This is a genomic window from Marinobacter sp. DY40_1A1, from assembly GCF_016597815.1.
Taxonomy (GTDB): domain Bacteria; phylum Pseudomonadota; class Gammaproteobacteria; order Pseudomonadales; family Oleiphilaceae; genus Marinobacter; species Marinobacter xiaoshiensis.
Genome location: NZ_VCHA01000009.1, coordinates 1 through 46,661, shown reverse-complemented (window position 1 = coordinate 46,661; position 46,661 = coordinate 1). Strand labels below are relative to the sequence as shown.

At 53.2% G+C, this 46,661-nt stretch carries 38 protein-coding genes, 1 tRNA gene and 1 pseudogene; 23 read left to right on the top strand and 17 right to left on the bottom strand.

Annotated elements, in window-relative coordinates:
* Positions 1-436: 436 nt before the first annotated feature.
* Genes purT through FFI61_RS17330 form a run of 4 tightly spaced genes read right to left on the bottom strand, consistent with a single transcriptional unit; the run spans position 437 to position 3,005 of the window.
* On the bottom strand, positions 437-1,633 hold the full coding sequence (gene purT, locus FFI61_RS17345; protein WP_227715036.1) for a formate-dependent phosphoribosylglycinamide formyltransferase: 1,197 nt from the start codon (positions 1,631-1,633) through the stop codon (positions 437-439).
* 54 nt (positions 1,634-1,687) lie between these two features.
* Positions 1,688-1,870 (bottom strand): DUF1289 domain-containing protein, encoded by a 183-nt coding sequence (locus tag FFI61_RS17340; RefSeq protein WP_200204070.1) that lies wholly within the window; start codon positions 1,868-1,870, stop codon positions 1,688-1,690.
* Positions 1,871-1,882: 12 nt separating this feature from the next.
* Positions 1,883-2,410, bottom strand: a complete 528-nt coding sequence (locus FFI61_RS17335; protein ID WP_200204068.1) for a gamma carbonic anhydrase family protein — start codon at positions 2,408-2,410, stop codon at positions 1,883-1,885.
* Between the two features lie 13 nt (positions 2,411-2,423).
* Positions 2,424-3,005: an NUDIX hydrolase gene (locus FFI61_RS17330; protein WP_200371877.1), complete on the bottom strand. Its 582-nt coding sequence runs from the start codon at positions 3,003-3,005 to the stop codon at positions 2,424-2,426.
* A 96-nt stretch (positions 3,006-3,101) separates the two neighbouring features.
* On the opposite strand from FFI61_RS17330, the gene FFI61_RS17325 reads away from it, so the two are divergent.
* Positions 3,102-3,665, top strand: coding sequence for an NUDIX hydrolase (locus FFI61_RS17325; RefSeq protein WP_200204064.1), 564 nt, complete (start codon positions 3,102-3,104; stop codon positions 3,663-3,665).
* Here FFI61_RS17325 and FFI61_RS17320 read toward each other — a convergent pair.
* Positions 3,660-3,971: a YqfO family protein gene (locus FFI61_RS17320; protein WP_200371876.1), complete on the bottom strand. Its 312-nt coding sequence runs from the start codon at positions 3,969-3,971 to the stop codon at positions 3,660-3,662. The two genes, FFI61_RS17325 and FFI61_RS17320, sit on opposite strands and share 6 nt — an antisense overlap.
* A 422-nt stretch (positions 3,972-4,393) precedes the next feature.
* A complete protein-coding gene (gene purL, locus FFI61_RS17315) occupies positions 4,394-8,299 on the bottom strand; it encodes a phosphoribosylformylglycinamidine synthase (RefSeq protein WP_200371875.1) in 3,906 nt (1,301 codons plus the stop codon).
* A gap of 289 nt (positions 8,300-8,588) precedes the next feature.
* On the opposite strand from purL, the gene mltF reads away from it, so the two are divergent.
* Complete coding sequence (gene mltF / locus FFI61_RS17310; RefSeq protein WP_413785042.1) at positions 8,589-10,100, top strand: membrane-bound lytic murein transglycosylase MltF; 1,512 nt, start codon at positions 8,589-8,591, stop codon at positions 10,098-10,100.
* A 3-nt stretch (positions 10,101-10,103) separates the two neighbouring features.
* On the opposite strand, the gene FFI61_RS17305 is transcribed toward mltF, so the two are convergent.
* Positions 10,104-10,589, bottom strand: a complete 486-nt coding sequence (locus FFI61_RS17305) for a regulatory protein RecX (protein WP_200371873.1) — start codon at positions 10,587-10,589, stop codon at positions 10,104-10,106.
* A gap of 199 nt (positions 10,590-10,788) precedes the next feature.
* Here FFI61_RS17305 and FFI61_RS17300 point away from each other — a divergent pair, with 199 nt between their 5' ends.
* A complete protein-coding gene (locus FFI61_RS17300) occupies positions 10,789-13,248 on the top strand; it encodes a DUF349 domain-containing protein (RefSeq protein WP_200371872.1) in 2,460 nt (819 codons plus the stop codon).
* 12 nt (positions 13,249-13,260) lie between these two features.
* On the opposite strand, the gene FFI61_RS17295 is transcribed toward FFI61_RS17300, so the two are convergent.
* On the bottom strand, positions 13,261-13,524 hold the full coding sequence (locus FFI61_RS17295; RefSeq protein WP_200204052.1) for a late competence development ComFB family protein: 264 nt from the start codon (positions 13,522-13,524) through the stop codon (positions 13,261-13,263).
* A 209-nt stretch (positions 13,525-13,733) separates the two neighbouring features.
* On the opposite strand from FFI61_RS17295, the gene FFI61_RS17290 reads away from it, so the two are divergent.
* The 4 genes from FFI61_RS17290 to FFI61_RS17275 all read left to right on the top strand — a co-directional run bounded on the left by FFI61_RS17290 (position 13,734) and on the right by FFI61_RS17275 (position 20,416).
* Positions 13,734-14,942, top strand: coding sequence for an acetyl-CoA C-acetyltransferase (locus FFI61_RS17290; RefSeq protein WP_200204050.1), 1,209 nt, complete (start codon positions 13,734-13,736; stop codon positions 14,940-14,942).
* Between the two features lie 32 nt (positions 14,943-14,974).
* The gene (locus FFI61_RS17285) at positions 14,975-17,125 is read left to right on the top strand and encodes a 3-hydroxyacyl-CoA dehydrogenase NAD-binding domain-containing protein (RefSeq protein ID WP_200371871.1); all 2,151 of its coding nucleotides are present in this window, start codon (positions 14,975-14,977) and stop codon (positions 17,123-17,125) included.
* A 322-nt stretch (positions 17,126-17,447) separates the two neighbouring features.
* Entirely contained in the window at positions 17,448-19,619 is a 2,172-nt protein-coding gene (locus FFI61_RS17280; protein WP_200204045.1) for a carboxy terminal-processing peptidase, read from the top strand.
* Entirely contained in the window at positions 19,619-20,416 is a 798-nt protein-coding gene (locus tag FFI61_RS17275) for a helix-turn-helix domain-containing protein (protein ID WP_227715035.1), read from the top strand. Before FFI61_RS17280 ends, FFI61_RS17275 begins: the two co-directional genes overlap by 1 nt.
* Here the strand turns inward: FFI61_RS17275 and mtnA are convergent.
* Positions 20,405-21,502 carry an S-methyl-5-thioribose-1-phosphate isomerase gene (mtnA, locus tag FFI61_RS17270; protein ID WP_200371870.1) on the bottom strand — a complete coding sequence of 366 codons (1,098 nt, stop codon included), beginning with the start codon at positions 21,500-21,502 and terminating at the stop codon, positions 20,405-20,407. The two genes, FFI61_RS17275 and mtnA, sit on opposite strands and share 12 nt — an antisense overlap.
* 137 nt (positions 21,503-21,639) lie before the next feature.
* Here mtnA and FFI61_RS17265 point away from each other — a divergent pair, with 137 nt between their 5' ends.
* The 8 genes from FFI61_RS17265 to rdgC all read left to right on the top strand — a co-directional run bounded on the left by FFI61_RS17265 (position 21,640) and on the right by rdgC (position 27,385).
* Positions 21,640-22,980: a TRZ/ATZ family hydrolase gene (locus FFI61_RS17265; RefSeq protein ID WP_200371869.1), complete on the top strand. Its 1,341-nt coding sequence runs from the start codon at positions 21,640-21,642 to the stop codon at positions 22,978-22,980.
* A 35-nt stretch (positions 22,981-23,015) separates the two neighbouring features.
* Complete coding sequence (ubiG, locus tag FFI61_RS17260; RefSeq protein WP_200204038.1) at positions 23,016-23,732, top strand: bifunctional 2-polyprenyl-6-hydroxyphenol methylase/3-demethylubiquinol 3-O-methyltransferase UbiG; 717 nt, start codon at positions 23,016-23,018, stop codon at positions 23,730-23,732.
* Positions 23,722-24,384 carry an HAD family hydrolase gene (locus FFI61_RS17255; RefSeq protein ID WP_200204036.1) on the top strand — a complete coding sequence of 221 codons (663 nt, stop codon included), beginning with the start codon at positions 23,722-23,724 and terminating at the stop codon, positions 24,382-24,384. The genes ubiG and FFI61_RS17255 overlap by 11 nt, the downstream gene beginning before the upstream one ends.
* A 63-nt stretch (positions 24,385-24,447) precedes the next feature.
* Positions 24,448-25,197: a YciK family oxidoreductase gene (locus tag FFI61_RS17250; RefSeq protein ID WP_200371868.1), complete on the top strand. Its 750-nt coding sequence runs from the start codon at positions 24,448-24,450 to the stop codon at positions 25,195-25,197.
* Complete coding sequence (locus FFI61_RS17245; protein WP_200371867.1) at positions 25,197-25,430, top strand: glutaredoxin family protein; 234 nt, start codon at positions 25,197-25,199, stop codon at positions 25,428-25,430. Before FFI61_RS17250 ends, FFI61_RS17245 begins: the two co-directional genes overlap by 1 nt.
* Before the next feature lie 13 nt (positions 25,431-25,443).
* On the top strand, positions 25,444-26,214 hold the full coding sequence (gene yaaA / locus FFI61_RS17240; RefSeq protein ID WP_200371866.1) for a peroxide stress protein YaaA: 771 nt from the start codon (positions 25,444-25,446) through the stop codon (positions 26,212-26,214).
* Between the two features lie 24 nt (positions 26,215-26,238).
* Entirely contained in the window at positions 26,239-26,439 is a 201-nt protein-coding gene (locus FFI61_RS17235) for a DUF2788 domain-containing protein (RefSeq protein WP_200204027.1), read from the top strand.
* A 19-nt stretch (positions 26,440-26,458) separates the two neighbouring features.
* On the top strand, positions 26,459-27,385 hold the full coding sequence (gene rdgC / locus FFI61_RS17230) for a recombination-associated protein RdgC (protein WP_200204025.1): 927 nt from the start codon (positions 26,459-26,461) through the stop codon (positions 27,383-27,385).
* 42 nt (positions 27,386-27,427) lie between these two features.
* On the opposite strand, the gene FFI61_RS17225 is transcribed toward rdgC, so the two are convergent.
* Positions 27,428-30,172 carry a GNAT family N-acetyltransferase gene (locus FFI61_RS17225; RefSeq protein WP_200371865.1) on the bottom strand — a complete coding sequence of 915 codons (2,745 nt, stop codon included), beginning with the start codon at positions 30,170-30,172 and terminating at the stop codon, positions 27,428-27,430.
* 158 nt (positions 30,173-30,330) lie between these two features.
* Here FFI61_RS17225 and FFI61_RS17220 point away from each other — a divergent pair, with 158 nt between their 5' ends.
* On the top strand, positions 30,331-31,254 hold the full coding sequence (locus FFI61_RS17220; protein ID WP_200204020.1) for a histone deacetylase family protein: 924 nt from the start codon (positions 30,331-30,333) through the stop codon (positions 31,252-31,254).
* Between the two features lie 6 nt (positions 31,255-31,260).
* Here FFI61_RS17220 and FFI61_RS17215 read toward each other — a convergent pair whose 3' ends face one another.
* On the bottom strand, positions 31,261-32,178 hold the full coding sequence (locus FFI61_RS17215) for a flagellar protein MotY (protein WP_200204017.1): 918 nt from the start codon (positions 32,176-32,178) through the stop codon (positions 31,261-31,263).
* A 148-nt stretch (positions 32,179-32,326) separates the two neighbouring features.
* On the opposite strand from FFI61_RS17215, the gene pyrC reads away from it, so the two are divergent.
* Positions 32,327-33,358, top strand: a complete 1,032-nt coding sequence (pyrC, locus tag FFI61_RS17210) for a dihydroorotase (RefSeq protein ID WP_200204015.1) — start codon at positions 32,327-32,329, stop codon at positions 33,356-33,358.
* 45 nt (positions 33,359-33,403) lie between these two features.
* Positions 33,404-34,060, top strand: coding sequence for a ribonuclease T (rnt, locus tag FFI61_RS17205; RefSeq protein WP_200204013.1), 657 nt, complete (start codon positions 33,404-33,406; stop codon positions 34,058-34,060).
* Positions 34,061-34,128: 68 nt separating this feature from the next.
* Here rnt and FFI61_RS17200 read toward each other — a convergent pair whose 3' ends face one another.
* Complete coding sequence (locus FFI61_RS17200; protein ID WP_200204098.1) at positions 34,129-36,114, bottom strand: SDR family oxidoreductase; 1,986 nt, start codon at positions 36,112-36,114, stop codon at positions 34,129-34,131.
* Positions 36,115-36,487: 373 nt separating this feature from the next.
* Between FFI61_RS17200 and FFI61_RS17195 the strand changes: the two genes are divergently transcribed.
* Entirely contained in the window at positions 36,488-36,787 is a 300-nt protein-coding gene (locus tag FFI61_RS17195; RefSeq protein ID WP_200371864.1) for a hypothetical protein, read from the top strand.
* A 61-nt stretch (positions 36,788-36,848) separates the two neighbouring features.
* Positions 36,849-39,701: an insulinase family protein gene (locus tag FFI61_RS17190; RefSeq protein ID WP_227715033.1), complete on the top strand. Its 2,853-nt coding sequence runs from the start codon at positions 36,849-36,851 to the stop codon at positions 39,699-39,701.
* On the opposite strand, the gene FFI61_RS17185 is transcribed toward FFI61_RS17190, so the two are convergent.
* The gene (locus FFI61_RS17185) at positions 39,688-40,323 is read right to left on the bottom strand and encodes a TIGR04282 family arsenosugar biosynthesis glycosyltransferase (protein WP_200371863.1); all 636 of its coding nucleotides are present in this window, start codon (positions 40,321-40,323) and stop codon (positions 39,688-39,690) included. The two genes, FFI61_RS17190 and FFI61_RS17185, sit on opposite strands and share 14 nt — an antisense overlap.
* On the bottom strand, positions 40,310-41,017 hold the full coding sequence (locus FFI61_RS17180) for a TIGR04283 family arsenosugar biosynthesis glycosyltransferase (protein ID WP_200371862.1): 708 nt from the start codon (positions 41,015-41,017) through the stop codon (positions 40,310-40,312). Before FFI61_RS17180 ends, FFI61_RS17185 begins: the two co-directional genes overlap by 14 nt.
* 86 nt (positions 41,018-41,103) lie before the next feature.
* Here FFI61_RS17180 and FFI61_RS17175 point away from each other — a divergent pair.
* The 3 genes from FFI61_RS17175 to FFI61_RS17170 all read left to right on the top strand — a co-directional run bounded on the left by FFI61_RS17175 (position 41,104) and on the right by FFI61_RS17170 (position 43,724).
* Positions 41,104-41,180 (top strand) — tRNA-Arg (locus tag FFI61_RS17175).
* A gap of 193 nt (positions 41,181-41,373) precedes the next feature.
* Positions 41,374-41,583, top strand: a complete 210-nt coding sequence (locus FFI61_RS18090; RefSeq protein ID WP_413785041.1) for an Arm DNA-binding domain-containing protein — start codon at positions 41,374-41,376, stop codon at positions 41,581-41,583.
* Between the two features lie 125 nt (positions 41,584-41,708).
* Entirely contained in the window at positions 41,709-43,724 is a 2,016-nt protein-coding gene (locus FFI61_RS17170) for an LTA synthase family protein (RefSeq protein ID WP_227715032.1), read from the top strand.
* Here the strand turns inward: FFI61_RS17170 and FFI61_RS17165 are convergent.
* The 3 genes and pseudogenes from FFI61_RS17165 to FFI61_RS17155 form a co-directional block, all read right to left on the bottom strand.
* The gene (locus FFI61_RS17165) at positions 43,709-44,998 is read right to left on the bottom strand and encodes a sensor histidine kinase (RefSeq protein ID WP_200371861.1); all 1,290 of its coding nucleotides are present in this window, start codon (positions 44,996-44,998) and stop codon (positions 43,709-43,711) included. The two genes, FFI61_RS17170 and FFI61_RS17165, sit on opposite strands and share 16 nt — an antisense overlap.
* A complete protein-coding gene (locus FFI61_RS17160) occupies positions 44,995-45,714 on the bottom strand; it encodes a response regulator transcription factor (protein ID WP_320159573.1) in 720 nt (239 codons plus the stop codon). Before FFI61_RS17160 ends, FFI61_RS17165 begins: the two co-directional genes overlap by 4 nt.
* Positions 45,704-46,661, bottom strand: a pseudogene (locus FFI61_RS17155) (glycosyltransferase family 39 protein); the annotation flags it as partial. The gene FFI61_RS17160 and the pseudogene FFI61_RS17155, both read right to left, overlap by 11 nt.

The following is a 46,661-nucleotide window of genomic DNA, read 5'->3' as shown; positions in this document are numbered from 1 at the left end:
GAAATACTCCAGCCAGCGCCCACACGAATTACTTGGTCAATTTGTTAAAGAGCGTTTGAGCCGTTGCTCAATCAAGGTGGCGTATTCTACATCGTCTCGCCGCCTTGTCAACCGTTTAATTCGAGAGAAGTTAAAAATGAACCTTTTCGAATCAAACTGTCACTTCTTAAACTAGATGAGCCATTCTACAGCGTTTACTCATCTTGTCAACCACTTGCTCGAAGAAAGCATTTAAAAATCTTCAATTTATTCAAGTGGTTACTCTTTGCTCGGGAAGCCTCTCAACTGTGCTCTCCTCGAAAGAGATGCGCATTCTACAGAGCTTGGCGCGGGTGTCAACGGTGCAATGCAACTTTTTATGACTTTATCCCTGTCACGCCGATCTCAAGGTCCACTTTAGCACTTTCATAGATGAACCGGGGCCTTATCATCCCGCTTACAGACGAACCTCGACCGCCCTAACTGCAGCGATTGCTTTGGCCTTTGCCTCTTCTATAGTGGCCCCTTGTGCCAGAGCAACACCCATCCGCCGACGCCCCACGAGTTCAGGCTTACCAAAAAGCCTTAACTGCACATCCGGCTCTGCAAGCGCTACGCTCAACCCGCTGAAGGCTACAGATGAGGAATTCCCTTCTGGCAAAATTACTGCTGACGCAGAAGGACCCTGCTGCCGAATAACCGGAACCGGCAATCCGAGTATGGCTCTTGCATGCAAAGCAAACTCCGACAAATCCTGAGATACCAGCGTAACAAGACCAGTATCATGGGGCCGGGGAGACACCTCTGAGAAATACACGTCGTCCCCGCGTATGAACAACTCCACTCCGTATACCCCATAGCCACCCAGATTCTCGGTGATTTTTAAAGCAACGTCACGCGAACGCTCCAGTGCTTTAGCCGACATGGGCTGCGGCTGCCAGGATTCACGGTAATCGCCCTCTTCCTGGCGGTGCCCTATAGGCTCGCAGAAGCTAACGCCGCCGGAGTGCCTGACGGTCAGCAGGGTTATTTCATAATCAAAGGTCACAAAGCCTTCAACAATAACCCTACCCTTTCCCGCACGACCGCCTGTTTGCGCGTACTCCCAAGCGGCGTCAATCTCACTTTCATCGCTAACCGTACTCTGCCCTTTACCAGAGGAACTCATTACCGGCTTAACAACGAGGGGCATTCCTATCGCCTCAACCGCTTCCAGGAATGCCTCTTTTGTGTCAACAAACCGGTAAGGCGACGTTTTCACTCCCAGCTCTTCTGCAGCCAGGCGCCGAATCCCTTCCCTGTTCATAGTCAGGTGGGCTGCCCTTGCGGAAGGTATTACCCTATAACCTTCCTGCTCAAGCTTGATCAATTCAGCTGTCGCAATGGCTTCGATTTCGGGCACAATGAGGTCGGGTTCTTCAATCTCGACTATGTTCCTTAAAGCCTGCGCATCCAACATATCTATTACGTGGCTACGATGAGCCACCTGCATGGCGGGGGCGTTCGGGTAACGGTCTGCTGCAATTACCTCAACCCCATACCTCTGCAACTCTATCGCCACTTCTTTGCCAAGCTCACCTGAGCCACACAGCAATACCTTAAAAGCGTTTGCTTTAAGTGGCGTGCCCAGCGTTACATTCCCTACTTCATTCAAACCAGATCCTCCTGCAAGTACCTGAAATCTCTCAGGCATCCTTTTTGCGTTCAGTTAAAGCGCCACTTCCCGCTCCCGCTCAGCGACTTTCACAAGCACAGCTTTACGCTCGCAGTTGGTCATTGATGTCCAGCTCAGGATCTCATCACTGGTGCGCTGACACCCTATACATACATCCCGCTCATCAAGAGCGCATATACTCACGCAGGGCGATCGAACTTTATCCTCAACAGCCATAACAAATTCATCTCAGTTTTTTACAGGCTTCAAGCTTTTCATATAACGGCTTGCATTGTGTACATAGTGCGCGGCACTGAGTTCGAGCATCTTCTTTTGTTGCTCGGTGAGTTCCCTTTTGATTTTTCCCGGCGACCCAACCACCAATGAGCCGTCCGGAACAACCATTCCTTCAGGGATAAGGGTGTTCGCACCAATAAGGCAGTACTTTCCGATCTTGGCACCATTCAAAACAACCGCATTGATACCGATCAGTGAATAGTCCCCAACCTCACAACCGTGAAGCATGGTTTTATGACCAACTGTAACACCCCGCCCTAGCGTCAGCGGGATACCCGGATCCGTGTGGAGAACAGAGCCATCCTGAACGTTTGTCTCTGGTCCAATCGTAATAAGCTCGTTATCTCCACGGATCACCACGTTGAACCAGACACTACTTTTTTCGTGAAGCTCCACATTGCCAATCACCGTCGCATTGTCTGCTACAAACTGACTACTGCCTTTCAACACCGGGGCACGGCCATCCAACTCATAGAGCATTCTATTTTCCTTATTATGTTCGGGGTTTGAGCAAATCGATATCAGCATCGTACACAGCATTTAAAAAATCGACCAGAACCACAGCAGACAAGCCCCAGATTTGATATCGCTCCCACCGATAACAAGGCACATGAATTGTTTGGTCCTGAAACGGTATCGCATCTGTACGTTCGCGCCTGTCTTCCAGAAAGAAAGAAAGAGGCACTCGAAAGACGCTATCAATCTCGCCGGGATTTGGTTCCAACGGATACTCCACAGGCACAACACCAACGTAAGGAGAGACAAGTATCCCGTGACGTGACATCACTTGGCTCAGCGGTGAAATGATTTCCACCTGATCTGGTGGCAGACCAATCTCTTCATGGGTTTCCCGCAGCGCCGTCGCGGCCAACGATAAATCTCCGGGATCCCGCTTCCCCCCGGGGTAGGCAACCTGACCGCGGTGAGTGCTCAAATTTGTAGAACGCAGCGTAAATATCATTTCAGGATTACCAAGATCGTCAGTAACCGGCACAAGGATGCCTGCTTCGGTATAGTTCAGATCGAGCTTCTGAGGCGCATAGCCCGTTAAACGCTGTACAAGTAAATCACGCAAACCGGAACTCCTGAACAAATCTGGTGTTGAATGAGACAGCAGTAGCAACGATCATTAAACTTAACATTCGCTGAATTCAAGTATACGGGGAAAAATATGAAGTACTGCAGCACATGCGGCCATCCGGTTAAACAGCGCATCCCCGAAGGCGACAACCGCCACCGCTATGTGTGCATCAACTGCAGCACAATACACTATCAAAACCCACGCATCATCGCGGGTACAGTGCCAGTATGGGAGGGAAAGATCCTTCTTTGCCGTCGAGCAATTGAACCTCGCTACGGGTACTGGACCCTTCCGGCGGGATACATGGAAAATGCCGAAACAACCGTTGAAGCGGCCGAGCGCGAGACGCTGGAAGAGGCACTGGCCGAAGTTAATATAGACGGCCTTTATTCCATTATCGATGTTCCGCACATAAACCAGGTTCACATGTTCTATCGCGCGACACTAAAAAACGGGAACTTTGGTGCTGGTGAGGAGTCCCTTGAAACCCGCCTGTTTGCTGTGGACGAAATTCCCTGGGGCGATATTTCCTTCCCGACTGTGCGAAAAACCCTGGAACTGTTTCTGGATGACCTGAAGAACGACTCTTTCGGTGTGCACATACGTGATATCCGGCGCCCTATCGCCGCGACCCGAAGCAAAGACGATCTATAATATTTCCATGCGATAAATCTCGTAAGCAGGCTCTTCATAGGGATGGGCCTGCTTGAGCGCCGCAACCGCTTTACGGATTAGTTCATCGGTGCAAACCAGCTCTACCTTGAACTCATCCACAACCTTCAGCGCCCCACTTTCCCCCAAAAAAGGATTGCTACCCTCAAGAGGGCGGAACTGTCCCTGCCCCCTGCACTGCCAGGCGCACGAATCGTAATCCCCTATGCGCCCTGCCCCGATATCGAAGAGTGCCTGTTTGGTTTTTTCCAAATGTGTCTCCGGCACGAAATAGCATATTTTATACATGAAACCTCCTTTGAGCAGGATATTTTTTGTACAGATTAATGGTTTAGACACTTACCCACAGATTCTGTGGATAACTCTGGGGAAAGTTTTGGGGAACACCTCTATAAACCCCGTAATTACTGCACTCCCGTTAAATTGGCGACAAATTCACCTGATTCATTAAACCGCTACATTTCAATGGGTTACAGCTTTTGTACAAACACTGAACGCCTACGCTCTGCATTGTTCACAGAATGCACAAGACTTAGCTCGCAATGTGCATAAACATAATGAGTCAAGGAGTTTTTTTCCAATATATCCGCATTATTCGCTTGATAAACCCAAAACACTCAAAATTCAGGCACAAAAAAACCGGCTCCGGAAAGCCCTCCCTTTTGAGGCTCACCAAAGCCGGTTTTCCAGTCTTTCAACCGATCAGTCCATCAGCTAAACCAGCGTCTGGCATTTCGGAACATGCGAATCCAGGAACCGTCTTCCTGCCAATCCGCGGGTCGCCATGAGTGTTGGGCAGCGCGGAACACTCGTTCAGGGTGAGGCATCATAATGGTAATACGACCATCCCGAGTAGTTGCCCCCGCTATGCCATCTTGCGAGCCATTTGGATTATAAGGATAACGCATCGTCGCCTGACCCCGGTTATCCACGAAGCGTAGCACTACCCGCTCACTTTCTGCGAGCTCTGAAGCAGAAGCACTACCGGAAAACTCTACCCGCCCTTCACCATGAGCGACCGCTATTGGCATACGCGAACCTGCCATTTCTTCCAGGAATGCTGAAGGTGACGACATTACTTCAACCATCGCCAACCGTGCCTCGAACTGCTCCGACTGGTTACGAACGAAACGTGGCCAGCCTTCGCTGCCCGGAATCAATTCGTGCAGATTGGACAACATCTGGCAACCATTACAAACACCCAGCGCGAGAGTGTCCTGGCGGTTGAAGAAAGCGGCAAACTGATCACGAACACGGTCGTTGAACAGAATGGACTTTGCCCAACCTTCACCGGCACCCAGCACATCCCCGTATGAGAACCCGCCACAAGCCACGAGACTATTAAACGTCTCGAGATTCACTCGTCCGGATAGCAGATCGCTCATGTGCACATCGACAGACTCAAAACCAGCCCTATCAAATGCAGCGGCCATCTCAACCTGCCCGTTAACACCCTGCTCACGCAAGACAGCAACTCTCGGGCGAATTCCCTTGTTGATATAAGGCGCAGCAACATCCTCGTTCACATCATAGGTGAGCTCGGCATGAAGCCCAGGGTTATCCGCATCAAGCAGATTATCAAACTCTTCCTGCGCACAATCTGCGTTATCCCTCAGGGACTGAATGCGATAACTGGTCTCAGACCACAGGCGCTGTAGATCCACTCGCGCATCATCTGCAACCATTTCACCTTCAAAGGACAATCGCAGGCGATCCTGATCACTCAATGTGCCCACAACACTGACGTGGTCCCCCAAGCCAGCCGCTGAAAACTGCTGTAGAACGAAATCCGTATCATCCCTGCGCACCTGAATAACTGCGCCCAATTCTTCATTGAACAACTCGCGGACAATCTGACTGGCGTCGTCTGTCAATCCATCCAGTTTGATATCTATACCGGTGCGGCCGGCAAAACTCATTTCAGCAAGAGTCACAAACAATCCGCCATCAGAGCGGTCGTGATAGGCCAGTAGCTTGTCGTCGGCGTTCAATCCCTGAATAACAGCAAAAAAAGCTTTGATATCTTCCGGATCGTCGAGATCAGGTGCCACAGCTCCGACCTGACGGTAAACTTGAGCCAAAGCCGACCCACCTAACCGATTCTGCCCAGCGCCCAGATCCACAAGAATCAGATCTGTGTCTCCAGCATCCGTTATCAACTGGGGCGTAAGGGTGCGAGAAACATCGGTAACCGGTGCAAAACCACTGACAATCAACGAGAGAGGCGCGGTTACACTCTTCTGTTCGCCGTTATCCTCTTCCCAAACCGTCTTCATGGACATGGAGTCCTTGCCTACAGGAATGGTTATCCCCAGCTCGGGGCACAACTCCATGCCAACTGCTCGAACTGTTTCGTAGAGGTTCTCGTCCTCTCCCGGGTGGCCTGCGGCTGACATCCAGTTAGCCGACAAGCGAATGTCTGATAATTTGCCAATTGCGGCTGCTGCCAGGTTTGTAATGGCTTCGCCTACAGCCATCCGACCTGATGCGGGCGCATCAATGGTTGCGATCGGTGTACGTTCGCCCATGGCCATGGCTTCACCCGTCAGAACATCAAAAGAGCTTGCCGTAACCGCAACATCACTGACAGGCACCTGCCATGGACCAACCATCTGGTCCCGAGCAACAAGCCCGGTAATCGTGCGGTCACCTATGGTGATCAGGAAGCTCTTGGAGCCCACTGAAGGCAGCCTCAGAACTCTGCGAATGGCCTCATTCAGATCAATCTGGGTGGAGTCAAACAACGGCTTGCTGAACGATGTTCTGTTAATACTCCGGTGCATACGGGGCGGCTTACCGAAAAGCACATCCATCGGAAGATCAACAGGCTTGTCGTTAAAATAGGAATCGCTCAACTCGAGATGATGGGCTTCCGTCGCCTCTCCAATCACGGCATACGGGCAGCGCTCACGACGACACAGCGCGTCGAAAAGCTCCAGATTTTCGGGAGCCACCGCCATGACATACCGTTCCTGAGACTCGTTACACCAGATTTCCAATGGCGACATACCAGGCTCATCGCTGGGAATATCCCGCAACTCAAACTTTCCGCCACGGCCGCCGTCCTTCACCAATTCAGGCATGGCGTTAGAAAGACCACCGGCGCCAACGTCATGGATGAAGCAGAGCGGGTTTTGCTCGCCCATCTGCCAGCAGCGGTCGATCACTTCCTGACAACGCCGTTCCATTTCCGGGTTGTCACGCTGCACGGATGCAAAGTCGAGGTTCTCGTTACTGGAGCCGGAGTCCATAGAGGAGGCAGCACTGCCTCCAAGACCGATAAGCATGGAAGGGCCACCCAACACAATGAGTTTGGCGCCTACAGGTATCTCACCTTTTTCAACATGTTCTGCGCGGATATTTCCAAGGCCACCGGCGATCATGATGGGCTTGTGGTAGCCCCGTACTTCATCACCCGCAGGGCCGGCAACTTTCTCTTCAAATGTACGGAAATAGCCTGCGATATTGGGGCGGCCAAACTCGTTATTGAATGCGGCGCCGCCAATGGGGCCTTCAATCATGATATCCAGAGCGGAGGCTATCCGCTCAGGCTTGCCGTAATTGATTTCCCAGGGCTGGGGATCATCTGGCATGTTGAGGTTGGAGACGGTGAACCCCGTCAACCCCGCCTTCGGTTTGGAACCGCGACCGGTTGCGCCCTCATCGCGGATTTCACCGCCGGAGCCGGTTGCCGCGCCAGCCGCAGGGGCAATGGCCGTTGGGTGGTTATGGGTCTCCACCTTCATAAGAATGTGGATGTCTTCCTGATTATATTCGTAAATACCTGTTACCGGATCCGGGAAGAAACGACCACCTCGACTTCCCTGAATAACCGAAGCGTTATCCTTATAGGCAGAGAGCACACCTTCGCTGTTCATCTCATAGGTGTTACGAATCATGGCAAACAGCGACTTTTCCTGGCCCTCACCGTCAATATCCCAGGAGGCATTGAATATTTTGTGGCGGCAATGCTCAGAGTTTGCCTGAGCAAACATCATGAGTTCTACATCGGTAGGATCCCGCTCGAGGCAGACAAAGGACTTCACAAGATAATCGATTTCGTCATCGGCCAGCGCAAGCCCGAGGCGTCTGTTTGCTTCTACCAGCGCAGCTCGACCGCCAGCCAATACTGAAACTCGCTCCAGAGGGCGCGGCTCTTCTCGATTGAACAGCAACTGTGCACCACCCATTTCATGGAAGACTGTCTGGGTCATGCGATCATGCAGCAGCGCTGCAACCTTCTCGCGCTGGTCGAGACCAAGCTTTTTACTCGATTTGATATAGAAGGCCGTGCCGCGCTCTATGCGCTGAATCTGTCGCAAACCGCAGTTGCGCGCAATATCCGTTGCCTTACTGGACCAGGGAGACAAGGTTCCCGGGCGCGGCACAACGAGAAAAAGCACACCATCTGGCTCTTCAGCGGGTACGCTGGGGCCATAAGTCAGCAGCCGATCAAGGATGGCCTGCTCGGAATCAGAAAGCACGCCCTCCAGATCCACAAAGTGCATAAACTCGGCATAAACATGCTCAATCTCAGGCACAATGGCCTGAATTCTGGCGTACAGTTTATGGGAACGAAATGGTGAAAGCGCGGGAGCGCCGCGAAGTTCAAGCATGATATCAACCTGTATCGCGCGAAACGGGGAAGTCCGGGTGCATTCTGAGAAGGCGCATATGATACTTGAAAGCTCTGCCGGGATACAGCGCTGGGAAGCTTATTCGATTCGCATAGATTTGACATTATTTTGCGCAGTAATTGATCAGCCTGATTGACCCCTTTGGCTGCAACAGGGATCATTAGCTAGTGGACATGGAGACCACACGCACCAAGACACCGGATGCCGCCAGCCTGTTTGGGCGCATCCCGTTGATCCAGCGGTAACGGAGAACAGGGACTTGCCAAGAATTCTGACTGTATACAATGCAGCAACGGCTTACAGATCGTTCCTCGCCTGCACACTGGCCCTGCTCGCTCTCGCCGGGTGCAGCCAGCCGAGCACCCTGCAGGAAATCCGTAACGAGGGAGTTCTGCACGTTATTACCCGGGTTGCGCCTTCTATCTATTACGAGGGGCGTGAAGGCCCCACAGGCTATGATTACGAACTGGCCAAACTCTTTGCCGACGAATTGGGAGTCGAGCTCCGCCTCCGGGTTGCAGAAGATAACACCGAAATTCTTTCCGTACTTTCCCGTGATTTTGCACACATCGGGCTGGCAGGCCTTTCAGCGCAACCGCTTTTTGAAGGCCAGTACAAGACACTCCCTACCGGCATCATGGCGCAATCAGTCGTTGTTTATAATCGCGATGTGGAGCGGCCCGAATCACTCGCTGACCTGGCGGGGCAGCTGCTTCACCTGGTGCCTGACAGCAATCATGAGTATCAGCTTCAAGCCCATACGAACAGTGCACCAGGCGTATCCTGGCAGGTTCACCCGGGGCTGGACGCTGCCGGTATTCTTGCGCGCGTTGAAACTGGCGAGCTCTCCTACGCCGTAGTCTCATCCAATGAACTGGAGCTGAACCACGTCTTTTTTCCCCAGGTCAAACAAGCGTTTGCACTTGGCGATGCCAGCGAACTGGCATGGTTACTTCCGGCGAGCCAGGACGACTCGTTGGTGAATGCAGCGAAAGCATTTATCGAAAAAATGCAGGCTAACGGCATCACCGCTCAGCTTTCAGAGCGTTTTTATGGCCACCTGGATCACCTGAACTATGTCGGTGCCCGCACCTTCATGCATCATGTGGAAAACCGACTGCCTACATATGAGTCTCTTTTCAGAGATAACGCCGCCATATTTAATATGGACTGGCGACTGCTCGCAGCTATTGGCTACCAGGAATCACACTGGCGCCCTAATGCAGTTTCCCCGACCGGGGTCCGCGGGCTGATGATGCTCACGCGCAACACCGCAAACTACATTGGCATCAACAATCGACTGGACGCGGAAGAGAGCATCCAGGGTGGTGCCAAATACTTCCGAATGGTGCACCGGAGAATTCCCGAGCGTATAGCAGAGCCCGATCGCACCTGGTTCGCTCTGGCATCCTACAATGTTGGCTACGGACACCTTGAGGATGCCCGCAGGCTTACCGAAAATGCCGGTAAAAACCCCGACCGCTGGATGGATGTAAAAGAATTCTTGCCACTACTTGCCCAAAAAGAGTGGTACAAACAGACACGCTACGGGTATGCCCGCGGCCATGAGCCCGTTCTCTATGTGCAGAATATCCGCAGGTACTACGACGTGCTCGCCCGGATGATGGAGCCTACGGAAAGCATAGCTGCCTCGGCCTCCCCATTTGTTGGTCTGGAACAGAGCGCAAATGAAAACTCTTCAAGAGAGCTGGCAGGAGACGGAGCAGGCATGAGAGCTAGCCTACCCCCTGAGCTTGGAATGATACCGCCAACGCTTTAGCACCTAAAAGCCAAGATCAGCCGCATCACTGACTTCCAACACGCGCTCTACCTGGCTGGCCGTGAACCCCCGACGAGTGAGAAACCGGGCTTGCCGCAGCCTTTCACCCCAGTCATCGCCAAGATCCGACAGCCCGAAACGCTTCTCCCTCAGCAAAAGCGCATTTCGGATCCAATCCGCATCAGCAAGCTCGTCGACGCAGGCCGGCGCCTGATGGATACCACGTTGCTGCAACTCAGCAAGCACTTTCAAGGGACCATACCCCAGATCAATTCGTTGGCGGGAATAGACATCCGCAAACCGGTTGTCATCCAACCAACCTTCGCTTTCATAGTCGTCCAAAACCAATGAGATGATAGAAGCTTCAAGCTTCCGCTGACGTAATTTCAGCGCCAACTCCTGCCGGCTGTGCTCTCGCCGAGCAAGCAACCTCAGCGCCACCGACCGCGCTTTGTATTCCTGTTCGTCGCTATTTTCCTGTTTTGCCATTCAACCCTTCCCGCAAACGCTCACAAAACGCTAGACTAGCTCCGATTTTATAATGTCGACGCAGATTTTTGGCTTTCAATACCCGAAGCTGCGACAAACGTGTCCGGCACTCTAAACCTGAATTTACGAGAGCCGATGGCCGGTGCCGGCTTACTTTGCCCGACACCGCAGACTGGTTTCAATCCCTAAGGATAACGTCATGGCTGCATTCCTCCAGAAACTGTTCAAATCCCGCAAACCTGTCGTATCGGGCCGCAAAGCGCCAGATCGCCCGCACCCTCCGGCAGAGCCAGTAGAGGACAAACGCGCAGAGTTAAGGGAAGAGCAGCTACAAATGCTGCAGGGCACACCGAGCCAGGAAATTGCGGCAAACCTCGCCATTGAGGGTTCAACAGCAGACATTCGACTTAGGGCCGCCGACCTCGTGCAGGATGGCGATCTCCTGCAGCGCGTACAAAAGCAGGCCAAAAGCCGCGATAAGGGCGTGTATCAGCTAGTACGGCAAAAGCTGCAGTCTATCAGGCAAGAACAGGCCATAAAGGATGCCATTTCGGACACTATCTCGACACTGATCCGTAATGCCCACGATCAGGCTAAAAGCGACGACACCAGCCTGTTCGAAGCCCGCCTGGAAACACTTCTCAACCAGTGGGCGAAGGTAGAGGGCAGCGCGACACTCGATCAGACAAACGATTTCCTTAAGTCCGTACACCGCTGCAGAGAGCGGCTAGCCGAGGTAAAAGCAGCGCAGGATGCAGAAAAACTCGAAATTGAGCAGCGACTTCAGCGCGACGAAACCCTGGAACTGATTGCGCAAACTCTGAATGATCTCCGGCAACAACCTACAGACAATCTCGCGTCACTTGCATCACTGGACGCACTCCAGAAAACACAGGAAAACCGCTGGCTGGAGGCTACCCGTGAGACTCACGTAGACAAGCAGCAACAGAAATCCTATGAAATGTCGATGATGGCGCTCCGCAATTACACCAGCGCAGTCCGCCATATCACCCAGACAAAAGAATCACTGATTGCCATCTCGGAGACCAATATTCAGGAGGCAACCCCTGAAGACCAGAAGCGCGCGTCAGATATCCTTGCTGAGATTAATTGGCCTCAAGGCTTCCCTGCCCCAGACATGCTGGAACCCGCACGCAAGCTGGCCGGCAAGCCCAAGGCTCCGGCAAAGACCAGCGAGGATAACAAGCAGCAACAGGTGTCGTCGGAAAACCTGAAAGCCACGCTGGATCAACTGGAAGAAGCCCTCGAAGCCAAGCGCCTCAAGAGTTCCCGTGAACTCCTGAAAACCGCCCAACAGCAATTGAAATCCCTTGACCACCGCCATAGCAAGGGGTTTCAGCCTCGAGTACAACTGCTCACTGGCCAGCTCCGGGAGCTAACGGATTGGCAAGGATTTGCCACTGAACCCAAACAGATAGCTCTGTGTGAACAGATGGAGTATCTGGCCGAACAGTCCATGGAACCAGAAGCTAAATCCGAGCGCATAAAAGACCTTCAAAAAGAATGGCGGGAACTGGGCGGGTCATCAGATCGCATCTTGTGGGCACGTTTCAAACAGGCCTCCGACAAAGCATATGAGCCCTGCAAAGCCTACTTCAAAGCCAAGTCAGGCCTGAAACAGGCGAACCTGGATAAGCGCAAAACGATCTGCGCCGAGTTGGAGCTTTTTGTAAACGGCGCAGACTGGAACAGCATAGACTGGAAGGCCGTCGAGCATATTCTTCAAACCGCCCGCCAGGAATGGAAATCTGCCTGGCCGGTGGAATTCCGGGATAACCGGCAGGTGCAGAAGCAGTTCGATGACCTCCTGAAAAAGCTTGAAGCACCTATCGAACAAGAGCGTCAAAAGAATGAAGCCCTGAAGCTGGCGATTGTTGAACAGGCACAGGCTTTGACAGCCCACGAACCGTTGCAAGAGGCCATGAACAAGGCAAAAGCACTGCAGTCAGACTGGAAAGCGGTTGGTATTACCCGTCACCGCGAAGACCGCAAGTTGTGGCAGGCGTTCCGTAAGGCCTGCGATGAAATCTTTGCGCGCCGGGAAGCCCAGCGTACGGAACAGGAACTCGCGGCAAAAGAGGCCGATTCAGCAGCGGAAGCCTTGCTGCATCAGGTTGCGAGTGTCGGTTCTGGTCAGGATGAGCAGTCGCTGGAAAAAGCCATTGCGGATCTTCGCAGCATTGATGCCGCTCAGACGTCAGCAGCAGTAAGGGAACAGATTCAGCAAGAAAAGCAACGATTGACCCAAGCGGTTGCAGCACAGAAGCTCAAAGCAGGCATCGCAGAATGGCAGGCTCTCGTGTTAGCACGCGCAGACGGCGATCTGGACACGGGTGCTTTGCCAGATAGGTGGGCAGCACTTGCGGGGACTGCGGGCGAATTGGAAGACCAGGAAATCGTTATTCGCGCAGAGATTCTTGCCGGCATACCCTCTCCGGATGCAGAACAGACAAAACGTATGGAAATTCAGGTCCAGCGGCTGGCCGAAGGCATGGGCTCCATGGAAAAAGCGGACAATGCCTTGCAAAGCATAGAGGGCCTTGTCGCAGGCTGGTGCCTCAAGGCCCCTGACGAAGGAGCCGATCCGGCGCTGGCAAACCGCTTGAATAGGGCACTGGATAGCCTGATTGCAAGTTAAGCCTCGAGAGCTTCACTCTCGCTGATGCTCCCTTACAAACTCCCTGGCATTCTTGACGGCTGCCAGGGAGTTGTCTTTCATACCTCTGAGTTCTTCGTCCGCCAAATAGAACATCATATCGATGGTGTGCCGGTAGTATCGGGAAGGCAGCCGGTTCAAGGCCACACACATAACATCAGTCAAAAAATCTGCAGTGTCCCCCGGCTCCCTCGTCGCCTCAATTGCATCCATCACCAAGCGTTCGTAAAAATTGTCGATAGCATTACTGAAAGACATGGCGTTGCACCCCTTAAGCCCATTTTGAGCATCCGCAAAACCTCTGACCCAACCCTAAACATAGAAGTCGCAGCCTCGCCTGTCACTACCTCTGAGCAATTTTGCCAACGCGATTGGCAGGTGGCGTCATTACCCACATAGCTATCAAAGGGATATGGTGACGTTTCTCGAAAGTAAATCCCCAAGCAATAAACACCAGAGGACAAGCAATGACCACCGAGGCGTATATCTTCGATGCGGTCCGCACTCCCAGAGGGCGTGGCAAGAAAGACGGATCACTGCACAGTGTAAAACCCATTACGTTATTGACCACTGTGCTCAATGCGCTGCAAGAGAGAAATAATCTCGATACCTCTCAGGTAGACGATATTGTTCTCGGTTGCGTTACCGCCGTTGGCGACCAAGGTGCTGATATCGCCAAAACAGCAGCACTCGCGGCTGACTGGGATGAGAAAGTCGCTGGCGTTACCCTCAACCGATTCTGCGCATCCGGCCTCGAAGCCGTTAACCTGGCGGCCATGAAAGTCCGCTCCGGCTGGGAAGACCTGGTTGTTGCCGGCGGTGTGGAGTCCATGTCCCGCATTCCTATGGGTTCTGATGGCGGCGCCTGGGCTATGGACCCGCACACCAACATGCACACAGGCTTCATGCCTCAGGGGATTGGCGCCGACCTTATTGCCACCCTGGAAGGCTTTAGCCGTGAAGACGTCGACGCCTTCGCAGTCAAATCCCAGCAAAAAGCGGCGAATGCCTGGAAGAACGGCTACTTTGCCAAGTCTATCGTTCCTGTTACCGACCAAAATGGCGTCGTAATTCTTGATCGCGATGAGCACGTTCGCGGTGACACCACCCTTGAGTCTCTTTCTGGCCTCAGACCCTCTTTCCAGATGATGGGAGAAATGGGCTTTAACAGTGTGGCTCGTGAAAAATATCACTATGTAGAGACAATTAATCACGTGCACCATGCCGGTAACTCTTCTGGCATGGTAGATGGTGCAACTGGACTGCTGATCGGTAGTGAAGCCAAGGGTAAAGCCTTGGGCCTGAAACCCCGAGCCCGCATCGTTGCCACCGCTGTCACCAGCACTGATCCCACCATCATGCTGACCGGTCCTGCCCCGGCATCGCTAAAAGCGTTAGAGAAGGCAGGCATGACTGTTGACCAGATCGACCTGTTTGAAGTTAACGAAGCCTTTGCCTCCGTGGTAATGCGCTTCCAGAAGGAACTTTCGGTTCCGGATGAAAAAGTGAACGTTAACGGCGGTGCAATCGCCATGGGCCACCCTCTCGGCGCCACGGGCGCAATGATTGTGGGCACTCTGCTGGACGAACTGGAGCGCCGTGATTTGCGCTTTGGTCTGGCGACGCTATGCGTCGGCGGCGGCATGGGCATAGCCACCATCATTGAGCGAGTCTGAACCCCACACTTTTTCTAATAGGAGAACCGATTATGAGTGCCATCCGTTATGAACTGGGTTCAGATCAGATTCTGACCCTTACCATTGATATGCCGGGCCAGTCCGCAAACACCATGAATGCGGCATTCCGGGAAGCCCTTGATGAGACTGTTGCCAAAGTTCAAGGCGATCTGGAAAACATTCGAGGCATCATTGTTACTTCTGCCAAGAAAACCTTTTTTGCCGGCGGCGACCTGAATGAAATTCACAAAGTCACCCGTGACGATGCCCAGTACTTTGAAGACATGGTCAACGGCATGAAGGCCCAGATGCGCGCACTGGAGACTTGTGGCAAGCCTGTTGTAGCAGCCATCAACGGTACTGCGCTGGGGGGCGGCTTCGAAATTGCCCTGGCATGCCACCACCGAGTTGTGCTGAACAACAACAGCATTCAGCTGGGTCTTCCAGAAGTCTCACTGGGCCTGCTGCCAGGCGGTGGTGGCACTCAGCGCTTGCCCCGTATGATTGGCCTTGAAGCGGCATTCCCGCTGCTGATGGAAGGCAAAAAACTGCGCCCATCTGCCGCCTTGAAAGCAGGCATTATTGACGAGCTAGCCGACTCCCCTGAAGACATGATGGCCAAGGCTCGTGCGTTTATCGATGCCAACCCCAAGTGCCAGCAGCCCTGGGATCAGAAAGGCTACAAAATGCCAGGTGGCGCACCTCACCACCCTGCAATGGCACAGAAGCTGCCAATTGTACCGGCCATGCTGAAGCAGAAGACCAAAGGCTGCTACCCCGCGCCCGAGTGCATCCTGGCAGCAGCCGTTGAAGGTGCCCAGGTAGACTTCGATAGCGGCAGCCTGATTGAAACCCGCTATTTTGCTGAACTGGTGATTGGCCAGGTTGCCAAGAACATGACGGGCACCTTCTGGTTCCAGCTGAATGATATTAATTCAGGCGGAAGCCGTCCTGAAGGGGTAGAGAAAGAAACCTTTAAAAAGGTGGGTGTACTGGGCGCAGGAATGATGGGCGCTGGTATCGCTTACTCCACCGCTATCCGCGGTATAGAGGTGGTGCTTAAAGACGTCACTGTCGAAGGCGCTGAAAAAGGCAAAAGCTACTCCGAAAACCTGCTGGCCAAACAAGTTAGCCGTGGCCGCATGACCGAAGAGAAGAAAGCGGAAATCCTGGGCCGAATCAAGGCTACAGACTCTGCTAGCGACCTCGAAGGTTGCGATCTTGTGATTGAGGCTGTGTTTGAGGACAGCGATCTGAAAGCCAAGGTTACCGCCGAGGCTGAACCGAAGCTGGTCAGCAACGGCATTTTCGCATCCAACACCTCCACTATTCCCATTACCCAACTGGCCGAAGCTTCCGCCAAGCCAGAGAACTTTATCGGGCTGCACTTTTTCTCGCCTGTAGACAAAATGCCGCTGGTGGAAATCATTGTTGGCGAAAAGACGTCAGACGAGACGCTAGCAAGAGCGTTCGACTATGTTCAGCAAATCGGCAAAACACCGGTGGTTGTGAACGACAGCCGCGGCTTTTTCACATCCCGAGTTTTCGGCACCTTTGTTAACGAAGGAATCTGTATGCTTGGCGAGGGTATTCACCCCTCAAGCATCGAGAATGCCGGCTTGCTTGCAGGCATGCCTGTCGGCCCGCTGACCATTTCCGATGAAGTCAGCATGACTCTGATGCACCTCGTTCGCAGCCAAAGTAAAAAGGATACGGAAGCTGCCGGCGGTACATGGAAGCCCCACCCTGCAGAAGCGATCATTGACCAGATGGTTAACGACCATGGCCGCCCAGGCAAGGCTGCCGGTGCCGGTTTCTACGAGTACCCCGCCAAAGGCAAAAAGTACCTGTGGCCAGAGCTTGAAACTCTCTATGTGGACAAAGAAAAAGCTCGCAAGGTGGAGCTGCAGGAACTGAAAGACCGGATTCTGTTCATTCAGGCCATTGAAACAGTTCGCTGCCTGGAAGAAGGCGTGCTGCGCACCGTGGAAGATGCCAACATTGGCAGTATCTTCGGTATCGGCTATGCACCCTGGACAGGCGGCTCCATACAGTTCATTAACCAGTATGGTGTGAGAGCTTTCGCAGAAAGAGCCAAAGAGCTGGCTGCAGCTTACGGTGAGCGATTTGCACCACCCGCGCTGCTGCTTGAGCACGCGGAGCAGGAAAAGCCCTTCGTTTGAAGGTGCCGCGCGGCGGAGGACACTGTCCTCCGCCGCACGCTCTACCTGTAAATACCCATACAAATCCCTCAGCGTGCCCATGTTCACGTGGCACCATGTTCCACTGACCATCACCCCCAGCTCGCAAATATCCTCCTCTACTCTTTTGATTCCCGGTGCTTTTATGGCTAAAAAAGGCCGAGTCATGGACAGATTGTCACGAACCGATACGTCATACCTATAGCAACGGGTGTAGCCCTTGCCTACAATAAATCAATCAGCCCACGGGTTAACCGGTTCCAGATCTGTCTGGCAGGTACCCAGCATCGTCAGGTATCTATCTATGACCACCGCGGAAAAAACATCTGTTCGTCGCGCACCGTTCAAAGCCGGCCGGATGGGTGTATGCAAAGCGCTTACCGTCGCCCTGCTGCTCTCAGCACCTTTCAGTGCTCAGGCGAAAGCGGTCGAACCGGAGGTTTATACCCCGGTTGCACCAACGATTGACCAAGCGCGCGCCAATATTCTTATTGCCAGGCAACTGCAGTTCACCCATTTCCGCGACCTGGGCATCAGCGACAAGCTTTCTGGCGATGTGTTCGACGCTTATCTGAACTATCTCGACGGCCAACGAGTCTATTTGACCGGCGGCGACATTGAGACGATGAGCAAAGTCAGAAACCGACTGGGATCTGCCCTCAAAACCGGCCAACTGCAGCCAGGTTTTGATATCTACAACCTGGTTCAACAGCGGATTATCGAGCGCCTGCAATTCGCGCTGGAAACCCTTGACGATGGCATCGAAAAGCTGGACTTCACCACCAATGAGACCATCCTGCTTGATCGTTCAGAAGCCGAGTGGGAGCCAGACCGGCAGGCACTGGATGCCCTATGGGTCAAGCGCATCAAAAACGCCGTATTGGCCCAACGGCTTAACGGTGCCGACGACGATGATATAATCGATACGCTCCAGCGCCGCTACGAAGGCCAGTTGAAGCGCGCCTATCAGGCCCGTAGCGAGGATGCTTTCCAGGCATACATGAATGCTTTTGCCGGAATGTGGGACCCGCACACTTCCTATTTTTCACCGCGCACTTCTGAAAACTTCAACATTAATATGAGCCTTTCCCTTGAAGGTATCGGTGCGGTTCTGCAGGCGGACAACGAGTACACCAAAGTAGTCAGGCTGGTTCCCGGCGGCCCTGCATCCAAGCAAGGACAGCTCAAGCCCGCCGACAGAATTGTTTCCGTTGCCCAAGAAAATGAAAAACCGGTTAACGTGATCGGATGGCGACTGGATGAAGTGGTCGACCTCATTCGGGGCCCACGCAATTCAGTGGTAACACTGGAAGTCGTTCCTGCCAGCTCAAGTGATGAAACCCTGACCAAATCCATCTCCATCAACCGCGATGAAGTGAAGCTGGAAGAGCAAAGCGCCAGTAAAGACACCATCGAACTTGATCGCAATGGCCAGAAATACACTGTCGGGGTGATTACCATTCCCACATTCTATGCTGATTTCCGCGCCATGCAGGCCGGTGACCCCAATTACAAGAGCACGACCCGTGACGTGCGGAAGCTTATTGCAGAACTCCAGCAGGAAGGAGTCGATGGCCTGGTAATGGATTTGCGCAATAATGGCGGCGGTGCCTTGCACGAGGCGAATGATCTGGTTGGTCTGTTCATCGACACTGGCCCAACCGTGCAGATTCGCAACTCGAGCAACGAAGTTCAGGTTCTCAATGACGACGATGCCTCCGTTGCCTACGATGGGCCTCTGGTCGTGCTAACCAACCGTATGAGCGCCTCGGCTTCCGAGATTTTTGCGGGTGCGATTCAGGATTATGGCCGCGGCCTGGTAGTTGGCTCACAAACCTTTGGCAAGGGCACGGTGCAGGCCGTTCGCCCTCTTAACCATGGGCAGCTGAAAATTACCCAATCAAAATTCTATCGGGTATCTGGCGGGTCCACCCAGCACAAAGGCGTGATTCCGGATATAGAGATTCCTTCCCGTATCGATAAAACCCGTATTGGTGAAGACGCGCTGGATCATGCCCTGCCCTGGGATCAGATCGACGCAGTCCCCCATACCCGCTACTTCGATTTCAGCGGCATTATTGAAGAGCTCCGCAAGCGCCATGACGATCGTTTTGCCAAGAGCCCGGATTTCAGGCTCCTGCAGCAGGAAATCGACTTCCTGAATGAACAGCGCCAGAGGGAAACCGTGAGTCTTAATCTGGATGAGCGCACCGTTCAGCAAGAGCAAATAGAGCGAACCCGGCTGACCATTGCCAATGCTCGCCGGGAACTGCGTGGCGACGAGCCTTTTGAGTCTCTGGAAGAGCTTGAAGACTGGCAAGATCAGCAAGCTGCAGATCTCGGGTCTACCGATGAAGAGCTCGACTTCGTGATTCGCGAAGGCGGTGACATCATGGCGGATATGCTGGAGCTGGATAAGCGCATGGCCTCCATTCTTACCCCACAGCAGTTTGCTGCTCAGGCGGAAGCACTGTAATGGGCCAGAAAGCTGACAAACCGGTAGCCAACGACCAGGAGCGTCAGCACAAAGCGCGAGCCATGCAGGATATGCTGCTGGATGCGCTGCACGCCATGCGCTCCCAGGAAGAAGTGGATGTGCTGCGCAAACCGGCAGCGCCTGCTTCGGAAAAAGCGCCTGAAGGCATTATTGACCGCCTTGCCAGCCTCACCGGATCGGCCTTCCGCTTCGGCGCTCGCGCTACGGACACGTCTTTGCGGGTAGGTCGAGCACTGATCAATTCCCAGGACCAACTCCGGGCCATGCTGGTAGCCGGGCAGTCTCTCAAGGATATTCGTGAAGTAGCCGGGCTGACACTCTCGGAAATGAGTGAAGCCCTCGACCTCCGTGACAAGTCCGTTCTTGAAGCCATAGAGAACGGCACGGCAACCCTCTCCTTTGAGCTTATTCTACGTTTGACCGCCCTCATCGCGCGGAATGACCCCATCCCGTTTATTATGCGAACCACCCGGAACTACAACCCGGAAGTTTGGCAAATCCTGAATGACTGGGGTGTGGCAAGAGTCCCCTTGCAGTTTGAGCGGGAACGGGAGTTCATCAATATCTTCCGCCGGCATGACTCGGCACGAACGCTCTCGGATGAAGGCTTTCGTAAGGTTCTGGATTTCACACGGCAGAGTTTCGAGATGTCACTGCACTTTGCAGAAGATCAGGAAAAGCAGGTGGCGGAGCTGCGGGAGAGCCTTGCAAAGCAAAGCAGCGAACTGCCAGACAGCAGCAAAGCCGCCACCGGAAAAAAACCCTCAGCCAAATAGCCCGTGCATTCCTGAAGCACCCGGATTCTGAACCACGCCTTTTTCCGTTACGATCAGATCAATCAGGTTTGCAGGCGTTACATCGAACACCGGGTTGAACACAGGCACGCCTTCCGGTGCCAGTGCAATGCCTCTTATCTCTCGAACCTCTTTGCCGTCCCGCTCTTCAATCGGGATTTCTGCACCTGATTTCAACGCCATATCCACGGTGCTGGAGGGTGCCACAACCATAAATCCGACCTTGTGATGCCGTGCCAATACCGCAAGGCTGTAGGTGCCAATTTTGTTGGCCACATCGCCATTAGCGGTAATCCGGTCGGCACCCACGATGATCCACCGTACCTCACCCGCTGCAAGAATCGCTGCCGCTGCGCCATCCGCATTCAGAGTTACCGGGATACCATCCCGCACTAATTCCCACGCAGTAAGGCGGCTACCCTGCAGCCAGGGCCTCGTTTCATCCGCGTACACTTGTTTTAGCAGCTGTTTCTCATGCAGCCGGCGGATAACGCCCAATGCGGTGCCGTAGCCTCCAGTTGCAAGCGCGCCTGTGTTGCAGTGGGTAAGAACCGAAACAGGTGAAGGGTTGCCAGAAGAAAGCCCCATTGCTTCGAGGGCGTGATCTGCCATGGCGAGGTTTGCTGCAAGATCTTCCTCGTGAATAGCAACGGCTTCACGCTCCAGCCGCTGCCGGGCTTCATCCAGAGCTGCACAGCCCTCAAGCACCCGTTCCATTCGCTGCAAGGCCCAGAACAGATTCACAGCCGTTGGCCTTGAAGCCGCTAACTCCCGGATAGCCATTTTGACCTCAGTTTGCCAGTCGTCGCCTTCAGCCTTCCGGGCAGCCAGTGCTACCCCATATGCGGCACTGATACCGATCGCCGGGGCTCCGCGCACCACCATGTCGTGAATGCTTTGCGCGACACCGGCTGCGGTCTCCAGGGTTATCCAGTGTTCCTGAGCTGGTAACAGCCGCTGATCCAGTAATTCCAGTCTGGCCCCCTGCCACCGAAGGGCAACCGTGCCTGCCGATCGCGGATCAGAACAAGGGGTATGTAAAGAAGGGGATTCTTTGGGATTATTCATCGTCTGGCTCCGCTTTCACAACGCTGAAAACGGGCAGTATAACGGTTATACTTCCGGGCTACATTTTATCGTTCGGCGCACTTGTGCACTTCTACGGGCACAATCCCATTCGTCGCCGGCACTGCAAGGTAGGGTTAATGACGGCAGATACTATCACCGCAGCCGATATTCGCATCAATGCTCGCTGGCTGATTCCAATTGAACCCTGCGGAGTGGTGCTTGAGCATCAGGCCGTTATTATTCAGGGCTGCCGGATTGCGGCTGTGTTGCCCACGGCACAGGCAGATCGCGAGTTTCATACGCGAGAGACCATCAACCTTCCCAACCATGTGGTTATGCCCGGGCTAATCAATATGCATGGCCATGCGGCTATGTCGCTGTTTCGGGGCATGGCGGATGATCTCCCCTTGATGACCTGGCTTAACGACCATATCTGGCCTGCAGAAGGCCGTTTTGTGAGTGAACAGTTCATTGCCGACGGCACACAGCTGGCCATGGCGGAAATGCTGCGAACCGGCACAACAACATTTTCAGATATGTATTTTTTCCCAGAGATTGTGGCCCAGATGGCTCATGATACCGGCATGCGCGCGCAAATCTGTTTCCCTCTTCTGGACTTCCCCACCGTATGGGGCGCGGGGCCAGATGACTACCTGAGCAAAGGCGAAGCACTGATCAATGCGTGGAAAGGCGACACCTACATCATGCCCGCCATTGGCCCTCATGCGCCCTATACTGTATCTGACGAACCACTGAGCCGCGCTGTCGCCCTCTCGGAAAAAACCGGCGCTCGCATTCAGCTTCACCTGCATGAAACCGAATTCGAAGTAACAGAGGCTGAGGAAAAGCATGGGCAACGCCCAATCAAACGGCTTGCGAAACTTGGCGTTCTGGGCGTTAAAACCCAGTGTGTTCACATGACCCAGGTCAGCGACTCAGACATTGCTTTGCTTGCGGATTCCGGCACGCATGTTATCCACTGCCCCGAATCCAACCTCAAACTCGCCAGCGGGCTTTGCCCGGTTCACAATCTCATGGAACGCGGCATTAATCTCGCCATAGGCACAGACGGTGCCGCCAGCAATAATGATCTGGATCTGTTCGGTGAAGCCCGAACAGCCGCTATGATAGCCAAGGTCGTTGCCAATGATGCCGCAGCACTTTCTGCTCATCAGGCACTGCAAATGGCCACGCTCAATGGCGCAAAAGCACTCGGACGGGAGCACGAACTGGGTTCGTTGGTGGCGGGCAAGCTGGCAGACATTATTGCCATCGACCTGAGCGATCCTTTTATTCAGCCGGTTTACGACCCTGCGTCTCATCTTGTGTACAGCAACCACGGCCGCGCGGTAACCCATAGCTGGATTAACGGCGTACCTCAGGTACAGGATGGCAAACTGACGCGTATTGACGTGCCGGACCTCATGCTCCGCGTAGAAGAATGGGCTGATAAGATCCGCGAGCAACAGGCTGTCTAACCATATTTCGATAGATTGATCAGGTAGAGCACACAATGACAAACCAGAACGTTGACCGTAACGAGATTGCCAAGTTTGAAGCCTTGGCTAGCCGCTGGTGGGACCCCACCAGCGAGTTCAAGCCTCTCCACGACATTAACCCGTTGCGCCTCAACTACATCGATGAACGCGTCTCCCTCGCGGGTAAGCGGGTGGCAGACATTGGCTGTGGCGGCGGATTGCTATCTGAAGGCATGGCTCTGCGCGGCGCCCATGTAACCGGCATAGACATGGGCGAAGCACCCTTGGCTGTAGCGCGATTGCACGGCCTGGAAAGCGGAATCAAGGTGGACTACAAGCAAATCACCGTGGAAGAACTGGCCCGCGATCCGGAACACGCAGGCCAGTACGATGCCGTTACCTGCTTGGAAATGCTGGAGCATGTGCCTGACCCGGCCTCTGTTATCAAAGCCTGCTCTGCACTGCTAAAGCCCGGTGGGCACCTGTTTGTATCAACCATCAACCGGAATCCCAAATCCTTCCTGTTTGCCATTGTGGGTGCCGAGTACGTGCTGAACATGCTGCCCAAGGGCACGCACGAGTGGAAGAAGTTCATCCGGCCCTCAGAAATGTCAGACCACCTGCGCCATGCCGGCCTGGATGTGCGCGAGCTTACCGGCATGACCTACAACCCAATTACCCGCTCCTACAAGCTGGGCCGGGATGTGGACGTAAACTACCTGATGCACGCCAGGGATACCCGTGAAGACTGAGCAACTATCAACCGTTCTGTTTGATCTGGACGGCACTCTGATCGATACAGCGCCGGATTTCATTCGTTGCCTGAACGAACTGCGCCAAATGGAGGGGCTCCCGGCGCTTCCAGCAGAGCACATACGCCGATCCGTTTCCAACGGAGCCCGGGCCATGGTGCGTGTAGGCTTTGGGCTGGAGCCTGAACATCCGGGTTACCTTGCCAAACACACCGCCTTTCTGGATCTTTACGAAGCGGGCGTTGCCGTTGAAACCCGCCTTTTTGAAGGCATGGATTCTTTGCTTGAGTCGTTGGAGCAGCGAGGAATTCCCTGGGGAATCGTAACCAACAAACCGGTACGTTTCGCCGCCCCCCTGATTCAGGCCCTTGGTCTGGCCAAGCGCTGCGCGTCGCTGGTATGCCCGGATCATGTCACCGATCGCAAGCCTCATCCGGAATCCCTGTTTCTTGCGTGCCAGCAAATTGGTGCAGAACCTGAGCAGGCAGTTTATGTGGGCGATCACGAACGAGACATAGTGGCCGGTCGCAATGCCCGCATGAAAACCATCGCCGTGCGATATGGGTATATCGAAGAGCCGGAAACCGTTGACCTGTGGCAAGCCGACATGATCGCTGACACCGTGAACGATCTCGCAAAGCTGTTACAATAGCGCGCTGCTAGAACGAGCATTTTTAAACTCTGATGAACTCCCAGTCTGCTACGGAGACAGGTTATGCAAGATTACCAGGCACCCGCTGATCTTCTGAAAGACCGCATTATTCTGGTTACCGGTGCGGGCAGCGGAATCGGCCGTACCGCCGCAAAAACCTATGCAGCTCATGGCGCCACTGTCATCCTTGTTGGCCGAACTCTGAGCAAGCTGGAATCGGTCTACGACGAAATCGAGGCGGCCGGCCACCCTAAGCCGGCTATCGTGCCCATGAACTTCGAGGGCGCCGCTGTAAAAGATTACGAAGAACTGGCGATGACTCTGGAAGACAACTTCGGCAAGCTCGATGGCCTTCTCCACAACGCCGGAATCCTGGGTGACCGCAGCCCGGTGGAAATGTACGACCCGGAAATCTGGAACAAGGTCATGCATGTAAACGCCACGGCACCGTTTCTGATGAGCAGGGCAATGATTCCCCTGCTGCGCAAATCCGATGCTGCCTCGGTTATCTTCACGTCCTCTGGTGTTGGCCGTCAGGCGCGAGCCTACTGGGGTGCCTATGCGGTCTCCAAATTTGCAGTCGAAGGTCTGAGCCAGTTGCTAGCCGACGAGTTGGGCGACAAACATAACAATGTACGTGTTAATAGCCTGAACCCCGGTGCAACAAGAACGAATATGCGAGCCCATGCCTACCCGGCAGAAAATCCGCAGCAGAACCCGGCACCGGAAGAACTGATGCCTGTTTATCTGTATCTGATGGGCAGTGACAGCGCGGGCATTAATGGCCAGAAACTGGACGCCCAGCCCAAATAATGGAACTGCTTTTTTATACTACGTCCCAATGTCATCTGTGTGATCTGGCCGAAGCCCTGCTGATCAGCACTCCCATGCCCGTACCGATACCGGTGGATGTGGTGGATATTGCGCAATCAGAAGAGTTGGTAGAGCGTTACGGTACACGAATCCCCGTGCTCCGGCGCAAGGATACCGGGCGCGAACTCAACTGGCCATTTACCCGGGAACAGTTACTCACGTTTCTGCAATGAGGAATTATCTGACATGTTGATGGTTATCTCACCCGCTAAAACCCTCGACTACGAGAGCCCGCTGGCTACGGAAACCTATACCCAGCCCGATTTCCTGGACGATGCCTGCGAGCTGATTGATCAGCTCAAAGAGCTGGAGCCCCACCAAATCAGCAATCTGATGAGCGTCAGCGACAAGCTGGGCCAATTGAATGCCGAGCGCTTTCAGAGTTGGCAAGTTCCCTTCTCTCCAAAGAACGCGCGCCAGGCTGTTCTGGCTTTCAAAGGTGACGTGTATACCAGGCTGGACGCACAAAGCTTCAGTGAGCAGGATTTCAACTTTGCTCAAAAGCATCTGCGCATGTTGTCCGGTCTCTACGGCATTCTTAAACCTCTTGACCTCATGCAGCCCTATCGGCTGGAAATGGGCACAAAGTTTGAGAACAAACGGGGCAAGGATCTGTACGCATTCTGGGGGGACAGCCTTACCCGGGAAATGAATCGCCTGCTGAAGAGCGACGACGAAGTATTGGTGAACCTGGCATCCAACGAATATTTCAAAAGTCTGAAGAAGAAAGACCTTGAAGGCCGGCTAATCACCCCCCAATTCAAGGATTGGAAGAACGGTCAGTACAAGATGATCAGTTTCTACGCCAAGAAAGCCCGCGGCCTTATGTGCCGTTACGCCATCCTGAATCGTATTACCGATGCAAACGACCTCAAGGGATTCGACCTTGATGGTTATTATTTCAGCGAAGACCAATCCGACAAAAATAACTGGGTTTTCCTGCGAGATGAACACTAATCCAGATTAAGCTCGGAGCAAATCATGAACGAAGCAGTTTTTTCCCAGATCGCCATGGTGGTGTTTCTGACAGGCCTTATTGGCTGGATGGGTTTCATTGTGTGGGACCTGGCAAAAAAATCACAGGCCGGAAAGTTTGGTACTATCGCCCTTTTTACAGTATTGGGTGCTGGTGTTTTCGGCTTTATCGTCAAAACCGTGCTCGTAGAAGTTATCCAAATATGAAAGACAAGGATCAAGCCTGATGTGGTTTCGCAATGCCCGCGTTTTCCGTTTTACCAAGCCATTTGATATTTCTGCTGAAGAGTTGGAAGAAAAGCTCAGCGGCGATGCATTCAAACCCTGTGGTCCACAAGAAACCGCTCGCCAGGGCTGGGTTCCACCACTGGGCAAACACGGTGAACTACTTGTTCACAGTGCTAATGGCTATCACCTGATTGCTCTGCGCAAGGAAGAGAAAATCCTGCCTGGGCCGGTAATAAAGGATGCGGTGGAAGAAAAAGCCGAAGCCATCGAGATCGAGCAAGGCCGCAAGGTTCGACGCAAAGAGAAAGAAGAGATCAAAGAGCAGGTTATGCTGGAAATGCTACCCCATGCATTTTCCAAGAACCGACGCAGCTTTGCGTATCTGGCACCGAAAGACGGCTTTATGGTTGTTGATGCAGGCTCCTCAAAACAGGCGGAAGACCTGGCCTCATCACTGCGCAAAAGCCTGGGCTCTCTGCCTGTACGCCCGCCCGCTCTGGAGCAAGCTCCAATCTTTACATTTACTGGCTGGTTGAACGAGTCCATCGACTTGCCTGCCAGTGTGGTTTTAGGCGATGAGTGCGAACTGAAGGATCCTTCCGAAGATGGCGGCGTGGTTCGCTGCAAAGGACTGGATTTGAAAGCGGACGAAATCCGTAACCACCTGAATGCCGGCATGGAAGTGACCAAGCTGGCACTTACCTGGGACGACAACGTATCCTTTGTTCTCGATGAGGAAATGGGCATTCGCCGGCTGAAGTTTGGGGAAACACTTCAGGATCAACTCGATGATGTAGATGTGGATGACGCTGTCGCCAAGTTTGATGCTGCGTTCAGCCTCATGACTCTGGAACTGTCCAAACTGATTCCAGGCTTACTGGAAGCTTTGGGCGGGGAAGATCGTTCCGCCCTCATCGAAGAGTAAGCCTCCAGGCCTCAACCCCACTGAAGCTCTCAGTGAATAGCTTCAGTGGGTATACTTGCCTAACCGCTCTTTTTGCCAATCGTTTTCCGGCTCGTTCAGCACTAACCGTAAATCCATCACTTCTTCTTCAACGTTGTACTTGATTTCAAAACCCAGGTGCTCCGCCAGTTGCAGCATCGGCCGGTTGTCGGCCAGCACATCACCCACCATTTCCACCGTGCCACGGGCACGGCAGTAATCGATCATTTTCTGCATCAGCGCCACACCAAGACCTTCACCCTTCATTTTGTCGTGAACCATTACCGCGAATTCGCATCGCAGGTTATCCGCGTCTGTCCAGGTTCTTACTGTGCCCAGAGTTTCTTCGCCCTCTCCATCCTCTTTTGGCGCGTTTGCGATGAACACCATCTCCCGGTCGTAGTCGATCTGTACCATCTGAGCGACGTCCTCCCGTGAAAAGTGTTTGCGGTACTGAAAGAAACGATAGCGGATAGATTCAGGGGATTGCAGTTCGTGAAACTCACGATGCGACGGCTCATCCTCAGCCAGAGCCGGACGAATGATCACCCGGCGGCCGGATTTGGGCAATACCAGCCATTCTTCAAGCTCCCTTGGGTAGGGCTGAATAATCGGCTGCCCCGGCGCTTCAGACAAATTGATCGCCACATTAACTGCGACAGCGCCCTGATCGTTGAACAAGAGGGGGGATATCTCTAACCCACGAATCTCAGGTATATCGATCACAATCTGGGAGAGGGTTACCAGTGTTTCAGACACCGCTCGTATATCCGTTTCGGGCTTCAGGCTATGCTCCCTTAGAAGCTTGTACATATAAGTACGGCGCAACAACTCCCGGGCAAGAACCATATTGAGCGGCGGCAACGCAATCTGCCGGTCTGTCATTACGTTGACATGGGCACCAGATGCTCCGCAGACTACCAGAGGCCCAAATTGGGCATCTCTGGTTATACCCACGCTGAACTCAATACCGCCAACATGTTGGTAGGAGTGCTGCATGGCAAAGCCGAGAAAACCGCTCTCGGGGAAGTATTCCTGGTACTGCTCCATCAGAAAACTGCAGGCATCAATGATTGCAGCCTCACTGCTAAGCTTCTGCACCGTCGCCTTATGGCGGCGTTGCGCCACGGTCAGTTTTGCAAATGGGTGACAGGCCTGCTCGTGCACTATCGTAACGTCTACCGGGCGGCGCTCAATGGAGAAGGCTTCAAGCACCTCCTCTACATCGTCACAGTAAACCGTCTCAATGGTGTTGATACCGTAATCACGAACCACTTCCCGAGCTTCTTTGCTGGAAAGGTGCAAACGGCCAGAACGCAATGCATTCATGACTACTCGGCGAGTTTTCGTATGGTCCGAGAAATGGTCAGTGAAAGATTCGGGAGTTTCCTTCAGCAAACGCTGGAGCCTCTGGTGCCGCACATGCTGCATGAACGCTACAACGGCTTTTTCCGGATTGAAGAAGGATGGCAATCCCGCACGATAGAACTCATCACGCGCCTCCATGACCGTGCTCTGCCCAAGCCAGCAGGTAAAGATATTCAATCGCGTGCCCTTTGCAGCCTGCACTACCGCATCGGCAATTTGCAGGCTGTCTTCTGTCAAGCTGGGTGCGTACAACACAAGCACGTTGGCTACTTCGGGATCCTTGGCCAGAATTTTTATCGCCTTGCCATAAAGCTCCGGAGATGCGTCGTAGTTAAGGTCGATAGGGTTTTTGCGTGTCCAGTAAGCAGGCAGAAGCTCGGCCAGAGCGCCAATGCTGGCTTCTGACAAACTGGCAAGCTCCCCGCCTAAATCCGCAAGGCGATCTACAGCCAATACACCTGGCCCTACGCCATTGGCCATGATGGCGAGAGTCTCTCTGCGCAGTGGGCGCATCCGCGTGAGCGTTTCCAGAGCATCAAACATTTGCCCAAGACCGTCTACCCGAAGAACACCCGCACGCTGGAGCATGGCGTCGTATATAGGGTCACTGCGTCGGATGCCCGCAGGCAGTTCATGGGTCATCCATTCTGACTCTGGTACTCGCCCGGATTTAACAGCGATGACAGGCTTGGTTCTGGAGGCGACGCGCACGGCAGACATGAAGCGCCGGGCATTGGGAATATGCTCAATGTGCAAGAGAATGGCTTGCGTCTGGGTATCCTGGGCAAGATAATCTATGAGATCGTCGTGATCGATATCCATACCGTCGCCAAGGGTAAGGAAATAGGAAAAACCAACCCCCCGGGCAAAGGCCCAGTCGATCACCGAACTGGCAATGGTGCCAGACTGGCCAACAAAGGCCACACGGCCGGGCAACGTGCCCATGTGCGCATAGGTAGCATTGAGGTTTCTCGCCGGTACCATCAGACCTATCGTGTTAGGTCCCAGCACCCTGATTCCGGTTTCCCTTGCTGCATCACGCACCGAGTACATCAGCGGCTGGCCGGTTTTGCTATGAGTACGGGACATGCCTCCGGTCATCACAATTGCGGTACGCACCCCTGCCTCGCCCAATCGCCTTATGGTTTTTGCAACGGTTTCTGGCGGCGTACACACAATGGCGAGATCTGGCGAGAACTCCATTTTCGATACTTTTCTGACACAGGGCACACCATGGACGTTGTCGTAGTCCTTCTGGTTGACCACTAAAAGCTTGCCCGGGTAGCCGCTGCTCATCAGATTTCGCAACACCATACCACCAAGATTGCCAGCACGTTCCGACGCCCCGATCACAGCGATCGAAGCAGGATTAAATAAACTCTCCAGGTACCGGGTGCTCACGCTATCTCTCCTTGATATGTTGTTAACACTATATTATGCATTGATGAAGCCTTATGAAACGCCTATTGCCCTTATGCGGCTAAAGAAACTCGGCGCTATCGGTTTATCCCTGATAAGATCAAAGAAAATACAAGTATAGCTGGGACGTTTCGAGAATTATGACAACCGCATTTTTTTCTCATGATGATTGCATGAAACACGACATGGGGCCGGAGCATCCCGAAAGCCCAGCTCGCCTCGCAGCCATCATTAGCTATATCGCCGACACTGGCATCGCAGAAAAGCTCGATTGGGTGCGCCCTGAAGAAATTACCCGCGACCAGCTTCTGAGCGTACACCCCGAAAGCTATTTGCAGCAGCTAGACATGATGCAGCCAATGCGGGGTCGGGTCTTCACTGATCCGGATACTGCCATGATGCCTGATACTCTCCGCGCAGCAAGGCTTGCTGCGGGTGCAAATATCCAGGCGGTAGACATGGTTATGAGTAGCCAGGTAACCAACGCATTTATCTGCGCACGCCCCCCCGGCCACCATGCCGAGCGCACCAAGTCCATGGGTTTCTGTTTTTACAACAACGTCGCCCTGGCAGCCATGCGCACGCTCAATTTTCATCATCTTGATCGAGTTGCCATTATTGATTTTGATGTGCATCAAGGTAACGGAACGGTGGACATCGTGAGTGGAGATGAACGCATACTGATGTGCTCCAGTTTCCAGCATCCGCTTTACCCCCACTCCCACGTACATCGCCAAGCTGACAATATCGTGAACATTCCCATAGAGGCAGGTTGCTCTTCCGAAGAATACCGAAAGCGGGTAGAAGCTGGCTGGTTAAAGCGCCTGAACGCCTTCAAGCCTCAGGTAATTTTGATCTCTGCAGGGTTTGATGCCCATCGACTTGATCCGATGGCCGAACTGAATCTGGAAACCGAGGACTATCGCTGGTTGACCGAAACGCTGGCAAGCGTCGCGAACGAGCACAGCAACGATCGTATTATTTCAACGCTGGAAGGCGGCTATCACCTGAAAGCTCTCGCAGAAAGCGTAAACGCCCATTTGGACGTATTGAGTTCGGTTTAGCATCTCTTAACCTGCGCTGGCGCCACCATAGCCGTTAGCTTGCTGCAAGCCAGGGCGTTCGCCCTCTCGCTGCAAGCGTATGGTTGTGCGGCGGTTTTCGCCATAGTTTCTGGATACCGGGTACTGGTCTCCATGAGCCCGTACGGTAATCATGTCGGGGTCTATCCCACGACCTTTGAGGTAGTCTGCCACTACATTAGCGCGCTCCTCAGACAACGCACGATTGTCGATCCGGCTTCCAACACGGTCAGTATGCCCATCGACAAAAACCCGCTCTACCGTAGAATCCGCCATTAAATAGGCAACAATATTGTCCAACAAATCCATATCGGCTTCAGACAGCTTTGCGCTACCGCTGGAAAATGCCACCCGCGAACGACCGATCTGATCGATGTTAACCGGAAGCAAGTTCGCAGCGCATGACCGATAGCGCTGGTATTGCCCGCTGAAGTTGATATTCGATACCTGCACCCGAACCGGGCTGCCGTCGTACCAGGAATCCCTGGTAACTGTGGGCCGCATGCCATCCAGCAGACTTTGGGCAAGAATCACCGCATGCCGGGTTTCAAGTGATACCTGCCGGAGCCCTTCAGACACATCTACCGTGCCTACCGGGCGTGGAGCAACACCCGGTCGCCAAGGTGGTGCCTCAACAAAAAGAGAGCCTCGCCCGGGGCGCATGAGGTGAGATTCGGACTCCAGAAAAAATGACAGTTCTTCCCCGGCACGGTGCCGAAAAACAGCCCGGCCATAGCCGGGAACATCATGCACCAGCGAACACTCGAAAACGGACTCCGCAAGATACCACTGGCTGTTCGATATTCCGGCACCATAGCTTGCAGCCTGGCTTGTCACGGGCAAAAGAATGCCGAGCGCCAGCGTTGCCAATACATTCTGCGATCTTTTTGTGAATGCGAGTGCCATAACAGCCATACCGTTGTTTCACGGATGTTTGGTGGTTTCCTGTTTAACGGCATCAGCGCCATGTTCTTTAATCGACGAGAGGAAAAACAATCACTGACACCTTCTGCTATAATCTGCCAACTTTTTAAGGCACTGCGGAAACCAGACCATGACCGAACAGCTAACTCTTGTGCGCCCCGACGACTGGCACCTCCACGTTCGCGACGGCGATGCTCTGAAGAGCGTTGTACCTGCCACCGCTGCCTGTTTCGGGCGAGCGATCATCATGCCGAATCTTGCTCCGCCGGTAACCAATGCCGCTGAAGCCTCGGCATACCGGGATCGCATTCTGGCAGCAGCCGAAGGGACTGACTTCCGACCACTGATGACGCTTTACCTGACCGAATCCACAAGCCGTCAGGATATTCTGGAAGCAAGCGCCGAGGGTGTTGTTGCAGCCAAGCTCTACCCAGCCGGCGCAACCACTAACTCTGCATCTGGTGTAACGGACATTCGCAATATCTACCCGGTACTGGAAACCATGGAAGAATGCGGCATGCTGTTGCTTGTTCATGGTGAAGTTACTGATGAAGACATCGATATTTTTGACCGGGAAAAGGTGTTTCTCGACCGGGTACTCGCCCCGACGCTAAAAGCCTTCCCTAAGCTCAAGGTAGTGCTTGAGCATATAACCACCGCTGACTCAGCAGAGTTCGTACGGCATTATCAGGGCAATAATCTGGCCGCCACGATTACACCCCAGCATCTGATGTACAACCGGAACCATATGCTCGTGGGCGGCATACGCCCTCATCTTTACTGCCTCCCGATTCTAAAGCGCAATCGCCACCAAAAAGCCCTGAGAGACGCAGTCGCCAGCGGAGACAAGCGATTCTTTCTCGGCACAGATTCTGCCCCCCATGCAAAAGACAAAAAGGAAGCCGCCTGTGGCTGCGCAGGATGCTATTCGGCTTTTGGTGCTATCGGGTTATACGCAGATATTTTTGAAGAGCTTGGCATTCTTGATCAACTGGAAGCCTTTGCCAGTTTTAATGGTGCAGATTTCTATGGTCTTCCACGAAATACAGATACCATTACGCTGGTGAGGGAACCTTGGACGATGCCCGATGAATTGCCCTTGGCGGACGGCACCATTGTTCCGCTGAAAGCCGGTGAAACCATTAACTGGCGCCAGGTATAGATCTACCCCCCAATTCCCTGATAAACGGCCAAGACCGGAGTTTTAGTGACTGACGAAAACAGACAATTGCACCCAATGTCCCGCAGATTCCGTGGTTTTTTACCCGTCGTTGTCGATGTGGAAACCGGCGGATTCAACCCGGACCGTGATGCTCTGCTGGAAATAGCTGCAGTGATGCTGACGATGGACGAGGACGGCCGCTTGCACCGTGCTGAAACCCACCTACAACAGATTGATCCGTTTGAGGGTGCCAATCTGGAACAATCGGCATTGGACTTCACAGGAATCGACCCCTGGAATCCGGACCGGGAGGCTGTGCCCGAGCGTGAAGGGTTGAGCGAGATTTTTCGGCCCATACGCAAGGCGGTCAAGGCGCATGATTGCAAGCGTGCGGTATTGGTAGGCCACAATGCGACCTTCGATCACAATTTCGTATTTGCAGCGGCTCAGCGGGCAGAAATAAACCGGAATCCTTTCCACCCCTTCTCCACGTTTGACACAGCAACCCTTGCCGGCCTGGCCTATGGCCACACGGTGCTTGCACAAGCCTGCAAACTGGCTGGTATTCCATTCAGCAACAAGGAAGCCCATTCCGCAGCTTACGATGCAGAAAAGACGGCCGATTTATTCTGTGGCATTGTGAACCGCTGGCTGGATCTGGGCGGATTTCCGCCACCTTTCATGTTAGATGAAAGCGAATAGCAAACAGAACCCACAAAAAAACCCGCTTATGCGGGTTTTTTTGATTCGGCGTTACAAACAAGCTTTGCTTACCAGTGGATGCCTCGCATCACCGCTGCAAATGCCACCTGCTCTGTGGACACCTTGGGCTTTTCAGTAGCTTTTCCACCTACGGCCTGAGTTGAGTCCGGGAACATACGGTACCCCGTATTCATCACGATCTCGCCCACCTTCGGAGCCAGTGCGTGCAACACCTGGGCAGTGATACCAAGGCGCGTAGCAACTCGCTTGGGGCGTTCAATGATTGAGTTGGTTACCAGATCGGCAGCCTCTTCCGGCGAGAGGGTCGGCACGGAATCGTAGATCTTGGTAGGTGCAATCATGGGTGTTTTCACCAACGGCATATTGATGGTGGTGAAGGTTACGTTGCGATCCGACCATTCAGACGCCGCACACCGGCTGAAGGCATCCAATGCAGACTTGGAGGCCACATAGGCAGAGAAGCGTGGTGCGTTAGTAAGCACGCCAATGGATGAGATATTCACCACATGCCCACGACGACGCTCAAGCATGGATGGTGCAAATCCCATGATGAGGCGCACAGAGCCAAAGTAGTTCAACTGCATAGTGCGCTCAAAGTCGTGGAAGCGATCAAACGACAGGGACAATGACCGACGAATCGAGCGCCCTGCATTGTTGACCAGCACATCAACGTGGCCGTGGTTATCCAGAACGGTTTTCACGAACCGGTCACAATCTTCCATATCGGAGAAATCGCACTGGTAGGCATGCACATTGCCACCCTTGGCTTCCAGAGCGGCACTCACCTCATCCAGAGTTTCTTTTGTGCGAGCGCCAATAACCAGAATAGCACCGGCTTCTGCCAGCTTTTCTGCAGTGGCCAAACCAATGCCAGAGGTGGCACCGGTTATCACGCACACTTTGCCACTAACCGTACCCTTCAAGGTGCGATCTTTGAACAGATCGGGATCCAGGTTGCGCTCCCAGAAATCCCAGAGCACGGGCGCATAGTCCTCAAGGCGCGGCACATCGATACCGGTTCCTTTGAGTGCTCTCTCGGTTTCCCGAGCATCAAAGCGCGTGGGGTAATTAATGAAAGACATTACAGAGCGTGGGATACCCAGATCATCCAGCACTGCGCTGGTGATCTGCTTAACCGGCGGCAGGTTCTTCAGGCTCTGGCGGATAAATGGCGGGATAAACCCGAACATGCGTGAATCAATACGCATACCCATCTTGGGTGCGTGACCAGCCTCACAGAAAATATTAAGGATTTCGCCAACCTTATAAGGGTCGGTATCCACCAGGTGGAAGCATTTCCCGTCTTCGCCTTCCAGGTGTGCAATGTGATCCATCGCATTTACAACGTAGTCCACGGGAACAACGTTCAACCTGCCACCTTCAACACCAATGGTCGGTACCCACTGAGGCAGAGTGCGGCGAATTTTCTGAATCAGTTTGAAAAAGTAATATGGACCATCAATCTTGTCCATTTCACCTGTTTTCGAATGGCCAACAACCATGCCTGGACGATAGATGCGGAACGGCACCTTGCACTCTTCGCGCACAACCTTTTCGGATTCGTGCTTGGTCATCAAGTATGGGTGATCCAGCTTTTCAGCTTCTTCGAACATATCCTCGCGAAAAATGCCCTTGAACAGCCCCGCTGCTGCAATGGACGAAACATGGTGAAAATGCTTTGCCTTCATGGCTTCGGCAGCATTCACAGCTGCTCGTGTGCCTTCAATATTCGTGGCCTGTTGGGCTTCTTCATCGGCACCCATATCGTAAACGGCCGCGAGGTGGAAAAAATGATCAACCTTTCCTGCCAGTGCTTTAAGCGTTTTGGCATCAATGCCCAGATTCTTGCTGGTGAGGTCGCCAATAACAGCTTTTACACGGGACTCATCGACACCCCAAGCTTCCCTCAGAGCATCAAGTTTGCCCTGAGACTGCTCTCGCACCAGCAGGTGCACAGTGCCGCCGCGTGCCAATAATTTTTCCACAAGAAAACGGCCAATAAACCCGGTACCACCGGTCAGGAAATAATTCATTGATAATCCACCCTGCTTGTTGCTCTGTTGTTGTCTATCCATGCTAACCGTCTTAGACCAAAGTCTTAGAACGACCTTTGACGGTCGGCATTGTACTTAATTGCAACCTTCATGTATCGGTCTATTTTAGAGCTTTTACTCTGTAACTCATTGTTTTAAATAGAGCCATTACTCTAAAACCAATTTCAGACGAGTGTTCATTTTCCCGACACATTGAAATTCAGACTAGCACAGTAATCGTCGCGCGCCCTCCCTGCTGATGAATTACCGCAAAGCAATGAAACAGCCCGACAGCAATGCGATAATCCGGAACTTATTGCCTCTTCAGGCGTCAGTCCTTTTCACAGACCAAGCGATATCCGGAAACCAGAGCATGCAGAACGACAACCCGAATACAGAACGCTACATCGCCATTGCCCGCGCCTGCCTGAAAGCCATTAATGATACGGCGAAAAATGCCGGCGACAGGGAGCAGAAAATTCAAGCGGTATACCAAGCCATCGATACCGCATTTCAGGCAGAATTTGCAGACTACCGCAAGTCTGTCGCCATTATGGCATCGGTTCTGGAGCGTATTGCGTCTGGCGAACTCGACGACGGTAAAGCAGCAGATCTCGCCCGCAAGACCCTCGACCAACAACCGGATAGCACTCGCAAAACAATGATGCACTGAGCACCATTTACCAGCTCGCGATCGTATCTATTCAGGCTCCAAAACGGATAACAGAGGCTTTATGCATATCAGCTTTCCAACAACTGTTCGTATGCGGCTGCTGGCTGCAAAAGTATTTGCACTGCTTTTGCTTCTCTTTGTCAGCTTGCCATCATTGGCAGAAACATCCCCCGACAAGAGCCCCAATGACAACAACGAATACCGTTTCGTTGAGCTGAGTAACGGTTTGCGAGCCATTCTGATTTCCGACAAACATGCACAAAAAGCCGCCGCCTCTATGAATGTGGCTGTCGGCAGCGGTGATGACACGAGAGAGCGAGAGGGTATTTCGCACTTTCTTGAACACATGCTGTTTCTGGGCACGGAAAAATATCCAGAGCCCGGTGAATATCAACAGTTCATAAAAAGCCACGGTGGCAGCCATAACGCCTTTACCGCTTTTCGTAACACCAACTACTTTTTTGACATACAGGCCGATTATCTGGAATCCGCTCTTGATCGCTTCGCCCAACAATTTGCCGCCCCTCTGTTTACCGCTGAACTGGTCGACCGTGAGCGCAACGCTGTACATTCAGAGTTCAGTGCCAAACAGAAAGAAGATGGTCGACGCTTTTATTCAGTCAAGAAAGCCGCCAGCAATCCTGAGCATGCATTCCACCAGTTTGCTGTCGGCAACCTGACCACCCTGGAAAACACCGATGACAACCCCCTTCGGCCCGACCTGATCGAATTCTGGAGAACCCGTTACTCTGCCAACCTGATGACGCTAGCGGTATACGGTCCCCAATCGCTCGATGCGCTTGAAGCCATGGTACGAGGGCGCTTTGATGCCATCGAAAATCGCAACCTGAAGCCCAAGGTTCACTCCGCTAGCCTGCTGAGTGCGGATACACTACCTGCCAAGATAACTGCAGAAGCCATCAAGGATGTGCGCAGCCTGTCCCTGTCGTTCCCGATGCCATCGCAGCAAGAAAACTACCGCACCAAACCCGCCAGCTACATTGCCAATCTTTTGGGGCATGAAGGCCCCGGAAGCCTCTTTGATGTACTCAAGAAGAATGGCTTGGCAGATAGCTTGTCTGCCGGCATAGGAATGGATACGGGCACAGACGCCACTTTGGACATAAGCATTGCGCTTACGCCCGAGGGCCTTAGACGGCAGGAAGAGATCGTAGCTCTGGCATTCCGATACATCGACATCATTCGTGATCAAGGCATCAGCCAGAACCGTTTTGAAGAAATGCAGCAACTGGCCCGGATCGACTTTCGCTTTCGCGAACAAAGCGAGCCCATGCACGAGGTTATGCGCCTTTCGAGCCAACTCCAGGATTATCCGGCAGACGATCTTCTCAGTGCACCCTGGTTAATGGAGCGGTACGCGCCCGATCAGTATCAGGCGATTCTTGCCCGGCTAACCCCGGAGAACGTGATGGTCTATTTGCTGGCTCCGCAGCTTGAACTGAACAACCCGAACCTAACCCGGTGGTATGAAACCCCCTGGCAACTTGAGCCTCTGGATGTGAACAGAGTTGAATCCAAAGCGCCCAAAGCGCTGGCCGATGCGCTTCGGCTTCCGCTACCCAACCCGTTTGTGCCTGAAAACCTCACCATGGTATCTGGCAAAACCATGAGTAAGCCCGAGCTCTTAAGTAGCGGCGATGGCATGGCGATATGGTTTGCACGGGATACGCGCTTCAACACACCCAAGGCCAACGTGTTTTTCAGCTTGCGCACCCCGGCAGCCCGTGTGTCTGCCCGTAGCAGCGTGCTTACGCACTTGCTGGTAGACAGCATTAACAGCAACCTGAATGCCTGGGCTTATTCCGCACGCCTTGCCGGGCTCGACTACAGCATTTACCCGCATTTGCGTGGCATTACCGTGCGCGTCGGTGGCTATAACGACAAGCTCCACACCTTGATGAATCGCATTCTTATGCAGATTTCAGCGCCCCACATCACGCAGCAGCGGTTTGATATCGCCAGACAAAACCTGATAGACAGCTTACAGAACAAAGCCAAGGACCGGCCGGTGGCCCAGACATCCGAGTTCATCCAGACGGCTCTGCTGGAAGGCGCCTGGAGCACCGAAGAAAAGCTGCGCGCAGCTCGGGAAGTCACCCGCGATGAACTCATATCATTCACCGAGGCACTGCTCTCGGAAGTAGACCCGGTGCTGCTGGCACATGGCAATATTACGGAAGCCTATGCTCTTAACCTGGCACAGCAAATTGATGCCATTGTGTTGGGCAAGAGCGATTTTGTAGCAGTTGACCGCAGCCGTGTCAGAAAGTTACCAGCCAACGAAATGCTCGTTTCTCTGGACGTGGCGCATCCGGATACCGGGTATACGCTTTACACGCAGGGCAATAACACCAGTTTTGAAGAGCGCGCCCGCTTCCGCCTGCTTGCACAGATTATAAGCAGCCCGTTCTATGAAGAAATACGCACCACTCGCCAGCTTGGCTACATTGTGTACGCCACACCGTTTGAAATGCTCGAGACACCGGCTTTGGGCTTTGTGGTTCAGTCTCCAGGCGCCAGCCAGAGTGACATAGACCAAGCAGTTCGCGAGTTCACAGTAGGCTTTGAGGAGACGCTCGGAAATTTGGACGAACAGCGACTAAAGCAGGAAAAACAGGCGGTAATCAGCAGCATTTTGGAGCAAGATCGCCAGCTGGGTGAGATTTCAGGTCGCTACTGGCGTGAGATTGACCGGGGCTCAGATAGCTTTGATTCCCGCGAACAACTCGCAAAGGCTATTAACGCTGTGAGCCTTGAAGAGCTGAAAGCCACCTTCCGCGATTCAGTTCTAAACAGAGACAGAGCATTGCGTGTCGTAACTGGCGGAGAGGGCCTGGGCGCAAACGAAGCCCAGGAGCTTATCCTTCAGCAACCACCAGTTACTGCAAAGTAAGCTGAAAGCGCGCCCAATCCTCTGGCTCATCCACATCCCAACGGGGCTCCAGCAAACCAATGCTGAGCCCCAGTTTTTTCAGCCGAATGCAGGTTTGCTCGAGTACGCCCTCAGTGCCCCACTCGATGCCATCAAGCATGCCAGGAACAATCCGGCGAGCACCAATCAGCACGTAACCACCGTCATCAGACGGCCCCAGGACCACATCGTAGTGTTCAAGGCCAGACACCGCCTGGTGCACATAGGCCGAATCGACCGATGGGCAATCGCTGCCCACAATTAATGCGTGGGCGTGTGATTGAAGGCCGCTCTGCAGAGCATTTAGCATGCGACTCCCCAGATTAGCGCCCTGCTGTATGCGCTGCTCCAGCCCCCGTTGCTCAATGGCGCCAACAACCTCTACCGCATCAACAGGAACAGACTCTACCTCTCTATCCCACCAGAACTGCACTGTAAGACCTGAACGATGCAGGTTTTCGAGCACCGCAAGCGTAAGTGTTAAATGTGCTCTCAAAGCCCCATCAACACCCAGCGCAGGTATAAGGCGCGTTTTTACCCGGCCCGCTTCCGGCCATTTAGCAAACTGCATCAACACTGCATTAGAAGAGTTAGTCTTTGCCATTTCGAACATCCGACCGGTAGGAGTGAGCAAGGGTTTCCGGGGACTCCCCGCGCCAATATCGCCAGCGCATACGCCACATAAGAAAAATCGTGTGCCAGACACCGCCCTGCTCCCAGCGCCGGCTATCCGTTATGACTGGGTTCTTTATGCAGTAAGGGCGGGAAACAAGCCGAAGCCGGCGGGAAATCTCAATATCTTCCATGATGGGCACAGGCTCGAATCCCCCGAGGGCTTCAAACACATCCCTGCGCACAAACAGCGCCTGATCGCCCGTGCAAATGCCCGTTAGCCGTGAGCGCTGGTTCATAAACCAGGCGATGGTCTGGAACATCACTCCACGTCCGCTCAATCGCGCATTGAAACGACCCCAGGCCCTATCGCTTCGAAAAAAACTTGTCAGGCACTCCAAGGCGTTTAGAGGAAGGCGGGTATCCGCATGAAGAAACAGAAGGACATCGCCCTTGGCAACAGAAGCACCTGCGTTCATCTGCACAGCCCTCCCCCTTCCAGACTGAACAACGCTGCTCGCAAATGGGCTAGCCAGTGCGGCGGTACCATCGGGACTACCGGCATCCACTACAATCAGTTCGTGGCCTCGGGCGCGTAACGGTTGAAGGGCCTCAAGTGTCTCCAGAATACCTGCAGCCTCCATCCAGACAGGTACAATAATGCTTAACGAGAAAGGATCAGACAAAGCACGCTCCCAGAGCAACAGAAATCACGGTAACACCTTGAGCCATAAGCCTCAGGCCGTTATCATACCGATCTTCTTAAAGAAGCGCCTTCGTAGCTCATCTGGATAGAGCGTCCCCCTCCTAAGGGGAAGGTAGCAGGTTCGAGTCCTGCCGAGGGCACCAGTTACCCTTCCGCACCAGTCCGAAACCCACAATAAACCACTGTTTTTAAAGATTTTTACCGAATAATCCATCCTTATCGATCCACAATATTCCGCCCCAATCTACACGTTCTGGGGGTGCATCTTGGGGTGCAATCTGAAATGCACCCCGTTATAGCAGATTTTGCACCCCCAAAAAGAGTTTAAGCCCCGTCATGTCTAGACCGCTGAACCTTCTGACCGATAGAAAAGTCCAATCCGCGAAGTTCGAGAAACTCGGCAAACGAACCAAACTCTCTGATGGAGCCGGCCTGTATCTGGATATCCAGCCGTCGGGGAAATACTGGAGGATGAAGTATCGAAAGGGCCGCATGTATCCTTTTGTTCCTTTCTATAGTTGCTCCGAGTCTCTGGGACGATCGTGAACCGGAATACTACGAATCTTGACGATTTCTTGATATTTTTCTGAGCTAGCTCTGACACACATCCCTCTATTCTGCACTCTCATTAATGATTCGCTCTGGCGAACTCTCTAAATGCGAGTGCAGACATGTCTTCATCCCTCCCTTTCAGAAATCACTCCCTACGCGAGCGCATGTACCGCGGGGTCAGTTGGGCCGGAGCCTACGCTCCGATATTAATGCTGTTTTTTAAAATACTTCTCATCGGTAGCCTTTCCAGAGCACTGTTGGTGGCATGGCAGTTCGACCGGGTGGTAGAGACATCGGTATGGCCTGGTATCTTTCTCCATGGACTTCGAGCGGATCTGATCATGGCTGGCATGGTAGTGGCACCTCTGGTATTGCTTCTACCGATTCTGGGTCATCGTTTCAGCTGGCCAGTTTGGAAGCGCCTGACGTCCTTTTGGGCGCTGATTGTCGTTTTCACATTTCTTTTCATGGAACTTTCCACGCCGACCTTCATCGCCGAGTACGATACACGGCCCAACCGCTTGTTTATTGAATACCTGAACTATCCCAAAGAAGTGCTGAGTATGCTGTGGGAGGGCTATCTACCTACCGTAGCCTTAGGGATCATTCTGTGCATTTCACTGACCATTCTATTCGCCTGGCTGATGCAGCCGTGGGAGCAAGAGACCTCTCCTGGTAACTACCGTAAAGCAATCCTGGTATGGCCCATCGTAGTTCTCGCTGTGTTCATGAGCGTTCGCTCCACCACTGGCCATCGCCCCGCCAATCCGGCAATGTTTGCACTGACTTCCGATGCCCTCGTGAATTCTCTGATTATCAACTCATCCTGGTCCGTTGCATTCGCGGTCTACAACCTCAAGCATGAGGAAGATGCAGGTGCCCGTTACGGTCAAATGGCAATGTCCGAAATACTGAAAGAGGTCAGGAGCGCACCATGGCTCAGTGGAGCCGAATTCAATTCCACGCAATTTCCGACGTTGCACCATCAAACGCCTGTAAAAGAGCGACTGCGCCCTCATAATCTGGTGATTGTTCTGGAGGAAAGCCTGGGCGCGACTTTTGTTGAATCGTTAGGTGGCCGTCCGGTCACGCCTCGCCTGGAGGCTTTGAAGGAGTCTGGTTGGTGGTTCGAGAATCTTTATGCAACGGGTACACGCTCTGTTCGGGGTATAGAGGCTGTGGTATCGGGTTTCCTGCCATCTCCGGCTCGCAGTGTGGTTAAACTGTCTCTGTCTCAAACCGGCTTTTTCACGCTGGCTGATTTGTTAAAACACGAAGGCTACGACACGGGTTTTATCTATGGTGGAGAAGCGCATTTTGACAATATGCGCAGTTTTTTCTCGGGCAATGGCTTTGACAAGATCCTGGATCAGCAGAACTACACCAATCCCGCTTTTACCGGAAGCTGGGGCGTAAGCGATGAAGATGTATTTGCAAAAACCCACGAAGACCTCCAAAAGCTTCATGCCTCCGGAGAACCCTTTTTCCGACTGGTGTTCTCGTCATCAAATCATACACCGTTCGAATACCCGGACAACAGAATTGAGCAGTACGACGAAGAGAAAAACACCGTCAATAATGCCGTCAAATACGCGGATCATGCCTTGGGTGATTTCATAGACACCGCACGGAACAGCGACTATTGGAAAGATACTCTGTTTTTGATTGTGGCTGATCACGACGCCAGAGTTTGGGGGGATGAGTTGGTCCCCATCAAGAACTTTCAGATTCCGGGGCTGATACTCGGAGCAGATATGGAAAGCCGGCGCATCGAAACAATTACAAGCCAGATTGATCTCGCACCGACGCTGCTTTCGCTCATGGGTATTGCCAGTGAGAACCCCATGGTAGGGCGTGATCTGGTGAAGTTTCCGGACGCACCCGGCCGGGCGGTTATGCAGTTCAACGATTACTACGCATGGATGGACAACGACTTCAACGTGACGGTATTACGCCCTAATCAAAAGCCGCTGGCAGGGGTTTATTCAAGAGAAACAGGAAGCACTCGATATCTCGAAGGTGCGCCGCAAGAAACGGCCACAATAACAGCTCTGGCTCATGCTCTGCTCCCTCTTAACCTGTATCGGAAAAAAGCCTACGGGTTACCTGATGCAACCAGTCAGACAAAGTTATGAACGTGGATCAGAAACTCTGTGCCTTCATTGTCCGACTGCGCAATCTCCAGATCCCAGCCCAGTCGTTCACAAACCAACCGGACGATCAGTAACCCAAAAGTGGCGCTGCTGAACTCTCCAGGCTTGGAGTTGTTGGCGCTGGGCGCAACAACAGAACTCAGGCGTTCAGTTACTTTGATGGGAAGCCCGGATCCGAAGTCTCGCACCGAAATTCGGTTCTCGATCATTCTAACCTCCACTTCGGCACGGGTGTGTCGAAGTGCATTTTGCAACAGGTTGCGCACTAACATACGCACCAGAGCGGGATGTGTTGTGACTCTCAACCCCGGGCTGTTGTTATAAACCGTGATTCGTCCAGCATGATCCGGCTGCCCATGCTCAAGATCATCAATAGTGTTCTGGACGACCTCTTGCAGCACAATGGTTCTCACGTCGCTTTCGGTCGCTTCACTGCGAGCAAGTTCAAGCAAAACCTCCGTATCGTCGCGCATGGTCTGCATAGCACGGCGAATACGGGCAAGGGTTTTCTGGTCTGCCGCTGACAGACTTTGCCGCTGTTCCAACACATTCAGAGCACCACTCATCACAGCCAAAGGTGTGCGAAGTTCATGGCTGGCAAGTTTCACAAATGATTTCTCACGCTCAATGTGATGTTCAAGTTCTGACAGGAAGCGGTTAAAAGCCTGAGCAATGTCGCAAAACTCCCGATCACGGTAATCCGTGGTAATTTGCAGCATCGACGAACCGGGGGTTGTGTTAAGGACTTCACGAGTTAACTTCTTGAAAGGGCGTATCAAGTACCCGGCTCCAGAGCGGGCAACAATAAAGCCAATCAGGAGCATGAAACCAGCGACACCAGCCAGAGCTAGCTGTACCAGCGCCTCACGATTTTCCATAATCGTAATATCCTGGGCCAGGAAAAGCTTACCATCGGGGGACTCCAACTGCTCTCCCACTATCAGCAGCGTTGTCTGGCCTATCTCTACTTCCTGGGAAAATGGCAAATGGCGGCTGCGGAAATATTCCGGGAGCAAAGCTTCCGCCTCGCCTTCAGGCAGGAAAACAACCTCCAGCTGTGCTGTTTTTATGGGTTGAAAGCGTCCTTCCCGGAGTTTCTCCGTGAAATACTCGGCCTCCGCCTTGAGTTCCAGATCCAGAATGGTGTCTTCAACATCATAAACAAACACCTCAACAATAATCATTGAGGTCGCTGTGGTGGCGGCAATCAGGAAAAACAGAGTTCGGGCCAGGCGCTGGGTCAAGGATGACTTCATGGTGAGCCCGCGCGCGCTTTCTCAGGAACTTCCAAGCTGTATCCCCTCCCATGGATGGTTTTTACCAGGCCTTTACCCAGGCCTGCCTGCAGCGACTTTCGAAGTGTGTAGATATGGGTACGGAGGCTGTTTCCTTCCATTTCCCCATGACGAGATCCCCATAAAGCATCGCTCAATGCTTCATGGCTGAGAAAACTCGGATACGCACGAACCAGCATTTCAAACAGACGGGCAGGTGTGCCAGACAAAGCCGTTTTCAACCCGTTCAACTCTACTTCCAGCGTGCCAGGATCAAACCGAATATCGCCCGCTGACAGGATCGGCCTCTGTGGCGCATAGCGCCGATGCAGAGCTTCAACTCGTAGTTGCAACTCACGCAGTTCAAAGGGCTTCACGAGGTAATCATCTGCACCGCAATCAAACCCTTTTTCTTTATCGGGCAGACCGCTCAGAGCCGTCATCAGAATAACAGGGGTCTGACACTGCAGGTCGTTGCGGATACGTTTGCAAATATCATAACCATTGACGCCGGGTAGCATCAGGTCGAGCACAATAACGTCATAGCTTTGCGTGGCCAGTAGGTGCAATGCGGTCAAGCCGTCAGCAGCAAAGTCCAGTGCGTAGCGATCTTCACCCAGAAATTCGAACAGGTTTTCCGCAAGATCTACCTGGTCTTCAACGATTAATAGTCTGAGCTGTGGTTGATTAGATGTCACTCGAGCGAACTCCGTTGGCGTCAGATACAGATTGCTGGTCGTGCAGCAATCCGGGAATGACCAACAATTGATAGCGTCTATTCTCCATGACCTTTCGAGCGGAAGAGGCTAAGCCTGCTACTTTTTCGTCAGACCAGGTTCTGGGAACTACAACATACAAGCGCTGATACGCCTCGGCCGTCTGTAGGTTGCTCAACCCGCCCTTTGTCATTTCCAGAGCTGTTCCGCCTGAGTAGAATCTCGCTGAAAATGGCAGGTCATCCAGATAGATCAACGGGCTGTCGTCGGCTGTCCGGGTCAACTGATAATAGCTTACCAGCGCTTTCTCTGTCTTGAGCGACTGCCAACCCGTGGCGGTCAGACTAACGAACACGGTCAGTAAAACCGGGACCAATGCCACCAAACCACCCCGTAAGCGAGCCAATCGGAAAGCCTGACATTCCGACGCCCAACGGCCGATCAAAATAGCTGTAAACGGCAGTGACGGTAATATGTAAGTCCAGAGCGTATTGCCCGCGAGCGTAAAAAACAGCATGGGTGCCAGCGCGCTGACCAATAAAAAGCTTATACCCGGATTTGATATTGTGTTGTTTACAATACCGCGTCTTTTCCCCCTGAACCATGCAAGTGCCAGACTCACCAACGCAACGAAGCCCCACGGGAACGAAGCCCACAACCAGAACATCCAGATCATGCCTTTGGGTTGATTATGGGCGCTGCCGTAGAGATCTCCCGCCCATCCGGGATCCAGAAACCGACGCACATGCTCCCCTAAGATAAAGTAGTCCAGAAACCCGGGGGTTTTGAGCTCAGCCAATATGTACCAGGGGCAGACCAGAGCGGCCGTCATCAGGATGCCTCGCCACCAAGGCAGTCGCTGCAGGTTATTCGCCGCTTCCCGCCACGAAAGGCATAACCAAAGTACGATAGGAATTCCGATCAGAACG

Bases quoted from the DNA above. Each gene is read 5' to 3' on its own strand.
- FFI61_RS17280 (WP_200204045.1), top strand. From the start codon at position 17,448: ATGACCACCGCGGAAAAAACATCTGTTCGTCGCGCACCGTTCAAAGCC.
- yaaA (WP_200371866.1), top strand. From the start codon at position 25,444: ATGTTGATGGTTATCTCACCCGCTAAAACCCTCGACTACGAGAGCCCG.
- pyrC (WP_200204015.1), top strand. From the start codon at position 32,327: ATGACCGAACAGCTAACTCTTGTGCGCCCCGACGACTGGCACCTCCAC.
- rdgC (WP_200204025.1), top strand. From the start codon at position 26,459: ATGTGGTTTCGCAATGCCCGCGTTTTCCGTTTTACCAAGCCATTTGAT.
- purL (WP_200371875.1), bottom strand. From the start codon at position 8,299: ATGCTTGAACTTCGCGGCGCTCCCGCGCTTTCACCATTTCGTTCCCAT.
- FFI61_RS17170 (WP_227715032.1), top strand. From the start codon at position 41,709: ATGTCTTCATCCCTCCCTTTCAGAAATCACTCCCTACGCGAGCGCATG.
- FFI61_RS17275 (WP_227715035.1), top strand. From the start codon at position 19,619: ATGGGCCAGAAAGCTGACAAACCGGTAGCCAACGACCAGGAGCGTCAG.
- FFI61_RS17215 (WP_200204017.1), bottom strand. From the start codon at position 32,178: ATGGCACTCGCATTCACAAAAAGATCGCAGAATGTATTGGCAACGCTG.
- FFI61_RS17220 (WP_200204020.1), top strand. From the start codon at position 30,331: ATGACAACCGCATTTTTTTCTCATGATGATTGCATGAAACACGACATG.
- FFI61_RS17200 (WP_200204098.1), bottom strand. From the start codon at position 36,114: ATGAATTATTTCCTGACCGGTGGTACCGGGTTTATTGGCCGTTTTCTT.
- FFI61_RS17300 (WP_200371872.1), top strand. From the start codon at position 10,789: ATGGCTGCATTCCTCCAGAAACTGTTCAAATCCCGCAAACCTGTCGTA.
- FFI61_RS17245 (WP_200371867.1), top strand. From the start codon at position 25,197: ATGGAACTGCTTTTTTATACTACGTCCCAATGTCATCTGTGTGATCTG.
- FFI61_RS17250 (WP_200371868.1), top strand. From the start codon at position 24,448: ATGCAAGATTACCAGGCACCCGCTGATCTTCTGAAAGACCGCATTATT.
- FFI61_RS17265 (WP_200371869.1), top strand. From the start codon at position 21,640: ATGACGGCAGATACTATCACCGCAGCCGATATTCGCATCAATGCTCGC.
- FFI61_RS17165 (WP_200371861.1), bottom strand. From the start codon at position 44,998: ATGAAGTCATCCTTGACCCAGCGCCTGGCCCGAACTCTGTTTTTCCTG.
- FFI61_RS17325 (WP_200204064.1), top strand. From the start codon at position 3,102: ATGAAGTACTGCAGCACATGCGGCCATCCGGTTAAACAGCGCATCCCC.
- FFI61_RS17235 (WP_200204027.1), top strand. From the start codon at position 26,239: ATGAACGAAGCAGTTTTTTCCCAGATCGCCATGGTGGTGTTTCTGACA.
- FFI61_RS17335 (WP_200204068.1), bottom strand. From the start codon at position 2,410: ATGCTCTATGAGTTGGATGGCCGTGCCCCGGTGTTGAAAGGCAGTAGT.
- FFI61_RS17320 (WP_200371876.1), bottom strand. From the start codon at position 3,971: ATGTATAAAATATGCTATTTCGTGCCGGAGACACATTTGGAAAAAACC.
- FFI61_RS17290 (WP_200204050.1), top strand. From the start codon at position 13,734: ATGACCACCGAGGCGTATATCTTCGATGCGGTCCGCACTCCCAGAGGG.
- FFI61_RS17285 (WP_200371871.1), top strand. From the start codon at position 14,975: ATGAGTGCCATCCGTTATGAACTGGGTTCAGATCAGATTCTGACCCTT.
- FFI61_RS17185 (WP_200371863.1), bottom strand. From the start codon at position 40,323: ATGGCAAAGACTAACTCTTCTAATGCAGTGTTGATGCAGTTTGCTAAA.
- FFI61_RS17190 (WP_227715033.1), top strand. From the start codon at position 36,849: ATGCATATCAGCTTTCCAACAACTGTTCGTATGCGGCTGCTGGCTGCA.
- mtnA (WP_200371870.1), bottom strand. From the start codon at position 21,502: ATGAATAATCCCAAAGAATCCCCTTCTTTACATACCCCTTGTTCTGAT.
- FFI61_RS17295 (WP_200204052.1), bottom strand. From the start codon at position 13,524: ATGTCTTTCAGTAATGCTATCGACAATTTTTACGAACGCTTGGTGATG.
- FFI61_RS17305 (WP_200371873.1), bottom strand. From the start codon at position 10,589: ATGGCAAAACAGGAAAATAGCGACGAACAGGAATACAAAGCGCGGTCG.
- FFI61_RS17195 (WP_200371864.1), top strand. From the start codon at position 36,488: ATGCAGAACGACAACCCGAATACAGAACGCTACATCGCCATTGCCCGC.
- FFI61_RS17340 (WP_200204070.1), bottom strand. From the start codon at position 1,870: ATGGCTGTTGAGGATAAAGTTCGATCGCCCTGCGTGAGTATATGCGCT.
- ubiG (WP_200204038.1), top strand. From the start codon at position 23,016: ATGACAAACCAGAACGTTGACCGTAACGAGATTGCCAAGTTTGAAGCC.
- FFI61_RS18090 (WP_413785041.1), top strand. From the start codon at position 41,374: ATGTCTAGACCGCTGAACCTTCTGACCGATAGAAAAGTCCAATCCGCG.